At 73.3% G+C, this 56987-nt stretch carries 53 protein-coding genes (1 of these 53 running past the window's edge); 38 read left to right on the top strand and 15 right to left on the bottom strand.

Annotated elements, in window-relative coordinates:
- Positions 1–2780, bottom strand: the 5' portion of a protein-coding gene (gene ileS / locus ACIRD3_RS37450) for an isoleucine--tRNA ligase (protein ID WP_402225786.1). 349 nt of this gene lie to the left of the window's left edge; 2780 of the gene's 3129 nt are visible here — the first part of the coding sequence; the start codon lies at positions 2778–2780; its stop codon lies off the left edge, out of view.
- A 642-nt stretch (positions 2781–3422) separates the two neighbouring features.
- Here ileS and ACIRD3_RS37445 point away from each other — a divergent pair.
- The 4 genes from ACIRD3_RS37445 (at position 3423) to ACIRD3_RS37430 (ending at position 6226) form a co-directional block, all read left to right on the top strand.
- Positions 3423–3887, top strand: a complete 465-nt coding sequence (locus ACIRD3_RS37445; RefSeq protein ID WP_402225784.1) for a TraR/DksA family transcriptional regulator — start codon at positions 3423–3425, stop codon at positions 3885–3887.
- Between the two features lie 215 nt (positions 3888–4102).
- The gene (gene lspA, locus ACIRD3_RS37440) at positions 4103–4741 is read left to right on the top strand and encodes a signal peptidase II (RefSeq protein ID WP_402225794.1); all 639 of its coding nucleotides are present in this window, start codon (positions 4103–4105) and stop codon (positions 4739–4741) included.
- 83 nt (positions 4742–4824) lie between these two features.
- On the top strand, positions 4825–5763 hold the full coding sequence (locus tag ACIRD3_RS37435; protein WP_402225781.1) for an RluA family pseudouridine synthase: 939 nt from the start codon (positions 4825–4827) through the stop codon (positions 5761–5763).
- Position 5764: 1 nt separating this feature from the next.
- Positions 5765–6226 carry a GNAT family N-acetyltransferase gene (locus tag ACIRD3_RS37430; RefSeq protein ID WP_402225778.1) on the top strand — a complete coding sequence of 154 codons (462 nt, stop codon included), beginning with the start codon at positions 5765–5767 and terminating at the stop codon, positions 6224–6226.
- A gap of 116 nt (positions 6227–6342) precedes the next feature.
- Here ACIRD3_RS37430 and ACIRD3_RS37425 read toward each other — a convergent pair whose 3' ends face one another.
- Complete coding sequence (locus ACIRD3_RS37425) at positions 6343–7359, bottom strand: mechanosensitive ion channel family protein (protein ID WP_402225775.1); 1017 nt, start codon at positions 7357–7359, stop codon at positions 6343–6345.
- Positions 7360–7466: 107 nt separating this feature from the next.
- On the opposite strand from ACIRD3_RS37425, the gene ACIRD3_RS37420 reads away from it, so the two are divergent.
- From ACIRD3_RS37420 to ACIRD3_RS37395, 6 genes are all read left to right on the top strand, one after another.
- The gene (locus ACIRD3_RS37420) at positions 7467–10262 is read left to right on the top strand and encodes an alpha/beta fold hydrolase (protein WP_402225774.1); all 2796 of its coding nucleotides are present in this window, start codon (positions 7467–7469) and stop codon (positions 10260–10262) included.
- Positions 10259–11152: an ABC transporter permease gene (locus ACIRD3_RS37415; RefSeq protein WP_402225771.1), complete on the top strand. Its 894-nt coding sequence runs from the start codon at positions 10259–10261 to the stop codon at positions 11150–11152. The genes ACIRD3_RS37420 and ACIRD3_RS37415 overlap by 4 nt, the downstream gene beginning before the upstream one ends.
- A 146-nt stretch (positions 11153–11298) precedes the next feature.
- Complete coding sequence (locus tag ACIRD3_RS37410) at positions 11299–11877, top strand: dienelactone hydrolase family protein (protein WP_402225768.1); 579 nt, start codon at positions 11299–11301, stop codon at positions 11875–11877.
- A gap of 641 nt (positions 11878–12518) precedes the next feature.
- On the top strand, positions 12519–14246 hold the full coding sequence (locus tag ACIRD3_RS37405; RefSeq protein WP_402225766.1) for a carbamoyltransferase: 1728 nt from the start codon (positions 12519–12521) through the stop codon (positions 14244–14246).
- 138 nt (positions 14247–14384) lie between these two features.
- Positions 14385–15113 carry an HAD family hydrolase gene (locus ACIRD3_RS37400; protein WP_402225764.1) on the top strand — a complete coding sequence of 243 codons (729 nt, stop codon included), beginning with the start codon at positions 14385–14387 and terminating at the stop codon, positions 15111–15113.
- Positions 15106–16383: an MFS transporter gene (locus tag ACIRD3_RS37395; protein ID WP_402225761.1), complete on the top strand. Its 1278-nt coding sequence runs from the start codon at positions 15106–15108 to the stop codon at positions 16381–16383. Before ACIRD3_RS37400 ends, ACIRD3_RS37395 begins: the two co-directional genes overlap by 8 nt.
- A gap of 67 nt (positions 16384–16450) precedes the next feature.
- On the opposite strand, the gene ACIRD3_RS37390 is transcribed toward ACIRD3_RS37395, so the two are convergent.
- The 3 genes from ACIRD3_RS37390 to ACIRD3_RS37380 form a co-directional block, all read right to left on the bottom strand.
- Complete coding sequence (locus ACIRD3_RS37390; RefSeq protein WP_402225758.1) at positions 16451–16993, bottom strand: HEAT repeat domain-containing protein; 543 nt, start codon at positions 16991–16993, stop codon at positions 16451–16453.
- 71 nt (positions 16994–17064) lie between these two features.
- Positions 17065–17874, bottom strand: coding sequence for a hypothetical protein (locus ACIRD3_RS37385; RefSeq protein ID WP_402225756.1), 810 nt, complete (start codon positions 17872–17874; stop codon positions 17065–17067).
- A gap of 142 nt (positions 17875–18016) precedes the next feature.
- Entirely contained in the window at positions 18017–18799 is a 783-nt protein-coding gene (locus ACIRD3_RS37380) for a VOC family protein (RefSeq protein ID WP_402225753.1), read from the bottom strand.
- Between the two features lie 618 nt (positions 18800–19417).
- On the opposite strand from ACIRD3_RS37380, the gene ACIRD3_RS37375 reads away from it, so the two are divergent.
- On the top strand, positions 19418–20614 hold the full coding sequence (locus ACIRD3_RS37375) for a GyrI-like domain-containing protein (protein ID WP_402225750.1): 1197 nt from the start codon (positions 19418–19420) through the stop codon (positions 20612–20614).
- Positions 20615–20792: 178 nt separating this feature from the next.
- On the opposite strand, the gene ACIRD3_RS37370 is transcribed toward ACIRD3_RS37375, so the two are convergent.
- Both ACIRD3_RS37370 and ACIRD3_RS37365 read right to left on the bottom strand, forming a co-directional pair.
- A complete protein-coding gene (locus ACIRD3_RS37370) occupies positions 20793–21323 on the bottom strand; it encodes a peptidoglycan-binding protein (protein ID WP_402225748.1) in 531 nt (176 codons plus the stop codon).
- 342 nt (positions 21324–21665) lie between these two features.
- Positions 21666–22931: an MFS transporter gene (locus ACIRD3_RS37365; RefSeq protein WP_402225745.1), complete on the bottom strand. Its 1266-nt coding sequence runs from the start codon at positions 22929–22931 to the stop codon at positions 21666–21668.
- 115 nt (positions 22932–23046) lie between these two features.
- Between ACIRD3_RS37365 and ACIRD3_RS37360 the strand changes: the two genes are divergently transcribed.
- Positions 23047–24114 carry a hypothetical protein gene (locus ACIRD3_RS37360; protein ID WP_402225742.1) on the top strand — a complete coding sequence of 356 codons (1068 nt, stop codon included), beginning with the start codon at positions 23047–23049 and terminating at the stop codon, positions 24112–24114.
- A 182-nt stretch (positions 24115–24296) separates the two neighbouring features.
- Positions 24297–27830: a DNA polymerase III subunit alpha gene (dnaE, locus tag ACIRD3_RS37355; protein WP_402225739.1), complete on the top strand. Its 3534-nt coding sequence runs from the start codon at positions 24297–24299 to the stop codon at positions 27828–27830.
- A 120-nt stretch (positions 27831–27950) separates the two neighbouring features.
- On the opposite strand, the gene ACIRD3_RS37350 is transcribed toward dnaE, so the two are convergent.
- Positions 27951–28838, bottom strand: coding sequence for a LysR family transcriptional regulator (locus tag ACIRD3_RS37350; RefSeq protein ID WP_402225736.1), 888 nt, complete (start codon positions 28836–28838; stop codon positions 27951–27953).
- A 93-nt stretch (positions 28839–28931) separates the two neighbouring features.
- Between ACIRD3_RS37350 and ACIRD3_RS37345 the strand changes: the two genes are divergently transcribed.
- The 6 genes from ACIRD3_RS37345 to ACIRD3_RS37320 all read left to right on the top strand — a co-directional run bounded on the left by ACIRD3_RS37345 (position 28932) and on the right by ACIRD3_RS37320 (position 35396).
- Positions 28932–29834: a dihydrodipicolinate synthase family protein gene (locus ACIRD3_RS37345; RefSeq protein ID WP_402225734.1), complete on the top strand. Its 903-nt coding sequence runs from the start codon at positions 28932–28934 to the stop codon at positions 29832–29834.
- Positions 29835–29946: 112 nt separating this feature from the next.
- The gene (locus tag ACIRD3_RS37340; RefSeq protein WP_402225731.1) at positions 29947–30975 is read left to right on the top strand and encodes an aspartate-semialdehyde dehydrogenase; all 1029 of its coding nucleotides are present in this window, start codon (positions 29947–29949) and stop codon (positions 30973–30975) included.
- 280 nt (positions 30976–31255) lie between these two features.
- Positions 31256–32632, top strand: coding sequence for an NYN domain-containing protein (locus tag ACIRD3_RS37335; RefSeq protein ID WP_402225728.1), 1377 nt, complete (start codon positions 31256–31258; stop codon positions 32630–32632).
- Between the two features lie 147 nt (positions 32633–32779).
- Positions 32780–33727, top strand: a complete 948-nt coding sequence (locus ACIRD3_RS37330) for an ABC transporter ATP-binding protein (RefSeq protein ID WP_402225791.1) — start codon at positions 32780–32782, stop codon at positions 33725–33727.
- Positions 33724–34533 (top strand): ABC transporter permease, encoded by an 810-nt coding sequence (locus tag ACIRD3_RS37325; RefSeq protein WP_402225726.1) that lies wholly within the window; start codon positions 33724–33726, stop codon positions 34531–34533. The genes ACIRD3_RS37330 and ACIRD3_RS37325 overlap by 4 nt, the downstream gene beginning before the upstream one ends.
- A gap of 116 nt (positions 34534–34649) precedes the next feature.
- A complete protein-coding gene (locus ACIRD3_RS37320; RefSeq protein WP_402225723.1) occupies positions 34650–35396 on the top strand; it encodes a hypothetical protein in 747 nt (248 codons plus the stop codon).
- A gap of 197 nt (positions 35397–35593) precedes the next feature.
- Here ACIRD3_RS37320 and ybaK read toward each other — a convergent pair whose 3' ends face one another.
- The 3 genes from ybaK to ACIRD3_RS37305 are packed head-to-tail and all read right to left on the bottom strand — an operon-like array spanning position 35594 to position 38480.
- Entirely contained in the window at positions 35594–36088 is a 495-nt protein-coding gene (ybaK, locus tag ACIRD3_RS37315; RefSeq protein ID WP_402225720.1) for a Cys-tRNA(Pro) deacylase, read from the bottom strand.
- Positions 36089–36111: 23 nt separating this feature from the next.
- Complete coding sequence (locus tag ACIRD3_RS37310) at positions 36112–36840, bottom strand: LON peptidase substrate-binding domain-containing protein (RefSeq protein ID WP_402225717.1); 729 nt, start codon at positions 36838–36840, stop codon at positions 36112–36114.
- A gap of 59 nt (positions 36841–36899) precedes the next feature.
- Positions 36900–38480: an oxidoreductase gene (locus ACIRD3_RS37305; RefSeq protein WP_402225715.1), complete on the bottom strand. Its 1581-nt coding sequence runs from the start codon at positions 38478–38480 to the stop codon at positions 36900–36902.
- Positions 38481–38570: 90 nt separating this feature from the next.
- On the opposite strand from ACIRD3_RS37305, the gene hisD reads away from it, so the two are divergent.
- The 8 genes from hisD to hisF are packed head-to-tail and all read left to right on the top strand — an operon-like array spanning position 38571 to position 44379.
- Entirely contained in the window at positions 38571–39905 is a 1335-nt protein-coding gene (gene hisD, locus ACIRD3_RS37300) for a histidinol dehydrogenase (RefSeq protein ID WP_402225713.1), read from the top strand.
- Positions 39906–39910: 5 nt separating this feature from the next.
- Positions 39911–41011 (top strand): histidinol-phosphate transaminase, encoded by a 1101-nt coding sequence (locus tag ACIRD3_RS37295; protein ID WP_402225712.1) that lies wholly within the window; start codon positions 39911–39913, stop codon positions 41009–41011.
- Positions 41012–41017: 6 nt separating this feature from the next.
- The gene (gene hisB, locus ACIRD3_RS37290; RefSeq protein WP_270147588.1) at positions 41018–41611 is read left to right on the top strand and encodes an imidazoleglycerol-phosphate dehydratase HisB; all 594 of its coding nucleotides are present in this window, start codon (positions 41018–41020) and stop codon (positions 41609–41611) included.
- The gene (locus ACIRD3_RS37285) at positions 41608–41760 is read left to right on the top strand and encodes a hypothetical protein (RefSeq protein WP_402225709.1); all 153 of its coding nucleotides are present in this window, start codon (positions 41608–41610) and stop codon (positions 41758–41760) included. Before hisB ends, ACIRD3_RS37285 begins: the two co-directional genes overlap by 4 nt.
- A gap of 45 nt (positions 41761–41805) precedes the next feature.
- A complete protein-coding gene (hisH, locus tag ACIRD3_RS37280; RefSeq protein ID WP_402225707.1) occupies positions 41806–42441 on the top strand; it encodes an imidazole glycerol phosphate synthase subunit HisH in 636 nt (211 codons plus the stop codon).
- A gap of 17 nt (positions 42442–42458) precedes the next feature.
- A complete protein-coding gene (gene priA / locus ACIRD3_RS37275; RefSeq protein WP_402225789.1) occupies positions 42459–43184 on the top strand; it encodes a bifunctional 1-(5-phosphoribosyl)-5-((5-phosphoribosylamino)methylideneamino)imidazole-4-carboxamide isomerase/phosphoribosylanthranilate isomerase PriA in 726 nt (241 codons plus the stop codon).
- Positions 43181–43612 carry a Rid family hydrolase gene (locus ACIRD3_RS37270; protein WP_402225705.1) on the top strand — a complete coding sequence of 144 codons (432 nt, stop codon included), beginning with the start codon at positions 43181–43183 and terminating at the stop codon, positions 43610–43612. The genes priA and ACIRD3_RS37270 overlap by 4 nt, the downstream gene beginning before the upstream one ends.
- Entirely contained in the window at positions 43609–44379 is a 771-nt protein-coding gene (hisF, locus tag ACIRD3_RS37265) for an imidazole glycerol phosphate synthase subunit HisF (RefSeq protein WP_402225702.1), read from the top strand. The genes ACIRD3_RS37270 and hisF overlap by 4 nt, the downstream gene beginning before the upstream one ends.
- A 100-nt stretch (positions 44380–44479) precedes the next feature.
- Here hisF and ACIRD3_RS37260 read toward each other — a convergent pair whose 3' ends face one another.
- Both ACIRD3_RS37260 and ACIRD3_RS37255 read right to left on the bottom strand, forming a co-directional pair.
- On the bottom strand, positions 44480–45259 hold the full coding sequence (locus ACIRD3_RS37260) for a VOC family protein (protein ID WP_402225700.1): 780 nt from the start codon (positions 45257–45259) through the stop codon (positions 44480–44482).
- Positions 45260–45401: 142 nt separating this feature from the next.
- Positions 45402–46664 (bottom strand): MFS transporter, encoded by a 1263-nt coding sequence (locus tag ACIRD3_RS37255; protein WP_402225699.1) that lies wholly within the window; start codon positions 46662–46664, stop codon positions 45402–45404.
- Between the two features lie 130 nt (positions 46665–46794).
- Here ACIRD3_RS37255 and ACIRD3_RS37250 point away from each other — a divergent pair, with 130 nt between their 5' ends.
- A complete protein-coding gene (locus ACIRD3_RS37250; protein ID WP_402225697.1) occupies positions 46795–47727 on the top strand; it encodes a LysR family transcriptional regulator in 933 nt (310 codons plus the stop codon).
- Between the two features lie 42 nt (positions 47728–47769).
- Here ACIRD3_RS37250 and ACIRD3_RS37245 read toward each other — a convergent pair whose 3' ends face one another.
- Entirely contained in the window at positions 47770–48414 is a 645-nt protein-coding gene (locus ACIRD3_RS37245; RefSeq protein WP_402225695.1) for a TIGR03085 family metal-binding protein, read from the bottom strand.
- Between the two features lie 80 nt (positions 48415–48494).
- Positions 48495–49067, bottom strand: coding sequence for a hypothetical protein (locus ACIRD3_RS37240; protein WP_402225689.1), 573 nt, complete (start codon positions 49065–49067; stop codon positions 48495–48497).
- 132 nt (positions 49068–49199) lie between these two features.
- Between ACIRD3_RS37240 and hisI the strand changes: the two genes are divergently transcribed.
- The 10 genes from hisI to trpA all read left to right on the top strand — a co-directional run bounded on the left by hisI (position 49200) and on the right by trpA (position 56789).
- Positions 49200–49571, top strand: a complete 372-nt coding sequence (gene hisI, locus ACIRD3_RS37235; RefSeq protein ID WP_402225687.1) for a phosphoribosyl-AMP cyclohydrolase — start codon at positions 49200–49202, stop codon at positions 49569–49571.
- A gap of 52 nt (positions 49572–49623) precedes the next feature.
- Positions 49624–51147, top strand: a complete 1524-nt coding sequence (locus ACIRD3_RS37230; RefSeq protein ID WP_402225684.1) for an anthranilate synthase component I — start codon at positions 49624–49626, stop codon at positions 51145–51147.
- 39 nt (positions 51148–51186) lie between these two features.
- The gene (locus ACIRD3_RS37225) at positions 51187–51645 is read left to right on the top strand and encodes a Uma2 family endonuclease (RefSeq protein WP_402225681.1); all 459 of its coding nucleotides are present in this window, start codon (positions 51187–51189) and stop codon (positions 51643–51645) included.
- A gap of 26 nt (positions 51646–51671) precedes the next feature.
- A complete protein-coding gene (locus ACIRD3_RS37220) occupies positions 51672–52271 on the top strand; it encodes a TIGR02234 family membrane protein (RefSeq protein ID WP_402225680.1) in 600 nt (199 codons plus the stop codon).
- A gap of 170 nt (positions 52272–52441) precedes the next feature.
- A complete protein-coding gene (locus ACIRD3_RS37215; protein ID WP_402225678.1) occupies positions 52442–52714 on the top strand; it encodes an HGxxPAAW family protein in 273 nt (90 codons plus the stop codon).
- 99 nt (positions 52715–52813) lie between these two features.
- Positions 52814–53254 carry a DUF2752 domain-containing protein gene (locus ACIRD3_RS37210; protein ID WP_402225676.1) on the top strand — a complete coding sequence of 147 codons (441 nt, stop codon included), beginning with the start codon at positions 52814–52816 and terminating at the stop codon, positions 53252–53254.
- 232 nt (positions 53255–53486) lie between these two features.
- Positions 53487–54293: an indole-3-glycerol phosphate synthase TrpC gene (gene trpC, locus ACIRD3_RS37205; protein WP_402225673.1), complete on the top strand. Its 807-nt coding sequence runs from the start codon at positions 53487–53489 to the stop codon at positions 54291–54293.
- A gap of 9 nt (positions 54294–54302) precedes the next feature.
- Positions 54303–54452, top strand: a complete 150-nt coding sequence (gene trpM / locus ACIRD3_RS37200) for a tryptophan biosynthesis modulator TrpM (protein ID WP_167395798.1) — start codon at positions 54303–54305, stop codon at positions 54450–54452.
- Positions 54453–54630: 178 nt separating this feature from the next.
- Complete coding sequence (trpB, locus tag ACIRD3_RS37195) at positions 54631–55977, top strand: tryptophan synthase subunit beta (protein WP_402225670.1); 1347 nt, start codon at positions 54631–54633, stop codon at positions 55975–55977.
- Between the two features lie 2 nt (positions 55978–55979).
- Positions 55980–56789 (top strand): tryptophan synthase subunit alpha, encoded by an 810-nt coding sequence (trpA, locus tag ACIRD3_RS37190; protein WP_402225668.1) that lies wholly within the window; start codon positions 55980–55982, stop codon positions 56787–56789.
- The last annotated feature ends 198 nt before the right edge of the window (positions 56790–56987 follow it).

Below are 56987 nucleotides of genomic sequence, written 5' to 3'. Positions count from 1 at the left end.
ACCTCGTCGGGGGAGAGGGTGATCGGTTCGCCGTTCAGGTCGACGCTGGTTCCGCCGGTGGTGCGGAGGTCGGCGGCGAGCTGGGCGGCGTCGGCGGCGGCGACGGCCTTGGCGACGTCCTGGACGCCCTTGCCGAAGCGCTTGCCGAGGGCGCGGAAGTTGGCCTTGGCGGTGGTGTCGACGAGCGAGCCGCCCACCTCGGCGAGGGATTCGAGGGTGGCGACGTTGAGCTCCTCGGCGATCTGCGCGCGCAGGTCGGCGGGCAGCTCCTCCCAGCCCTGGGCGGCGACCAGCGCGCGGGAGAGCGGCTGGCGGGTCTTCACGCCGGACTCGGCGCGGGTGGCCCGGCCGAGTTCGACCAGGCGGCGGACCAGGGCCATGTGGCGGGAGAGGTCGGCGTCGATCAGCGTCTCGTCGGCCTCGGGCCAGGTGGCGAGGTGGACGGAGGACGGGGCCTGGGGGTCGGTGGGGACGATGAGGTCCTGCCAGACCTGCTCGGTGATGAAGGGGGTGAGCGGGGCCATCAGGCGGGTGACCGTCTCCAGCGCCTCGTGCAGGGTGGCGAGCGCGGCGGCGTCGCCCTGCCAGAAGCGGCGGCGGCCGCGGCGGACGTACCAGTTGGAGAGGTCGTCGACGAACGCGGACAGCAGCTTGCCGGCGCGCTGGGTGTCGTACGCCTCGAAGGCCGCGTCGACCTCGCGGACCAGGGTGTTCAGCTCGGAGAGCACCCAGCGGTCCAGCTGCGGGCGGTCGGCCGGGGCCGGGTCGCTCGCGGAGGGGGCCCAGCCGGAGGTGCGGGCGTACAGGGCCTGGAAGGCGACGGTGTTCCAGTAGGTGAGGAGGGTCTTGCGGACCACCTCCTGGATGGTGCCGTGGCCGACCCGGCGGGCCGACCAGGGCGAGCCGCCGGCCGCCATGAACCAGCGGACGGCGTCGGCGCCGTGCTGGTCCATCAGCGGGATCGGCTGCAGGATGTTGCCCAGGTGCTTGGACATCTTGCGGCCGTCCTCGGCGAGGATGTGGCCCAGGCAGACGACGTTCTCGTAGCTGTTCTTGTCGAACACCAGGGTGCCGACCGCCATCAGCGTGTAGAACCAGCCGCGGGTCTGGTCGATCGCCTCGGAGATGAACTGCGCCGGGTAGCGCTTCTCGAACAGCTCCTTGTTCTGGTACGGGTAGCCGTACTGGGCGAAGGGCATCGAGCCCGAGTCGTACCAGGCGTCGATGACCTCGGGCACGCGCGTCGAGGTGCCGCCGCACTCGCGGCAGGCGAAGGTCACCGCGTCGATGTACGGGCGGTGCGGGTCGAGGGCGCTCTGGTCGGTGCCGGTGAGCTCGGTCAGCTCTGCCAGCGAGCCGACGCAGGTGAGGTGGCCCTCCTCGCAGCGCCAGATCGGCAGCGGGGTGCCCCAGTAGCGGTTGCGGCTGAGCGCCCAGTCGATGTTGTTGTTCAGCCAGTCGCCGAAGCGGCCGTGCTTGACCGTCTCCGGGAACCAGTTGGTGGCCTCGTTCTCGCGGATCAGCGCGTCCTTGACGGCGGTGGTCCGGATGTACCAGGACGGCTGCGCGTAGTAGAGCAGCGCGGTGTGGCAGCGCCAGCAGTGCGGGTAGCTGTGCTCGTACGGCAGGTGGCGGAAGAGCAGGCCGCGCTCCTTGAGGTCCGCGACCAGGGCCTCGTCGGCCTTCTTGAAGAACTGGCCGCCGACCAGCGGGACCTCGGGGGCGAAGGTGCCGTCGGCGAGCACCGGGTTGACCACCGGCAGGCCGTACTTGCGGCAGGTCGCGAGGTCGTCCGCGCCGAAGGCGGGGGACTGGTGGACGATGCCGGTGCCGTCCTCGGTGGTGACGTAGTCGGCGTTGAGGACGTAGTGCGCGTTCTCGATCTCGACCAGGTCGAAGGGGCGGCGGTAGGCCCAGCGCTCCATCTCGGCGCCGGTGAAGCGCTGCCCGGTGGCCTCCCAGCCCTCGCCCAGGGCCTTGGCCAGCAGGGGCTCGGCGACGACCAGCTTCTCCGTGCCGTCGGTGGCCACGACGTAGGTGACCTCGGGGTGGACCGCGGCCGCGGTGTTGGAGACCAGGGTCCACGGGGTGGTCGTCCAGACCAGCAGGGCGGCCTCGCCGGCCAGCGGGCCGCTGGTCAGCGGGAAGCGGACGAAGACCGAGGGGTCGACCACGGTCTCGTAGCCCTGGGCCAGCTCGTGGTCGGACAGGCCGGTGCCGCAGCGCGGGCACCAGGGGGCGACCCGGTGGTCCTGGACCAGGAGGCCCTTGTCGAAGATCTGCTTGAGCGACCACCAGACGGACTGGACGTACGACGGGTCCATCGTCCGGTAGGCCTCGTCCAGGTCGACCCAGTACCCCATGCGGGTGGTCAGCTCGGCGAAGGCGTCGGTGTGGCGGGTCACCGAGTCGCGGCACTTGGCGTTGAACTCGGCGATGCCGTACGCCTCGATGTCCTGCTTGCCGGAGAAGCCCAGCTCCTTCTCGACGGCGAGCTCGACCGGGAGGCCGTGGCAGTCCCAGCCGGCCTTGCGGGCGACGTGGTAGCCCTTCATGGTCCGGTAGCGGGGGAAGACGTCCTTGAAGACGCGGGCCTCGATGTGGTGGGCGCCCGGCATGCCGTTGGCGGTCGGCGGCCCCTCGTAGAACACCCACTCGGGGCGGCCCTCGGACTGTTCCAGGCTGCGCTGGAAGATCTTGTTGTCCTGCCAGAAGGAGAGGATCTGGTGCTCGAGGGCAGGGAGATCGACCTGTGCGGGGACGGGGTTATAGGAGCTCATCGCGGGCGTCTACCTCCGGCGGATGCTGGGACTGGATCCTCCGGAGGGACGAGACGGCCAGCCGTCCCGCGGTACCACCCTCCTTGGCCGCGGTGCTGCGTTGCGGCCCTCTTGTTTGGGCTTGCTGCCGGGTCTAGTGGGCCGCCGCGGCGGCCGTTCTTCCGGCGGCTCCGGGGTGATCTTCCCGCCGTGCACACCCCCGGGCTCGCACCGTCCCCGGGTCGCTGGTGGCTGCGTACGTCGGTACTCGTCCCATCTGCGCCTTGCAGGGCCAGTGTATCGGCCGGACAAGTCGGTTTGTCCAAACCGTTTCCGGCGGGCGGCGCCCGGACAGGGTCGCGGGGCTGGTCAGGAGGGCTGTCGGGCGGGGATTAGGCGGGGGTGAGGTGGGCACAACCCTCTCAGCGCGAGGGGCGTGGCGGCTGGGGCGGCTGCCTGGGTGGGATCGTTGTGAGGCGTCGGTATGTCATGTTGTGACCGGTTTTGATCGGGATTATCGTTCCGGCACTGGAAGCCGCCGGGAACCGGCGGCTCGATTCGTTCGTAGATGGGGTCGTAGCCATGGCTGAGAAGGGAACCGGCGCGGGTACCGCCACCAAGCGGGCACGCAAGGCCGTGGCGGTCGATCCAGGGGAGGGGACCGTGACCACTACCGCACCGAAGACCAGCACCGACACCGTCACCGCGCCGCGCGGGGCGGAGTCGGTGGACCCGGCCACGCTGCCGGTCCGGCCCGGCGAGGACCCGTGGACCACCGAGGAGGTCCACGAGCTGCACACCGAGCTGATCAGCGAGCTCAAGCGGCTGCAGGACGAGATCGACGCCGCCGAGGCGGCCATCTCCGGCCTGATGCGCGACTCCAACGACGGAGCCGGCGACGACCAGGTCGACGCCGGTACGAAGAACATCTCGCGGGAGAGCGAGCTGGCGCTGGCCAACAATGCGCGCGACAGCCTCGCCCAGACCGAGCGCGCCCTGGACCGGCTGGAGGGCGTCGGCTTCGGCACCTGCGAGTCCTGCGGGCAGGCCATCGGCAAGGCCCGGATGCAGGCGTTCCCGCGGGCGACGCTCTGCGTGCAGTGCAAGGCGAAGCAGGAGCGGCGCTGATCCGGTCGGGGGAGGGGCGGCGGAGCCCTCGATGAAGCGGGCGTCGGACCGGGTGGCCGGGACGGCGCGGAGGGTCGGGCTTGCCGTACGCTCGACCCGTAACGTCGCCTGACGCGTCCGCACGTGTGTACGTGGTTGTGGACGCGGTCGGGTCGGCACTGGCCCACCACCCTCCCCCTCCTACGGCCGGGGGAGCTCCATCGGCAGCGGAGCGGATCATCAGTACGCAAGGTTCCCCCCAGACCCGGGACGACGCCGTCCCGTCCCCCGCCGATGCCGTGGAGGTGCCCGTGGCCGATCCGTCCGAGGCGGCATCCGTGGACGAACCGACGGCGGCGGCGGAGAAGCCCAAGGGTCCGCGGCGGATCGGGGTGCTGCTGGTCGTCGCGGTGCTCGCCTTCCTGATCGACCTCGGCAGCAAGCTGCTGGTCGTCGCCAAGCTGGAGAACCGCGCCGCGATCAAGGTGATCGGGGACGTCGTCACCCTCCAGGTGATCCGCAACTCCGGCGCGGCCTTCGGGATGGGCCAGGCCCTGACCGTCGTCTTCACCATGATCGCGTCGGCCGTCATCGTGGTGATCTGGCGGATCGCCCGCCGGCTGTACAGCCTGCCCTGGGCGATCGCGCTCGGGCTGCTGCTCGGCGGCGCGCTGGGCAACCTCACCGACCGGCTGTTCCGCTGGCCGGGCGTCTTCCGCGGGCACGTGGTGGACTTCATCTCCGTCCAGCACTTCGCGGTGTTCAACCTCGCCGACTCGGCGATCGTCTGCGGCGGGATCCTCGTCGTGCTGCTCTCCTTCCGGGGCAGCAACCCGGACGGGACCGTCCACCAGCAGGGCGACAAGGCGGAGTAGCGGCGGAAGGGGCGGCGGGGCCCCGGGGTGGGCGGGGAGTGCGGCGCGCGGGGGCGGGCCGGGTTTCCGGCATACTCGTACGGGTGAGTACCGCAGCGCAGATCCGAAGCCTCCCCGTTCCCGACGGCCTGGAGGGCGAGCGCCTCGACGCCGCCCTGGCCCGGATGTTCGGCTTCTCCCGGACGAAGGCCGCCGAACTGGCCGCCGAGGGCAAGGTGACGCTCGACGGCGCCGTGGCCGGCAAGTCGGACCGGGTGACCGCCGGCTCCTGGCTGGAGGTCGAGATCCCCGCCCCGGCCGCCCCCGTGCAGATCGTCGCCGAACACGTCGAGGGCATGCGGATCGTCCACGACGACGAGGACATCGTGCTGGTCGACAAGCCGGTCGGCGTCGCCGCGCACCCCAGCCCGGGCTGGACCGGCCCCACCGTGATCGGCGGGCTCGCCGCGGCCGGCTACCGGATCTCCACCTCGGGTGCGGCCGAGCGGCAGGGCATCGTGCACCGGCTGGACGTCGGCACCTCGGGCCTGATGGTCGTCGCCAAGTCCGAGCGCGCGTACACCGACCTCAAGCGGCAGTTCCACGACCGGATCACCGAGAAGCGGTACCACACGCTGGTCCAGGGCCACCCGGACCCGATGAGCGGGACGGTCGACGCGCCGATCGGGCGCCACCCCAGCTCGGACTGGAAGTGGGCGGTGACCCGGGAGGGCAAGCCGTCCATCACGCACTACGACCTGATCGAGGCGTACCGGGCCGCGTCGCTGCTGGCGATCAAGCTGGAGACCGGGCGCACCCACCAGATCCGCGTCCACATGTCCGCGCTGCGGCACCCCTGCGTCGGCGACCTGACGTACGGCGCCGACCCGACGCTGGCCAAGCGGCTCGGGCTCGGCCGGCAGTGGCTGCACGCGGTGTCGCTCGGTTTCGAGCACCCGTCGGACGGCCAGTGGGTCGAGTTCTCCAGCGAGTACCCGGACGACCTGAAGAAGGCGCTGGACATCATCGCGGCGGAGAGCTGACGTGGGGACCGAGGTTCGGGTCGCCGAGGGGGAATCGGACCTGGCGCTGGTACGGGAGGTTCGGCGGGCGGTGTTCGTCGTCGAGCAGAACGTGCCGGAGGAGCTGGAGTACGACGAGTACGACGCGACCTCGGTGCACCTGCTGGCCGTGGCGGGGGACGGGAGCGCGCTCGGGACCGGGCGGCTGATCTTCGGCGACCAGGCGCGGGAGCTGACCGGGGGCGTCGAGGGGCGGGTGCTGCTCGGGCGGCTCGCGGTGCTGCCGCAGGCCCGGGGGACCGGGCTGGGGGCGGAGATCGTGCGGGCGATCGAGGCCGCGGGCGTGGAGCGCGGGGGTTCGGAGATGGAGCTGCACGCGCAGGTGCAGGCGCTCGGGTTCTACGAGCGGCTGGGGTACGTGGCGGAGGGACCGGAGTACGAGGACGCCGGGATTCCGCACCGGACGATGACGAGGGCGTTGTAGCCCGTCCGGGGTCGTGGGGAACGGGACCGCGGCTCGGTGGGTGGCTGGTCGCGCGGTTCCCCGCGCCCCTGATGGGGCGCGGGGAACCGTGTCAGGAGGGGGCGGCGGCCTGGGGGTCAGTCGGTGGTGCGGAGGCGGGGGAGGGCCCTGGGGTGCTCGTCGCGTAGGTAGGCGATGAGTTGTTCGCGGATGTCGAAGCGGAGCTGGGCGGCGTCGTCGGGGGTGCGGGCGGTCATGGTGGCGCGGACGACGATGGTGCTGGGGGTGGTGTCGGTGACCTGGAGGGCCCATTCGGCGCCGTCCCAGAGGGGGTGGCGGTCGAGGTGGGCGCGCAGGGTGGCGCGCAGGTCGTCGACCGGGGTGCTGTGGTCGAGGTGGAGCAGGACGGCGGCGAGCAGGCCGGGGTCGCGGCGGGTCCAGTTCTCGAAGGGCTTGTTGACGAAGTAGGAGACCGGGACGATCAGCCGACGGTAGTCCCAGAGCCGGACCACCAGGTAGGAGAGGGTGATCTCCTCGACCGTGCCCTGCTGGCCGTCCACCACCACGGTGTCGCCGATCCGGACGGTGTCGCCGAAGGCGATCTGCAGGCCGGCGAAGAAGTTGCCGAGGGTGCTCTGGGCGGCGATGCCGGCCACGATGCCGATGATGCCCGCGGAGGCGAGCAGGCCGGCGCCGACGGTGCGCATCGCGGAGAAGGTCAGCAGCATCACGGCGACGGTGACCACGACGATGACCGCGTCGGCCACCCGGCGCAGCATGCTGATCTGGGTGTGCACCCGCTGCACCCGGGCCGGGTCGTCGACGCGGCCCTCGTAGCGGCTGAGCAGGGCGTCCAGGACGGCGGCGACCACGCGGGCGGTGAGCCAGCCGAGCGAGGCGAGCAGGACGAGCAGGACGAGGTGGTGCGGGCCTTCGTCCCGGTGCGGGTGGAGGGCCCGCCAGATCGGCTGGGCGGCGAGCAACAGCGCTGAGGCGACCACGAGTTGCAGCGGGACGCGGCAACGACGGAGCTGCGCCCAGAGCGGGGCGTCGGGCTCCCGGGCGGCGAGTCGCTGGAGGGACCGGTCGACGATCCAGCCGATCGCCAGGGTGGCGGCGACGGTGGCGAGCAGCGAGATCAGCGGCCGGAACATGGCCGTACGATACCCGGGCGCAGTGGGGCGAACCGGGCAAAGTGGCTGCCCGCTTCGGGGGTGGCCTTATCGGGCGCCTACCCGGACGGCGGATACGATCAGCGCCCATGGAGTTCGGTGGGGCATGGCGTCGTTGGCGCGGCCGGGGTACGACGGTCGGGCGCAGGGTGCTGGCCGGTGCGGTGGCCCTGGTGGCGGTGGCCGGTGTCGGTACGGCGGCGGTGGCGTCCGGCGGTGAGCAGGCGGTCCGCGAGGAGGACCGTTTCCTCAGCATGCCGGAGACGCCCGGCAGCACGCAGCAGGTCCAGCTGGACACCGCCTTCTTCACCAGCGGCAGCGGACCGCGGCCGGCGGTGCTGCTCGCGCACGGGTTCGGCGGCTCCAAGGAGGGCGAGCGCGAGCGCGCCCGGCAGCTCGCCCGGCAGGGGTACGCGGTGCTGACCTGGTCGGCGCGCGGGTTCGGGCGCTCGGGCGGCAAGATCGGGCTCAACGCGCCCGACCGCGAGGTCGAGGACGTCCGGCACCTGGTGGACTGGCTGGCCGAGCGGCCCGAGGTGCAGCTCGACGGCGCCGGCGACCCGAAGGTCGGCATCACCGGTGCCTCGTACGGCGGGGCGATCTCGCTGCTGGCCTCCGCGTACGACCACCGGATCGACGCGGTGGCGACCCAGATCACCTGGTGGAACCTGGCGGACGCGCTCTTCCCGCAGGGGGTGCAGGGCTCGGGCGCCGCGGACGGTGTGTTCAAGAAGCTGTGGGCCGGGATCTTCTTCACCACCGGCTCGGCCGCCCCCGGTTCGGCGGGCGGTCTCGGTCCGTCCGGCGGTGCGCCGCGCGAGGGCGGCGAGCCCAAGCCGGTGGCGGAGGGGGACACCGGGTGCGGGCGGTTCCTGGAGTCGCTCTGCCGGATGTACGACCGGGTCGCGACCGCCGGGCACGCCGATCCGGAGGCCGTCGCGCTGCTGGACCGCTCCAGCCCGTCCTCGGTGGCGGCGCAGCTCAAGGCGCCCACGCTGGTGGTGCAGGGGCAGCAGGACTCGCTGTTCCCGCTCGACCAGGGCGACCGGATCGCACAGGCGGTCGCCGCGAACGGCGCGCCGGTGGCGGTGGACTGGTTCGCGGGCGGGCACGACGGCGGGACGGACACCAGCGCGCGGGTCGACGACCGGGTGACCGCCTGGTTCGACCACTACTTGAGGGGTCGCGGGAACGACACCGGCCCGGCCTTCCGGGTGACCCGGACCGGCGGGGTGGACTCGACCGGCTTCCAGGCCGTGCTGCGCGGGGCGGACGCCGACCGGTACCCCGGGCTCGGCGGGACGGGTTCGCGGAGCGTCGCGGTGGCCGGCGGGGAGAAGACCATCGCCAATCCGCCCGGCGGCGCGCCGCCCGGGATCTCGACCCTGCCGGGCATCGGCGCGCTCAGCCAGGCGGCCTCGCTGGGCGCCGGGCTGTCGCTGGACTTCCCCGGGCAGAGCGCGGCCTTCGACTCGGAGGCGCTGGACACACCGCTGCACCTGACCGGGCAGCCGACCGTGCCCGTGCGGGTGACGGCGGACCGGCCGGACGCTGTGCTGTTCGCGAAGCTGTACGACGTCGGGCCGGACGGCAAGGCGGTGCTGCCGCAGCAGCTCGCGGCACCGCTGCGGGTGACCGGCGCGGACGCCGGGCGGACCGTCACGGTGGCGCTGCCGACGGTGGACCACACCTTCCCGGCCGGGCACCGGGTGCGGCTGGTGCTGGCGAGCACCGACCTCGCGTACGCCTCGCCCGTCGAGCCGGCGAGCTACCGCGTCGCGCCGGCCGGGGCGATCACCGCGCCGACCGTCGAGGAGCTGGTGACCGAGGCGGCGCCGCTGCCCGCGCGGACCTGGGTGCTGCCGGTGGTCGCCGTGGTGGTGGCCGCCGGGCTGGTGCTGCTGCCACGGCTGCGGCGCCGGCGGGCGACGGGCTCCGGGCCGGACTTCGATCCGGAGCTGGCCGCGGTGCCGCTGCGGATCAGCGGGCTGAGCAAGCGCTACAAGGGCTCCCAGGACCGCTACGCCGTACGGGAGTTGGGCTTCCGGGTGGAGCAGGGGCAGGTGCTCGGGCTGCTCGGGCCGAACGGCGCCGGCAAGACCACCACGCTGCGGATGCTGATGGGGCTGATCCGGCCGGACGCCGGGGAGATCCGGATCTTCGGACACCTGGTGCGGCCGGGGGCGCCGGTGCTGTCCCGGGTCGGGGCGTTCGTGGAGGGCGCGGGCTTCCTGCCGCACCTGACCGGGCGGGCCAACCTGCGGCTGTACTGGCAGGCGACCGGGCGGCCGGAGGCCGACGCGTGCTTCGACAAGGCGCTGGCCATCGCCGGGCTCGGCGAGGCGCTGGACCGCGCGGTGCGGACGTACTCGCAGGGCATGCGGCAGCGGCTGGCGATCGCGCAGGCGATGCTCGGCATGCCGGACCTGCTGATCCTGGACGAGCCGACCAACGGGCTGGACCCGCCGCAGATCCGCGAGATGCGCGAGGTGATGATCCGGTACGCGGCGGGCGGGCGGACCGTGATCGTGTCGAGCCACCTGCTGTCCGAGGTCGAGCAGAGCTGTACGGACCTGGTCGTGATGGACCGCGGGCGGCTGGTGACGGCCGGTGCGGTCGGCGAGATCGTCGGATCGTCGGAGCTGCTGATGATCGGCGTCGCCGGTTCGTACGGCCCGGAGTCGGCCGCCGAGAAGGTGGCCGCACTGGCCGGGGTCGGCTCGGCGGAGGCCGTCGAGGGCGGACTGCTGGTGCGGCTGGACGGGCTGGCGGCGAGCGAGCTGCTGGCCGAACTGGTGCGGCTGGGGGTTCCGGTGGAGAGCGCCGGGCCGCAGCGCCGGCTGGAGGACGCGTTCCTGTCGTTGATCGGAGGTGGTGCGGCGTGAGTACGGTTCCTGAGGCCCCTTCCGAGGCCTCCGCGGTCCCGGCGGTCTCCAAGGACCATGCGGAGGGGTACCGGGCGAGCCGGACGCTGCCGCTGCGGGTGGAGGCGATGCGGCAGCTGCGCCGGCGCCGCACCCTGGTGATCGGCGCGGTGCTGGCCGCGATGCCGTTCGTCATCCTGGCCGCGTTCCAGATCGGCGGCACCCCGGGCCGGCCGGACCGGACCACCTTCATCGAACTGGCCACCGCCTCGGGCGCCAACTTCGCGGTCACCATGCTGTTCGTGGGCACCGGCTTCATGCTGGTGATCCCGGTCGCGCTGTTCTGCGGGGACACCGTCGCCTCGGAGGCCAGCTGGTCCTCGCTGCGCTACCTGCTGGCCGCGCCGGTGCCCAGGGCGCGGCTGCTGGCCCGCAAGTTCGCGGTCGGGCTGGCGTTCTCGGCGGGGGCGGTGGTGCTGCTGCCCGCGATCGGACTGGTCGTCGGAACGGCGGCCTACGGCTGGGGAGACCTCAAACTGCCCGCCGGGGCGAGCCTGCCGGCCGGCGAGGCGCTGCCCCGGATCGCGATCGCGGTGGCCTTCGTCTTCCTGAGCGAGATCGTGATCGCGGCGCTGGCGTTCTGGCTGTCCACGGCGACGGACGCGCCGCTGGGCGCGGTGGGCGGCGCGGTTTTCGCCTCGATCATCACCGGGGTGCTGGACGCCGTCACCGCGCTCGGCGACCTGCGGGAGTGGCTGCCGGCGCACTGGCAGTACGCCTGGGCGGACGCGTTGCAGCCGCAGCTGGAGTGGGGCGGCATGGTGCAGGGCGTCTCGCTGTCGCTCTCGTACGCGGCGGTGCTGCTGGCGCTGGCGTTCCGCGGGTTCGCGCGCAAGGACGTGGTGTCCTAGCCAGGGCGTGCGGTGGGCGGTGTCCGCGGACGGCGCCGCAGCGGTGTCCGCGGGGGGGGTGTCCTCACGGTGTCCGCGGGTGGGCCGGGGCAGGGCATGGGGGATCATGGGTGGGTAGCTGACCCCCCTGGTGAAGGACCCGAACCGTGGCCCAGATCGTCCTCTTCCACTCCGCCTACGGGCTGCGGCCCGCCGTGCACGACGCCGCCGAGCGGCTGCGGGCCGCCGGGCACACCGTGCACGCGCCGGACCTGTTCGAGGGGCGGACCTTCGACTCGATCGAGGACGGCCAGGCGTACCAGGAGGAGGCCGGGGGCAGCGAGGAGATGCTGCGCCGGGCGGTGACGGCGGCCGCGCCGCTGTCCGAGGGCGGGCTGGTGTACGCGGGCTTCTCGCTCGGCGGCGCGATCGCGCAGAACCTGGCGCTGGCCGACGAGAAGGCACGCGGGCTGCTGCTCCTGCACGGCACCTCGGACCTTCGGGAGGACGCCGCCACCGAGATCCCCGTACAGCTGCACATCGCGGAGCCGGACCCGTTCGAGCCGGAGGACTGGCTGAACGCCTGGTACCTGCGGATGCGGCGGGCCGGGGCGGAGGTGGAGGTGCACCGCTACCGGGGCGCCGGGCACCTGTTCACCGACCCGGAGCTGCCGGACTACGACGCGGAGGCCGCGGAGCGCGCCTGGGCGGCGTCGCTGGACTTCCTGGCCGAGCTGGACGGTTGACGGGGCTGGGCGCGCGAGCGGAGCCGGACGGTTGACGGGGCTGGGCGCGCGAGCGGGGCTGGACGGTTGACGGGGCTGGGCGCGCGAGCGGGGCTGGGCGGGTGAGCGGAGCCGGACGGTTGACGGAGCGCCTGCCGGGAGCCCGGCGGCTGCGGGGCGCCGAGGCCCCGTCGGGAGAGCGGAGCGAGGGGAAGGCCAGGCCGGGGCGGGTGCCCCGGCCTGGCCTTCGGCGTTGGGGCGGCGGGTTTCCGAGTGGCCGGTGGGGCTCTCGGTACGGGTGTGACGATCCGTCGGAGGGACGGTCGAGGCGCGGCGGAAGTGCCGGTCAGCGGCGGGTCGCGGGCCGGAAGGACTGTTTCCGGACAGCTACCCACCGTGATCACGGGGGTGGTGGTCCAGACCTCTTGGCGGGCTCGTGCCACCCTGCCAGCACGAATGGTCGAACCACGAACTGTTGTTAACCGGAAGGCCGTCCGCGCGTCACGGTCCGGCGGCCGGTCAGGTTGACCGGAATCCCCACGGCGTCGTTGATCTGCAGGGAAACCTCTTCATAGAGTCGCGGTGCACTCCATACCTCACCAGCTCGCGAATCCGTGGAAATGCCGTCGGGCCATTTCCCGTGACCATCATCGGAGCGGCACATGCTTGTTCTCGGAATCACCAACAACGATCTGGCCGGCGCCTGCCTGGTGCAGGACGGAACCGTCGTCGCGGCCGTCAGCGAGGAGCGCTTCTCCCGGGTCAAGGACCACAGGACCTGGCCGGAGCAGTCGATCGACTACGTCCTGAAGGAGGCCGGGGTCACCCTTTCCGATGTCGACCGGGTGGCCTACGGGTGGCAGGCGGGATTCAGCGCGGAAAAGCACCTGCTGCTTTACGTGGACCGCATTTCGGAGGAGGCCCGGCTGCGCCCCGAGGCGCTTCCGCACCTCCGCAAGCGGATATCCGACGAAATTCGGAACGACCGCGAGAAGCGCGGTGAGTTCGATGCCTTCATCGAGGAGAACGGACTGCGCGGCAAGGTGGTTCACGTCGACCACCACGAGTCGCACGGCCTGGGCGCCTTCCTCTGCTCCCCGTTCGACGACGCCCTCGTGATCACCTGCGACGGCCGCGGGGACTTCCAGTCCCTGACCGTCACCCACTACTTCCCCGGCGGCGAGGAGGTGCTCCAGCGGGAGACCTCGATCGACAGCCTCGGCTACTTCTACGGCCGGATCACCAAGCTGCTCGGCTTCCGCCCCAACCGCCACGAGGGCAAGATCACCGGCCTGGCCGCCAACGGCGACCCGGAGAAGCTCCTCCCGCTGATGCGGCGGATGATCGACGTCGAGGAGAACGGCGCGATCCGCGCCCGCTGCGGCGACTGGTACCAGCCGTCCTACGAGGGCTACTCGGAGGCGCTGCTGGCCGAGATCGCCGGCCACGAGCCGGCCGACGTCGCGGCGGCGGCCCAGCGGCACGTGGAGAACCTGCTGACCGCCGTGGTGGCGCAGCACATCGGCCGGGTGCCGAGCGGCAACGTCTGCCTGTCCGGCGGCGTGTTCGCCAACGTCAAGCTCAACCAGCGGATCTTCGAGACCCCGGGCGTGCGGAACGTCTACGTGCTGCCGCCGATGGGCGACGGCGGGCTGCCGCTGCAGTCCGCCGTGATCGTGGCCCACCGGGAGACCGGCGAGCGCCCGCGGGTGCCCTCGATGGCGCTCGGGCCGGACGCGGCCGTCTCCGAGGGCCGGCTGGAGGAGATCCTGCGGGACTACCCGGGGCTGCGCTACCGCCGCATCGGCGAGGGCATGCGGGAGGTGCTGCTCGGCGCGCTGGAGGCGGACCAGGTCATCGGCACCTACCGGGGTCGGATGGAGTTCGGCCCGCGCGCGCTCGGACGGCGCAGCGTCATCTACGGCACCGCCGACCCGACCATGAACGACTGGCTCAACAAGCGCCTGAACCGTACCGAGTTCATGCCCTTCGCGCCGATCACCGCCGAGGACCTGGCGGCCGACTGCTACGTGGGCTGGGAGCCCGAGCAGCCGTCGGCGCTGTTCATGACGATCACCTACGACTGCCACGAGTCGTTCGCCAAGGCCTGCCCGGCGGTGGTGCACGTCGACAACACCGCGCGCCCGCAGATCGTCCGGGCCCAGGACGACCCGTTCCTGCACGGCCTGCTGATGGCCTGGTACGACCGCAGCGGGCAGGCGGCGCTGGTGAACACCTCGTTCAACAAGCACGAGGAGCCGATCGTCGGATCGCACCGGGACGCGCTCGACCCGCTGGCCGACGAGGTGATCGACCTGCTGCTGATCGACGACGTGTACCTGGTCTGGAAGGACGGTGCGGACAACTACATGGCGCGGCAGGCGGTTTGACCGGGCCGGGTTGACCGGGCTGACCGGGTGGCGCGGGTGGGGCGGGTCGGCCGTGAGGGCCGGTCCGGTCGACCGCCCCGTCGTGGAGAGCTGAACTATCGTCAGACCGTATGGCGGGAGCGCCGAGTGAGGAGACCGATGCAGCCGCTGCAGCCGCAAGACGGAACGCGGTACGAGGTCGAGGCCGTCGTCTTCGACATGGACGGGGTCCTGATCGACTCCAGGCCCGTGATCGAGGAGGCGTGGCGGTCGGTGGCCCGGCGCCACGGCCGGGTGCTGGCCGACCGGGAGATCGAGGAGTACGTCCACGGGCGGACCGGCGACCAGACGGTGCGGCTGATCTTCCCGGACCACTCGGACGTCGACCGGAAGGCCATCTGGGCCGAGGTGGACACCGTCGAGGAGCAGGCGCCGTACCGGGCGATCCCCGGCGCGGACGGGCTCGCCGAGCGGCTGCGGCACGCGGGCCTGCCGATCGGCCTGGCCACCAGCAGCTGGACCCGGAAGATCGACAACGCGCTGGGCGGGCTCGGCCTGCTCGACGTCTTCCGGGTGCGGGTCACCCGGGACGACGTCGAGCGGGGCAAGCCGCACCCCGACCCGTACCTGGCGGCCTGCCGGGGCCTCGGGATCCGGCCGCAGCGCACGCTGGTCTTCGAGGACTCGGTCAGCGGGGTGCGCTCGGCCGTCGCGGCCGGGGCGGTGTGCGTCGGGATCGGCGGGCCGGCCCTGGTGGAGGCCGGCGCGGTGGTCGCGGTCCCCGACTTCACCGCGCTGGTGGTCGCGGAGGAGGCCGGGGCCCTCACCCTGACGGACCCGGACGGACTGGCCGTCGTGGCGCTGGTGCTCGGGCCGCACGGTGGCTGAGGCGGGGACGGCCGAGCCGGCCGCGCCGGTGGCCTCCGGGGCGCCGGACGCGCCCGTGATGGGACGGGCGGCGGCGGTCTCGGCGTTCGGCGTCTTCCTCGTCCTCGGCGTGCTCACCGCCTCGCTCGGTGCCTCGCTGCCGTTCCTGCGGGAACGTTTCGGCGCCGAGCACGAAGTCGGACGGGTGGTCTCGGCGTACAACCTCGGCGCGCTCGCGGCGACCATCGGGATCGGGCTCCTCGGGCGGCGGCTGAACGTCCGGGCGGCGCCGCCCGTCCTGCTCGGGGTCTTCGCGGCGGGCGCGGCCGGGATGGCGGCCAGCCCCGGCTGGGCCGCCTACCTCGGCTGCGCGGCGGTGACCGGCGTCGGGTACGGGGGGCTGGCGCTCACCCTCAACACGGCGTTCGCGCGCGGGTTCGCCGGGAACAGCGTGGTGATGGTCAACCGGCTGAACGCGGTCTTCGGGATCGGCGCGATGCTGGGCCCGTTGGCCGCGGGGGCCGTCGGGCACGCGGACGTCCGGCTGCTCGCGCTGGCGGCCGCCGTGTGCGCGCTGCCGTGCTTCCTGGTCGGGCGGGCGGGGGTGGTGCTCGCGGCTCCGGCGGGGGAGTCGGGGGCGTCGGGAGTGTCGGGGGCTCGGTCCCGGAGCGGGCGGCCGGAGGACGGGCGGGGCGAGGGCGACGGCCGGGAGGGTGGTCAACGGGCCCGGATCGGGCTGGAGTTGCTGCCGTTCCTGCTGGTCGGCCTGGTGTACGCGGGCATGGAGACCGCGATCGGCACCTGGCAGTCGACCCAGTTGGTGCGCGACGGCTGGAGCACACAGGCCGCCACCACGGCGGCCTCGGGCTTCTGGGCCGGGATGGCGCTCGGACGCCTGGTCGTCCCGCAGCTGACCAAGCGGCTGCCGGGCCGCAGCACCCTGCCCGGCTACCTGGCCGCCGGGCTGGGCGCGTTGGCGCTGGCCGCCGTACCGCACCTGGCCGTGGTCGCCTACCCGTTGGCCGGGCTGGCGCTGGCGCCGGTGCTGCCCACGCTGATCGCCTGGGTCTCCGGCGTGGCGGCGGTGCCGCAGCGGGCGACCTCCGTGCTGACGCTGTGCTGCATGCTGGGCAACGCGGTGGTGCCGGCGGTGGTCGGGGCGCTCAGCGGGTCGGGCGGGGCGGTGGTGATTCCGCTGGTGCTGGCCGGGGCGTGTCTGCTCTGCCTCGGGCTCGCGATGTGGCTGCGGGCGGCCGGCGGTGACGGGCCTGCGGTGACGGGCCGCCGCTGACGGGTTGCCGGTCGGCGGGCCGTCGGCCGGCGTGCGGCGGCGGTCAGGCGGTCAGGCGGTCCGGCGGTCAGGCGGGTGTGCGCGGGGCGGTGCGTCGGTGGATCGGGCCTCCCGGGGTGTACCAGCCGGCCTTCTTGCGGACGGCCGGGCTGCCGTCCCGGGCATGGCAGGCCTGCAGGGCGGCGAGGGCGCGGGGATCGGTGTGGACGAACTTGCCGACGAGCTCGGCGGCCCTCATCCGGACCTGCGGGTCCGGATCGTCGGCCAGGTGCCGCAGGCCGGGGTCGAGCACCCGGTCCGCGCCCGGCGCGCAGGTGTCGCCCTTGCAGCGGTCACAGGCCAGGGCGTGGAAGGCGGCGATCCGGACGCGGGCGTCGGGGTCGTCGGCCATGGCGATCAGCCGGTCCATCGAGTCGGTGTCGACCAGGTGGTCGAGGAGGCGGCAACAGCCCTCCCGGACCACCGGATCGGGGTGGGAGAGGCCGGTGCGGATGGCGTCGAGCGAGTCCGCCGCGCGGCGCAGCAGTTCGTGGTAGGCCGCCACGGTGCGCTGAGGGTCGCCCAGGCAGGAGACGAGGGCTTCGTTGTCGGTCCGTGCGAATCCGAGCATGGGGCGAGTGTCCGCCCCACGGGGTGGCGGGGCAACGGGATTTCGGCGTGCGGGGGAGGTCCTGGAGGGGGTCAGTGCGGGCGGCGACGGATGCGGCCGACGATGAAGAGCGCGAGGCAGGTGACGGCGGCGATCCCGCAGGCGCCGATGCCCAGGGCGAGGAGCATGATCGTGCTGTCGTCCACACCATGGACGAACTCGTGGACGGTGATGCCGTTGGCGTCGACGGTGACCTTCTCGCCGTCCGGGTGGGCGGAGATGAAGTCGACCATGGCGATGATGCCGCCGACGCAGAGGGCGGCGCCGAGGAGGAGCCAGCCGCCGGCCTTGCGGGTCCACTCCTCGCCGGTGAGCAGCTTGGCGTTCGGGCAGTGGTCGATCACGGCGTTGCCGAGGGCGGGCGCGCTGGTGGCCAGACCGTCCATCCGGACCCGCTTGCCGCCGGTCAGGGTGAGGATGCAGCGGTAGTCGTTGCCGAAGCGGTGGGCGAAGGCGCCGACCGATTCCCGGCGGGTCGGAACGGTGATGGCGGACACCTGGTCCCAGGCCCACATCCCCTGGTGGCCACGGGCGTTGCCGTGGACCAGGCCGTACTCGCGGACCTCGAAGTACTCGCCGGCGCCGCCGCGCAGCGCCCGTACGGCCTGGGTGAGGCCGATGCCGAGCCCGCACGCGCCGAGGCCGAGGGCCACGCCGAGCCCCTGGCCGCCGCCCGAGGAGCCGTCGTCACCGTCCCCGAAGAGGGCCCACAGGCCCAGCCAGGAGGTGAGTACGCCGATCGTGAGCGCCCAGGCGGCGTTGACCCACCGGGTGCGGTTGGCGACCGGGTGACGGCTGAGGAGTGCTCCGAGGGCGTCGCGGGCGGTGGTGGTTTCGGTCACGGTGGTCAGTGAAGCAGGAGTGGTTCGTCCATCTCAAGGGCTTTGACGTGGGCGGGAGTTGGTGCGGGCGATCGGGGAACGCGAACCGCCCGCCCGGAGGGCTCCGGGCGGGCGGTGGCGGGGGGCTCGGGTGCGGCTCGGGTCATGCCAGCGGTTGGGGCCTGATCATCGCGAAGGGGGCGCCCTGGGGGTCGGCGACGACGGTCATCCGGCCCGCCATCATGTCGAAGGGCGGGGCGAGGACGGTGCCGCCCCGCTTGACCAGGGCGTCCACGGTGGAGTCGACGTCGTCGACCGCGAAGTAGGTCAGCCAGTGCGCCGGGGTGCCGGGCGGGTCGTTGGCGAGCAGGGTGGCGCCGCCGACCGCGCGGCCGCCGACCAGGAGCGACCAGTAGGAGTCCGCGCCGTCCAGCGGCTCGATCTCGATGCCGAACGCCTCGCCGTAGAAGGCGGTGGCGGCCTGGATGTCGCTGGTGTGCAGCTCGTTCCAGGTCAGTGCGCCGGCCTCGTTGACCACCTGCGCGCCGAAGAACTCGCCCGGTTGCCAGACGCCGAACACCGCTCCCTGCGGGTCGGCGGCGACCAGCATCCGGCCCAGGTCGCCCACGTCCATGACCGGGACGAGCAGCGTGCCGCCGGCGGCGGTGATCGCGTCCTGGGTGGCCTGGGCGTCGGTGGTGGCCAGGTAGCTGGTCCAGACGGTCGGCGGCTCCGGTTGGCCCTCGGGGGCCATCGTCGGGCCGATGCCGGCCACGGCCTTGCCGTTGAGCTCGCAGACGGCGTAGCCGCCGAACTCGGCCGGGCCGGGCTTGCCCTGCCAGCCGAGCAGGTCGCGGTAGAAGTCCAGCGCGGCCTGCTGGTCCTTCGCCATCAGGTCGACCCAGCAGGGGGTGCCGGTCGCGTACGGGGTGGTGACCTCGGGCATTTTGGCCCTTTCTGGTGGGGTTTGCTGCCGGTCACGATTTCGCCGCCGGCGTCCTGGCGCCACTCGACACGCCGCCGTCGGCGACGGGGCCCGACCGGCCTCCGGGGGTGGTGGGCGTGGGGGGCCGGGCTGGTCCGGGCCGGTCGGGGCGCCCTCCGGGCGGTCGTACGGTGCGTCCGTTCGAGCGGCAGGCCCGAGCCGGCCCCGCGAGGGTGACGACGGGCGACGGTTCGATGGCCAACTCTTCTTCGTGGCATCACCAGACCCCTGAGCCGGTGCCGCGCGCCGGCCGCTCGCCACGGGAGGCACCACGCCATGAAGTCCGGAAGAAGGAAGTCGGGAGGCGGTCGACGGTTCGCTGTCGCCGTCGTCGCCGTTGCGGTCCATCTGGGAGGAGCGGGGCAGGCCCTCGCGGCCCGGGGCGGCTTCGAGTCGCGGCCGCAGGCGCTCGCGAGCGTCGGAGCGGGCGCGGCCGGAACGGGCAACCACACGGCGGTGCTGGGCTGCGAGGACTGAGGTCGGGGCGCCGTCGTTCCGTGGCCCCTGGCGCTGGTGGGCGCGAGGGGCCGCGGGGTTCCGGTGTGACGCGGGCCACTATTCTAGTACTAGGATAGGGGCATGGACTCAGGGCTGACCGCCGCCGAACTGACGCTGCTGGGAATGCTCGTGGAGCAGCCCCGGCACGGGTACGAGCTGGAGAAGGTGATCGCCGAGCGCGGAATGCGGGAGTGGACGGAGATCGGGTTCAGCTCGATCTACTACCTGCTCACCAAGCTCCGTCGGCGCGGCCTGATCGACCAGGCCGCGGGATCGCCGCCCGGGGGCGGAAAAGCGCGCCAGGTGTACGCCGCGACCGACGCCGGGCGCGCGGCCTGTGCGGCGGCGGCCGTCGAGGCGATCGCCGTGCCGCACCCGCTGTTCCCACGCGTCCTGGTCGGGCTGGCCAACCAGCCGGCCATCGAGCCCGAGGACCTGCTCGCCGCGCTCGACCGGCGCGCGCGGGCACTGGCCGAACGCGTCGAGGAGGTGCGCCGGGCGGCCTCCGCCGCAGGGGCGTCCGGGGCGGGGGCGCCCGGGTTCGTGAGCGCCATCTTCGACTACAGCATGGGCCAACTGGAAGCCGAACAAGCCTGGTTGGCCCGCTACCGGGCCTCGCTCGACGAGGCCCGCCGACCGGGGAGGAGCACGACCGTGGCACCGTACGACGTGAAGCGGGAGCAGAAGGAGTTCTACGCCCCCAAGAACACCGCGTGGAACGTGGTGGACGTTCCCGAGCAGCAGTACATCGGGATCGACGGCACGGGGGACCCCAACACCGCACCCGCGTACGCGGCCGCCGTGGAGGCGCTCTACGCGGTGGCGTACACGGTGAAGTTCGCGAGCAAGGGCGGCGCGGACGGCGGCGACTTCGTCGTCGGCCCGCTGGAAGCCCTGTGGTGGTCGGAGCGGCCGGAGGTCTTCACCACGCGGGAGAAGGACTCCTGGAACTGGACCGCGCTCATCAGCATGCCGGCCTGGATCACGGAGGAGACGATCGAGGAGGCGAAGCGGACGGCACTGGCGAAGAAGAAGCTCCCGGCGGTGGCGGAGGTCCGGCGGCTGACGCTCAAGGAGGGCCTGAGCGCCCAGGTGCTGCACATCGGGTCCTACGAGGACGAGACCCCGCTGATGGAGGAGCTGCACCAGGTGTTCCTGGAGGCCGAGGGCCTGCGGCCGTCGGGCCACCACCACGAGATCTACCTCGGCGACCCGCGGAGGACGGCACCCGAGAAGCTGAGGACGGTGGTGCGGCAGCCGGTCGAGCGGGTGGGCTGAGGCGGGACCGTGAGCCCGCGCGCAGGACGTCGGCGGGGCCGGCTTCCTGCGCGGGCTGTTCCGGGGTTGTCCAGGGGCTCGGATCGTGTCGCGCCCGAGAGGCGGAACAGGTCGGGGACGGCGGACGGCCGCCCGGCCGGGAACCCCGGCCGGGCGGCCGTATCCACTGATCCTTCGCTCAGCGGCAGTTGGTCGCGCTGTTGTAGTCGGCGTTGACGAAGCCGTGGGTGTACCCGGTGTCGAAGAAGTAGCGGCCCGTGTTCCGGTCGCGGCCGAGGTACTTCCAGCCGTACTGGATGCTGAAGCCGTTGTCGGTGGAGTTGAGGTGACTGCTGGCCTCACCGAAGGTCTTCGGGCCGACGATGCCGTCGGCCTGGGAGGCGCCGAGGTACTTGGCCTGCCAGGCCTTGGTCGCTGCCTGGGTCCTCGGGCCGAACTGGCAGTCGACGTCGGCCTCGGAGAGGAAGCCGTCCTGCCACAGGACCAGCTGCCACAGGCCGGCGGCGCCGCTGTGGGAGTGCTGGGTGGTGGAGATCAGACCCTCGTCGGCCCAGTCGTTGTCGTAGTTGCCCCAACTGGTGTCGACGAAGCCGACCGAGGTGCTGGCGTGGGCGCCCACCGTGCTGGTGGCGAGCGCGCCGACCGCCAGCGCCGCTGCGGCGAATGCCCGGGCGCCGTGGCGGGCCGTGCGGGTGACCTTGTTGTCCATGGTTCTCGTTCCCCCGTGTGTGATGTGAGTGGCTCGTGTGCCGTGACAGTCGGAAGTCATCGACTGTTTCGCTTGCGCTGTGCCGCAAGTTACCTGTCGGCCCTGTCGGACGCCGGTGCCGAGGGTGGCGGCAAGCAGCGGTGCCGGTTCGGGAAGTCCGCTGTCACTGCGAACGGGCTTCCTGGCTGGTCACAAGATAAGCAGCGGTGGACGGCCAGTTGACGCCGTCTCACCCGGGCATCCGGGTCGGCGAGGGCGTCTCATGCCGGTGACCAGGGATTTGGGACGGTGGCGGACGTGAACTGTGGAGACGTCTCAGATCGCGTGGACCGCCATCGGGCGTCAGTGGCCGGCCTCGGAAAGGGGGGAGGAGACGCTGAGCGGTTGGGGGCGGGTGCGGTCGGCCCGGGCGGCGAGGGGCGGGGCGGCGGCGCCGAGGGCGGCGAAGAAGGCGCCGAGGAGGAGCCAGCCCGGGTGGCCGAGTGCGAGGACGACGCCGGTCAGGGCGAGGGGGGCGAGGGCCTGGCCGGCGTCGAAGCCGATGCCGAGGAGACCCTGGTACTGCCCCTGCGCGTGGTCGGGGGCCAGGCCGAAGCCGAGCGCGTAGCCGCCCGAGGACTCCCACACCTCCCCGATGCTGTGGACGCACACCGCGAGGACGGCCAGCGCCGGTGCCACCCAGGCGGGGACGTCGGCGGTCAGTGCCATCAGGGGGCAGCTGAGGAGGAAGAGGAATCCCGCTCGGCGGAGGGCTCGGCCTCCCTCGGTCGGGGTCTCGACCTTGGAGCCGAGTCGGCTCTGGAGCAGGACGCAGACGCCGCTGTTGATCGCGTAGACCGCTGCGACGGTCCAGCGTGGCGCGTCGGTGTGGGCGCTCAGCCAGATCGGGAGGAGGAGGGAGACGGTCTGGTACTGCAGGCCCATGGCGCTGTAGAGCGCGACGAAGGCCACGTACGGGCGGTCGGCCAGGACGGACCACCGGCGGTGGTGCTCGGGGCGGGGGAGGGGCCGGTAGTTCGGGACGCCGAGGAGGGCGATCACGGCGGCGCCGGCGAAGCTGGCGGCGTTGGCGAGGATCAGGGTGGTGTAGGCGGCGCGGGTGTTGATCTGGACGGCGAAGGCCGCGCCCGAAGTCCCCACGACGACACCGAGGTTGACGAAGGTCCGCAGTCTGGCGCGGAAGGCGGCGGCGTGTTCGTCGGCGACCCGGGCGATGAGGGCGCCGCCGGAGGCGTTGGCGGCGGTGGCGGCCAACCGGTCCAGGGTGGCGACGAGGGTGAAGGCGAGCCAGCTGTCGATGAGGACGAAGGCCGCCATGGTGACGGCCTGGAGGGTGAGGGCGGACAGCCAGACCGTGCGGGGGCCGTGGCGGTCGGCGAGGTTCCCGGCCGGGATCCCGGCGGCGAGGCCGCACAGGCCGGCGATGGTCAGGCCCGCGCCCACCTGGGTGGCGGGCAGGTGCACCACGAGCGTGAAGTAGAGGATGGCGGCGGTGTTGAAGAGACCGTTGCCCACTCTGTTGACGAAGCCGGCGATGATCAGCGCCCGCTGCGGGCCGCCGGACGTCGACGCGTTGACCGTGTGGTGCCTGGACCCCCGCCTCAGCATGTCGGTCAGGCTAACAGGGGCACTTCGTGAACGTCCCCTCGCCCGGGGAGGGCGAGGCCTGACCGCCGGCCCCCGCCGCCGGGCGTGCGCCGGGGGCTGCGGCACGATGGACCCCATGCGGAACGACCACTACGCCCCGGCGAACACCCTCCCCGGCCTCCTGCAGCGCGGCCGGGGCCTGGGCGCCCTGATGGCCGCCGAGGACCCCGCAGCCGCCGCCGAGCTCGTCCACGGCTGCCTCCGCTGGGAGTGGCGGTGGGACGCGCAGATCGATGAGCGCCACCTCTACCTCGCCCGTCTGCTGCGGGACCTGGAGCTGCCGCTCGGCCCGGTGATCGAACTGCTCTCAGCCGCCGACGAGGACACCCGGGACCGGGTGGCCGAGGTCCTGCGGCTGCTGGCGGCCTGTGGCTCCGCCGAGGCCCGGGAGGCGGTGCGGGTGCTTCCGGTGGAGGACGAGCGGCAGCCCGTGGCACGCCGGCCCGACGCGCCGGATCCGATGGCCGAGTCGCCGAGCAGCGCTCTCCTGGCCCTGCTGGCCGACCCCGACGAGCCTGAGCGCCGCAAGAGCGACGCGCTGGGCGTCCTCCACGACCGGGACCCCGAGTCCGGGCTCGTCCCGCTGGTCCCCTCGCTCGGAACGGCGGACGGCGAGCACCCCCTCCCGCTGCTGCCGGGCGTGATCCGCAGGCTCGGCGCGCTCGCCGTGCCCGCCGCCCGCGCGTGGGCCGCCTCCGACACCCGCTGGCTGGCCCGGGAGGGCCTGGGCGTGCTGGCCGAGCACGGCGAGGCGCAGGACGTCCCCGCCCTGATCGCCGCCCTGGAGCGGGACTGGGTGGACCGCACCTGGTGCGGCCCGGTGTTCCTGGCCCGCGGCCTCGCCCGGTTCGGTCCGGAGGCCGCCGAGGCGGTCTCCCTGCTGCGCCGCTTCTGGCTGCAGACCCCGCACTCGTACGAGCGCCCCGCCTACCTGGAGGCACTGATCGCCCTCGGCTCCGCCGGGACGGAGCAGGCGTCCACCGAATCGCTCTGGGACTGCGAGGCCGACGCCCGCCTGCTGGGCGTCGAGCACGCCCCCGACCGCCCCCACGTGCGGGACCGTCTGGCCGCCCTCCGGGACGACCCGATCGAGGTGCCGGAGGTCAGGAAAGCCGCCGCCGCGCGACTCGCCGGGCTGACCTAGGAGGCACTCCCGGTCGGGCGGCGTAGGTGTTCGAGGGGGCTAGAGTGGACGGGTGAACGTGTGAGTGGTGGTCCGGACCCCGTGAGGTGGTTCGGGCCACATCCATTTCCAGGGCATCTCCCCTGTGACCTGCACGTTCGCCGGCCCACCAGACCAGCACCAGAGCCTCCGGAGGCCCCGCCTTGAGCGACCAGCCGTTCGCGCATCTGCATGTTCACACCGAGTACTCGATGCTGGACGGTGCCGCCCGGCTGAAGCAGATGTTCAAGGAGGTCGAGCGCCTCGGGCAGACCCACGTGGCGATGACCGACCACGGCAACATGTACGGCGCCGCCGAGTTCCACAAGCAGGCCACCGAGGCCGGCATCGTCCCCGTCATCGGCATCGAGGCGTACGTCGCGCCCGAGTCCCGCTCCAACACCAAGCGCATCCTGTGGGGCCAGCCGCACCAGAAGAAGGACGACGTCTCCGCGTCCGGCGCGTACACCCACAAGACCATCTGGGCCCGGAACAAGGAGGGCCTGCACAACCTCTTCAAGCTGACCTCGCGCTCCTACGCCGAGGGCTGGCTGGTCAAGTGGCCCCGGATGGACAAGGAGCTGATCTCCGAGCTGTCCGGCGGCCTGATGGCCACCACCGGCTGCCCCTCCGGCGAGGTGCAGACCCGGCTGCGCCTCGGCCAGTTCGACGAGGCCCTCAAGTCCGCCGCCGACTACCAGGACATCTTCGGCAAGGAGAACTACTTCCTGGAGTTGATGGACCACGGCCTCGACATCGAGAAGCGGGTCCGCGACGGGCTGCTGGAGATCAGCAGGAAGCTGGACATCCCCCCGGTCGTCACCAACGACTCGCACTACACCACCGAGGCCGACGCCGGCGCCCACGACCTGCTGCTCTGCGTCCAGACCGGCAAGAACCTCTCCGACCCGGACCGCTTCCGCTTCGACGGCACCGGCTACTACATCAAGTCCGCCGCCGAGATGTACGCGCTGGACTCCTCGGACGCCTGGCAGGAGGGCTGCCGCAACAGCCAGCTCCTCGTCGCCTCCCGGGTCGACACCGAGGGCATGTTCAAGTTCAAGAACCTCATGCCCCGCTTCCCCATCCCGGAGGGCTTCGAGTCCGAGGCGGACTTCTTCAGGTCCAAGGTCTGGGAGGGGATGGACTGGCGCTTCCCGAACGGGTACGACGAGGAGCACAAGAAGCTCGCCGAGTACGAGATGGACACCATCATCCAGATGGGGTTCCCGGCGTACTTCCTCGTGGTCGCCGACTTCATCATGTGGGCCAAGAGCCAGGGCATCGCGGTCGGCCCCGGCCGTGGCTCCGCGGCCGGCTCGCTGGTCGCGTACGCGATGGGCATCACCGACCTCGACCCCATCCCGCACGGCCTGATCTTCGAGCGCTTCCTCAACCCCGAGCGCATCTCCATGCCCGATGTCGACATCGACTTCGACGAGCGCCGGCGCGGTGACGTGATCCGCTACGTGACGGAGAAGTGGGGATCCGACAAGGTCGCCATGATCGTCACGTACGGCACCATCAAGGCGAAGGCCGCCATCAAGGACTCCTCCCGGGTCCTCGGCTACCCCTACGCGATGGGCGACCGCATCACCAAGGCGATGCCGCCGGACGTCATGGGCAAGGGCATCCCGCTCTCCGGCATCACCGACCCCTCGCACCCGCGCTACAGCGAGGCCGGCGAGATCCGCGGCCTGTACGAGACCGACCCGGACGTCAAGAAGGTCATCGACACCGCGCGCGGCATCGAGGGCCTGATCCGCCAGCCCGGCGTGCACGCCGCCGGCGTCATCATGTCCGCGGAGCCGCTGACCGACCACATCCCGGTCTGGACCCGGCACACCGACGGCGTCACCATCACGCAGTTCGACTACCCGACTTGTGAAGGCCTCGGCCTCCTCAAGATGGACTTCCTCGGCCTGCGCAACCTGACGATCATGGACGACGCCGTCAAGGCGATCGAGAAGAACAAGGGCATCAAGATCAACCTGCTTGATCTGCCCCTCGACGACAAGCCGACGTACGAGCTGCTGGCGCGCGGTGACACGCTCGGCGTCTTCCAGCTCGACGGCGGGCCGATGCGCTCGCTGCTGCGCCTGATGAAGCCCGACAACTTCGAAGACATCTCCGCGGTCCTGGCGCTGTACCGACCCGGCCCGATGGGCGTCAACTCGCACACCAACTACGCGCTGCGCAAGAACGGGCAGCAGGAGATCACCCCGATCCACCCGGAGCTGGAGAAGCCCCTGGAGGAGGTGCTCCGGCCCACCTACGGCCTGATCGTCTACCAGGAGCAGGTCCAGAAGGCCGCGCAGATCCTGGCCGGCTACTCGCTCGGCCAGGCAGACCTGCTGCGCCGCGCCATGGGCAAGAAGAAGAAGGAGATCCTGGAGGCGGAGTTCGTCCCCTTCCAGAAGGGCTGCCGCGAGCGCGGCTACTCCGACGAGGCCATCCAGGCCGTGTGGGACGTCCTCGTCCCCTTCTCCGGCTACGCGTTCAACAAAGCGCACACCGCCGGGTACGGGCTGGTCTCGTACTGGACGGCCTACCTCAAGGCCAACTACCCGGCCGAGTACATGTCCGGCCTGCTCACGTCCGTCAAGGACGACAAGGACAAGTCCGCGGTCTACCTCAACGAGTGCCGCAAGATGGGCATCAACGTCCTGCCGCCGGACGTCAACGAGTCGGACTCGGACTTCACCCCGCACGGTGACGACACCGTCCGCTTCGGGCTCACCGCCATCCGCAACGTCGGCGGGCCGGTCGTCGACTCGATGATCCGGACCCGGAAGGCCAAGGGGAAGTTCTCCTCCTTCCCCGACTTCCTGGACAAGGTCGAATCGGTGGTCTGCAACAAGCGGACCGTCGAATCGCTGATCAAGGCCGGCGCCTTCGACTCGCTCGGACACACCCGCAAGGGCCTCAGCGCGCAGTTCGAGCCGATGATCGACAACGTGGTGGGGGTGAAGCGGAAGGAGGCCGAGGGGCAGTTCGACCTCTTCGGCGGCGACGCGACCGCCGACGAACCGAGCTTCGGGCTCGACGTCGTCTTCTCCGAGGAGGAGTGGGAGAAGTCCTTCCTGCTCACCCAGGAACGGGAGATGCTCGGCCTGTACGTCTCCTCCCACCCGCTGCACGGCATCGAGCACGTGCTCGCCGACAAGGCCGACTGCGCGGTCGCCGACCTCGCGGAACGGCCCGACGGGACCATCGTCACCATCGGCGGCATCATCTCGGGCCTCCAGCGGAAGATGACCAAGCAGGGCAACGCGTGGGCCATCGCCACCGTCGAGGACCTGGCGGGCTCGATCGACTGCATGTTCTTCCCCGCCAGCTACCAGCTGGTGTCCTCGCAACTCGTCGAGGACGCGGTGGTGTTCGTGCGGGGCAAGCTGGACAAGCGGGAGGACGTGCCGCGGCTGATGGGGATGGAGCTGTCCGTCCCCGACCTCTCCAACGCGCACGCCGAGGCGCCGATCACCATCAACATCCCCAGTGGGAAGGTCACCCCGCCGCTGGTGGCGCGACTGGGCGAGGTCCTGACCCATCACAAGGGCACGACCGAGGTCCGGCTCCGGCTCGAAGGGCACACCAAGACGACGGTGCTGAGGCTGGACCGGCACCGGGTGAAGTCGGATCCGGCGCTGTTCGGGGATCTGAAGCAGCTGCTCGGGCCGAGTTGTCTGGCGGTGTGACGGCAGGGTGCGGGTAGCGGTCTTCCGCTGCGCGCAGTTCCCCGCGCCCCTTCGGGCGCGGGGAACCTTCGTTTGGGGGAGGAAGCGGGGGCCGGGGAGGGGGCGCGGGGCGGCGGTGGGTCAGGAGCCGGTGCCGAGGCCCGGGGGGACGGCGGTGTGGAGGGCGGAGACGAAGGCGGAGATGGCCGGGTGGGAACCGGCGCCGGCACGGAAGGCGGCGCGGGTGCGGCGGTACATGGGGAGGCGGGTGAGGACCACGCCGGGCGGGGGCTGGGCGGTGCCGAGGTGGGGGACGAGGGCGACGCCCTGGCCGGCGGCGACCAGGGCGAGGACGGTGGTGAAGTCGTCGATCTGGTGGCGGATCCGCGGGGCGAAGCCGGCCGACTCGCAGGCGCGCAGGGCCATGGCGTGGCAGAGGGTGCCGGGCGGGGACATGATCCACGGGGCGCCGTGCTGCTCGGCGATGGTGCCCAGGGTGCGGGCGGCCAGGTACATGGGCTCGGTGAAGACCGGGCGGGTCGTGGCGAGGCCGGGTTCGGCGTCGGTCGGGACGAGGTCGTACTCGTGCACCAGCGCCACGTCCAGTTCGCCCGCGCGCAGGGCGGCGCCGACGACCGCCGGGTCCACTTCGGTGACCATCGGCTCCAGCCCCGGGTGCCAGGCGGCGAGTTCGCCGAGCACCGCCGGGATGATCGCCCGGGCCGCCGAGGGGTAGGTGCCGATCCGCAGCGGTCCGGCCAACCCCCGCTTGGCGTGGGCGAGTTCGGCGCCCGCCTGTTCCAGCAGGGCGAGCACCGACTCGGCGTGCCGGACCAGGTTGCGCCCGGCCGGGGTGAGGGCGACCCGGCGGCCGGTGCGTTCCAGCAGGGGGACGCCCGCCTCCTTCTCCAGGACGGACAACTGCTGGGACACCGCCGACGGACTGAAGGACAGCGCCTCGGCGACGGCCGCGATGGTGCCGAGGTGGGCGAGTTCGCGCAGCAGGCGCAGGCGTCGGACGTCGAGCATCGACCCACCCTAGTCGAGCATCGGCTCAGCTTACGAGAAGCGTCGAATATGTGAACTGGACCTGCGGTGACCCCGGGACGCAGGATCATGGGCATGGAACTGCACGGCGTCTACGTCCCCCTGATCACGCCCTTCGCCGCCGACGGCTCGGTCGCGCTGGACGCACTGGAGAAGCTCGCGTACGAGCTGCTCGACGCCGGCGCGGCCGGCCTGTGCGCGCTCGGCACCACCGGCGAACCGGCCGCGCTGACCGCCGCCGAGCGGGACGCGGTGGTGGACGTCGCCGCGGCCGCCTGCGCCGCACGCGGCGCGCAGCTGATCGTGGGCGCGCACGGCGGGGACACCCGGGCGACCGCCGAGTCGCTGGCGGCGATCGGCGCCCGGGTGCCGCAGGCCTCGGCCGCGCTGGTCACCGTCCCGGCGTTCGTACGGCCCGGCGAGGCGGGGACGGTGGCGCACTTCCGGGCGCTGGCCGCGAGCAGCCCGCTGCCGCTGCTCGTCTACCAGATCCCGTACCGCACCGGGCAGCAGCTCTCCACCGCCGCGCTGCGCGAGCTCGCCGCGATCGACGGCGTGGTGGGCGTCAAGTACGCGACCGGCGGGCTGGACCAGACGGCGGCCGAGCTGCTCGCCGACACCCCCGAGGGCTTCGCCTTCCTCACCGGCGAGGACGCCTTCCTGCCGCCGATGCTGGCGCTCGGCGCGGCCGGGGGCATCCTGGCCTCCGCCCACCTGGCGACCGGCCGGTTCGTCGAGCTGGTCGAGGCGTGGCGGGCCGGGGACGTCGAGCGGGCACGGACGCTCGGGCACCGGCTGACCGGGCTGGCGGTGGCCGCGTTCGCGGCGCCGAACCCGGCGGTCACCAAGGGCGTGCTGCACGCCCAGGGGCGGATCCCGACGCCGGACGTCCGGCTGCCGCTGCTGCCGGCCGGCCGGGCCGAGGTGGAGGCCGCCCTGGCCCTGGCGGACGGCCTGGCGAGTGGTCTGGACCAATAGGTCCGTCCGGGGAGCCTCTCACCCAGTGAAATGGCAGGTCGCCCCGCCCGCGTGACAAGGCATGATGGGCAGAGTGCGGCTGTGAACAGCACCATCCAGAGGAGTAGTCGGAATGAAGATCGGCATTGTCGGTGCCACCGGGCAGGTCGGCGGCGTGGTCCGCGAGATCCTGGCGGAGCGCAACTTCCCGGTGGAGCGGCTGCGGCTGTTCGCCTCGGCCCGCTCGGCCGGGCGCACCCTGCCCTGGCAGGGCGGCGAGGTCACCGTCGAGGACGCGGCCACGGCCGACTACACGGGCCTGGACATCGTGATCTTCTCCGCCGGCGGCGCCACCTCCAAGGCCCTCGCCCCCAAGGCCGCCGCGGCCGGTGCCGTGGTCATCGACAACTCCTCCGCCTGGCGCCGCGACCCCGAGGTCCCGCTGGTCGTCTCGGAGGTCAACCCCGAGGCCGTCGCCGACCGCCCCAAGGGCATCATCGCCAACCCGAACTGCACCACCATGGCCGCCATGCCCGTGCTGCGCCCGCTGCACGAGGAGGCCGGCCTGGCCGCGCTGGTCGTCTCCACCTACCAGGCCGTCTCCGGCAGCGGCGTCGCCGGCGTCGCCGAGCTGCGGGACCAGGCCGCCAAGGTCATCGACGGCGCCGCCGCGCTCGCCCACGACGGCGCCGCCGTCGAGTTCCCCGAGCCCAAGGTCTACCAGCGGCCGATCGCCTTCAACGTGGTGCCGCTGGCCGGCTCCATCGTCGAGGACGGCTCCAACGAGACCGACGAGGAGCAGAAGCTCCGCCACGAGAGCCGCAAGATCCTCGGCATCCCGGAGCTCAAGGTCGCCGGCACCTGCGTGCGCGTCCCGGTCTTCTCCGGGCACTCGCTGCAGATCAACGCCCGCTTCGAGCGGCCGATCAGCCCCGAGCGCGCCGTCGAGCTGCTCACCGGTGCCCCCGGCGTCGAGCTGTCGGACATCCCCACCCCGCTGCAGGCCGCCGGCCAGGACCCCAGCTACGTGGGCCGCATCCGGGTCGACGAGACCGTCGAGAACGGCCTGTCGCTGTTCGTCTCGAACGACAACCTGCGCAAGGGCGCCGCGCTCAACGCCGTCCAGCTGGCCGAGCTGGTCGCCGCCGAACTCAAGGGCTGACCGGCACGGGTCGACACGCCGCCGCGTGACCTCGGGCGGGCTCCGTCGTTGAACGGGGCCCGCCTTCGCGTTCTTTGCGTGCCGTTGGGGCGGCTGTTGCGGTACCGGGACATCCGGCAAGGTTCGGCAGACGAACCCCGGGTAAAAGGTGACCCAACGATCGGGCGATGACGGGGGCCCCTCACCTCGGCGCGCCCGGACGGCGGGCGGACCGCCCACCCGCCCACCCCCGAACGACCCACCCGACCGATGTCCGAGGGCGAGCGAAAAGAGGTGCGCGATGGACCGCTGTGTCGTCCTGGTGGACGCCGGATACCTGCTGGGCGCCGCCGCCAGCCTGCTCGCCGGGGACCCGTCCCGGTCCAAGGTCACCGTCGACCACACGGCCCTGATCACCGCCCTGCGCGAACGCGCCGAAGCCGAGACCGGGCTGCCGCTGCTGCGCATCTACTGGTTCGACGCCGCGCCCGACCGGCGCCCGATGCCCGAGCACCGGCGACTGCGCGTGCTGCCCCGGGTCACCGTACGGCTCGGGGCCCTCACCCGGGCCGAGGGGCGCTGGGTGCAGAAGGGCGTCGACGCCGCGATGCACGCCGAACTCTCCGAACTCGCCCGCAACCGGGCCTGCGCCGACGTCGTGCTGATCACCGGGGACGGCGACCTGCTGCCCGGCATGATGACCGCCAAGGAACACGGCGTCGCCGTCCACCTGTGGGCACTCCAGGCCGCCGACGGTGACTTCAACCAGTCCGAGGACCTGGTCGGCGAGGCCGACGAGCGACGGGTGCTGGACCGCGAATGGATCGAGGGGTCGTTCTCGCTGCGGGACACCGCCAACCTCTTCCCGGCGCCCGGGGCCCGGCAGGAGATCGCCAAGATCCTCGCCGCCCCGCCCGCCACGCCCGCCACCCTGCCCGGCGTCGTCCCCAGCGTGGTGCCGAGCGTCGTGCCGGCCGCCCCGGCGGTGCGGCCGGCGGCCGGCGCCCCCGCGGGCAGCACCCCCGCCGCCGACGGGCGGCCGCAGCCGGCGGCCGCGCTCAAGGTCGTCCCCACCCCGAAGGACCTGGCCGGGCGGACCCCGTCCGTCACCCCGATCATCCCGGTGGCCAACGGGCACGGCGCCGTCGGGCACGCGGCGAACGGGCATGCGGCGAACGGGCACCCGGCGAACGGACACGGAACCCACGCGCACGGGACGAACGGGCACGGAGCCAACGGCGCCGTCGCGCAGGCCGGGCCGGTCCTGCGCTGGTCGTCCGACCGCGGCTGGGTCGACCGGCCCGCCCCCGAACCCGCCGTCACCGCCGGCGACAACCTCCCCACCCTCGCCCAGCTCACCACCGCCGAACAACGCTGGGCCGACCGCGAGGAGGACATCACCTCCATCGGCGGCGACGCCCACGAAGTCGGCCAGGTCTTCGCCCGCCGCTGGACCGAACGCATCGGCGACTCCGAACGGCTCACCGTCCTCTGGCCCGACTACCCGCGCATCCCGCACCGCGTCGACGGCGAGCTGCTCCGCTACGCCGCCCGCTTCGGGCTGCTCGCCCACAAGGACGACCAGATCGACGAACACGACCGCTACGCCATCCGGGCCGGGTTCTGGAAGGAACTCGCGGCACGGGTGCCCGGCGGGTCCATGGTCGTCGACGACTGAGGCCGGGCGTCGAGCGGGCCGGTGCGGGCCCACCGGGGGGAGCGGTGAGGGCCCCCTTGTCCGGTTCGCCCGTATGAGCGCGTAGAGTCTCCGGTCGTGAGTGAGACGGCCGGGCGAGCACCCGAGGAAACCCCGCCGTGCGTTGCCGTGCGCGACCTGGTCAGGACCTACCGCAGCGGCCGCGGCGCCGCCGCCACCGAGATCCGGGCCAACGACGGCATCAGCCTCACCGTCCGGCAGGGCGAGATCTTCGGCCTGCTCGGGCCCAACGGCGCCGGCAAGTCGACACTGGTCCGCCAGCTCACCGGACTGCTGCGCCCCGACTCCGGCACCGTCGAACTGCTCGGCCACGACATCGTCCGGCACCCCGAACGCGCCGCCCGGCTCCTCGGCTACCTCGGGCAGGAATCCACCGCCCTCGACGAACTGACCGTCGCGCTCGCCGCCGAGACCACCGGACGGCTGCGCGGCCTCGGCCGGTCCCAGGCCCGCACCGCGGCCGCCGACGTCCTCGACGAACTCGGGCTCGCCGCCCTCGCCCGGCGGCCGCTCGCCAAGCTCTCCGGCGGCCAGCGGCGACTCGCCTGCTTCGCCGCCACCCTCGTCGGACACCGGCCCCTGCTCGTCCTCGACGAACCCACCACCGGCATGGACCCCGTCGCCCGGCGGGCCGTGTGGAGCGCCGTCGACCGGCGGCGCGCCGAGCACGGCACCACCGTCCTGCTCGTCACCCACAACGTCATCGAGGCGGAAACCGTCCTCGACCGGGTCGCCGTCATCGACGACGGCCGGGTCATCGCCTGTGACACGCCCGGCGGGCTCAAGGCGCTCGTCGACGGCGACGTGCGGCTCGACCTGGTCTGGCGCGACGAGGCGCCCGTCGGCGTGCCCGCCGTCGCCGCACTGCGCGACCGGGCCGAACGCACCGGACGCCGCTGGACCGTCCGCACCACCCCCGAGCAGGCCCGCGAACTGGTCGCCGCCGTCACCACCGGCCCGGCCTTCGCCGCGCTCGACGACTTCACCCTCGCCACCCCGAGCCTTGAGGACGCCTACCTCAAGCTGGGCGGCCGCCACGGAGGACTCGCCAAGTGACCCTGCTCTCGGCGCCGCCCCGGACCGACCGGACCACCGGCGGACCCGCCCCGCTCGCCCCCGCGGCCCGGCTGCTGCCCGCGCTCGCCGCCGTCTACCGGGCCCAGCTCGCCCGGGCCCGGGTCGCGCGGATCCCGCTGCTGTTCGTGGCCACCTTCCAGTCCGTCGGCATCCTCGTGATGATGCGGGGCGTGGTGGACGGCGGGCAGACCTCGGCGGCGCGGTCCGTCGTCGCGGGGTCCAGCGTGCTCGTCGTCGCGTTCGTCGCGCTCAACCTGCTCGCCCAGTACTTCGGCAAGCTCCGGGCCACCGGCGGCCTCGACCACTACGCGACGCTGCCGGTGCCGGCCGCCTCCGTGGTGCTCGGGGCTGCCGCCGCGTACGCCTCGTTCACCCTGCCCGGGACCCTCGCCACGGCGGCCCTCGGGGCGGTCATGTTCGGACTCCCGCTCGGGCAGCTGTGGGTGCTGCTGGCCGTCGTCCCGCTCGCCGGGGCCGCGCTCTCCGGACTCGGCGCGGCCTGCGGGCTGCTCGCGCCGCGGCAGGAGATCGCGACCATGCTCGGGCAGCTCGGGATGTCCGCCGCCCTGCTGCTCGGCGTGCTGCCCGTCGACCACCTGCCGCAGCCCGTGCAGTGGCTGCGCGACCTGCTGCCCTCCACGTACGGGGTCGAGGCCTTCGCCCGGACCTTCACGCCGGACCCGGACTGGGGGATGGTGCTCGCCGACCTCGGGGTGTGCGCCGCGGTGGGCGTGGTGTCGCTGGGCGTGGCCACGTGGGCGTACCGGCGGGCGGTGGCGCGGTAGCGACCGGGGCGGCGGGTTGAGGCCGGGGCCGGGGGCCGTGCGGGCGGGCGGTGGAGCGGTAAGGGGCGGACGGGTGGTTGGGCCGTTCGCGGGGCTGTCGTGAAACGATGGGGCCTGTGACCGTACCGAACACACCTCCGGATCCCGCCCACACCGATGTGCAGGCGGTGCCGGGCGACACCGTGTCCGACGCCGTGCCGCAGGCGGTGCCGCCGCATGCCGTGGTCGACCCGTACGCGCCTCCGGCGGAGGCCGTCGCGTCCGCGGCGGAGGACGGCGAGGCGACCTCGCCGATGCGGCGGCTGCTGCCCGAGGTCCGGCTCGGGGCCGGCGTCGTCGTCGCGTGTCTGGTCGCGGGGCTGGTGATGGCCGCGCTGTGGGCGTGGCTGGCGCCGAAGGTGCCGCTGGTGGTCGACGGGGACCGGATCCTCTACGTCGACCCCGAAGGCGAGCAGCGGGCCGGGGCCGACGCGGTGTTCGTGCTCGCCGGCCTGGGGGCCGGGATCCTGACCGCGCTCGGGGCCTTCCTGGTCACCCGGCGGCGCGGGGGCGGCATCGCGGTCGCGCTCGGGCTGGCCGTGGGCGGACTGCTCGGGTCCGTCGGGGCCTGGCGGATCGGGCGGTGGCTCGGGCCGGGCAACGACCTGATCGCCGAAGCGCGGAGGGTCGGGAACGGCGGGCACTTCGACGCCGGCATCGACCTGGGGGCGATGGGGGCCCTGCTGGTGTGGCCGATGGCGGCGATGGTGGTGCTGCTCGTGCTGTCGGCGGCGTTCGGGAAGCGGGAGGAGGACCCGCCGCCGTACTGGGCGCCGGTGGCTCCGCACCCGGTTCCGCCGGTGGCTCCGGAGGAGCGGGGCTGAGGATCGGCGGCAGGGCGGAAGGCCGGTGGGCTTTCCGCCCTGTGGCGTTTCCTGGGGGCGTTCGGCCGGGGGCGCGGGGCCGGTTGGGGGGTGGGCGCGGGTTGGGGGCTCCCGGTTCGCGCGGTTCCGCGCGCCCCTGGGGTGGATGTTTTCCGGGCGGAGGAGGAGGGGCGTTTCCGGAGGGGGAGGGGCCGGCGTCAGCGGGCGATGGGGGCGGTTCGGGCTTGGGTGAGGGTGATGAGGTCGGTGGGGGCGAGTTCCACTTCGAGGCCTCGGCGGCCGGCGGAGACGTAGACGGTGGGGTGGGTGAGGGCGCTGGCGTCGATGACGGTGCGCAGGGGGCGGCGCTGGCCGAGGGGCGAGATGCCGCCGCGGACGTAGCCGCTGCTGCGTTCGGCGGCCGCGGGGTCGGCCATGGTGGCGCGCTTGCCGCCGACGGCGGCGGCGAGGGCCTTGAGGTCGAGCTGGCCGGCGACCGGGACCACGCCGACGGTGAGGGTGCCGTCCACGTCGGCGACCAGGGTCTTGAAGACCCGTTCGGCGGCCACGCCGAGGACCTCGGCCGCCTCGCCGCCGTAGGAGGCGGCGGCGGGGTCGTGGTCGTAGGCGTGCACGGTGAAGGCGACGGCGGCGGTTTCCAGGGCGACGGTGGCCGGGGTGCCCTGGCCGCCCTTCTTGGTCTTCTTGGCCATGCGGGGGTCCTGGGGCTCCTGGGTCAGTTGGGGCTGAAGGACTGGCGGGTGAGGTCGACGGCGGGCAGCGAGGGCAGCCAGCTGAGCACGGCGGTCTCGCGGCGCAGCAGGTCGAGTTCGGCGCGCAGCCGCTGGGCGGTGTCGGTGCAGGCGAGCAGACGCTGCTTGACCGGGGTCTCGAACACCGAGGCGGCGGCGACCAGGTAGGAGAGCACCTGCGGGTCGTCGGGGAGCTCCTGGCGGCCGACGGTGCTGGCCTCGCGGGCGCCGGCGAGGCGCTTCTGGTAGACCCGGAACGCCCGCTCGACCTCGGAGGCCAGGGCGCCGGAGCCCTCGCCGGGGAGCTCCTCGATCGGCTCGATCTCGCCGGTCAGGTACGGACCGGAGGTGTCCACCGCGGCGAGCCGGAACCGGGTGGTGCCGGTGACCAGGAGCTCGTAGCGGCCGTCCGGCTGGTGCTGGGCGGAGGCGACGTCGGCGACGCAGCCGATGGGGAAGATCGCCTCCAGCGGGTCCCCGGTGACGGTGCCGAGGCCGTCGAGGGGCCCGGCCGCGCCGTCCTCCTCCCGGACCGGGGCGACCTCGCGGCCGTCCTTGATCGCGAGCACGCCGAAGCGCCGGGGGCTGTCCTCCGGCTGTTCGAGCAGGTCGGCGACGAGACGGCGGTAGCGCTCCTCGAAGACGTTCAGGGGCAGCACCAGGCCCGGGTAGAGCACGGTGTTCAGCGGGAAGAGCGGCAGCCGTTCTGTCACGGCGGACAGCGTAGTTCCCCGGGCCCGCCGGTCGCCGCTCGCCCGCACACGTATCGACGTCATCCGCGTTGGAGCATCCGGGTGGCGCCGGCGACGACGGTGGAGGCGAGCAGCCAGCCGATGATCACCAGCCCGGCGGAGATCCACTGGGCGAGGCCGCCCGGGTTCCAGCCGCCCTGGTTGAGGTCGACGATCGGCAGCAGCTGGTTGAGGGTGTAGAGCACCGGGTTCCAGTGCGGGCGCTCGTCGGCCTTGAGCGGTTCCAGCGGGTGGGTGGCGAACCAGATGCTGCCGAGGATCCAGGCGAGCAGCAGCCACAGGCCCGCCCGGCCGGGGCGGTAGCCGTAGCCGACGGTGGCGTCCTGGACGGCGCCCCAGATCCGGGCGGGCAGCGGCAGGGTGGCGCGGCGCCGGCGCTGCTTGGCGTACAGGACCTCGCGGGCGTCGTCGTCGGCGCCGTCGCGGCGCAGGGCGGCGGCCAGCTGTTCGTACGATTCCGGCTGGAAATCGACGGAGGAGCCCTCCAGCCAGGCGATCCGCTCGTGGATCGAGAAGGCCCTCATCGGGCGCAGGTTCTCGTAGACGAAGCCGGTGAGGCCCAGGTGCTTGCCGAGCGGCCAGGCGTCCGGGGCGTCCACCAGGTTGCCGACCCGGGCGCGGGAGAGCGAGACGGTGCCGGTGGGGCGGAACGTGCAGGTGAAGCGCAGCTCGGGGGTGTGGATGCGGCGCAGCGAGAGCTCGTCGTCACCCTCAAGGTGGAATTCGCCGGAGATCAGGCAGGCGCCGTCGAAGCGGCTGTCGGACAGCCGTACCCGGCCGAAGGCGCGGAAGGGGGTGATGGGTCCGTCGGGCGGAGGGGTCCGGCCGTAGCCGGAGCCGTAGTAGCCGCGGGAGCCGACCCAGCCCCGGTCGGCGGAGCCGGTCAGGTAGAGGGTGTGGCCGACGGTGACCCGGACGGCGTTGAGGCAGGTGTTGTTGTGCTGCCGCTCGGCGTGCAGCTGGGCGCCGCGGAGCGAGAGCCGGCCGCCTATGCGGGCCGTTCGTATGCTCAACTCGCCCCGGGTTTCGAGGCGTTCGGCTTCGAAGTCCTGGTTGACGGTGATCCCGTCGGAGGACACGGCCCGGCCGTAGCGGTCACTGCCGACGAGGGACTGGTTGAGCAGCAGGTCGGTGCCGATCCGGGCGTCGGTGAGCCGCATGCCGCCGGGGACGTGGCAGCGGGCGAGGTGGAGGTCGCCGGTGGTGGAGAGCCGGGAGGCTTCGAGGCGCGGGATCAGGCAGTTCACGAAGCGCAGGGTGGTGGCCGCCGCCTCGGAGATGAGGATCTTGTGCTCGAAGCGGCACTCGTGCAGCTCGACGTAGTCGCCGATGGCGGCGCCGGCCAGGTTGAGCGAGCCGGTGATCCGGACGCCGCTCATGCGCAGCGAGGCGACCTTGCCGGTGGCGGGCTCCGGGCGGACCAGCAGCAGGTGGGCGAGCGCCTTGGCGCGGACGGAGCGGTCGCCGCCCCAGACGGCGTCGCCGAAGGGGTCGTCGGTGTCGGCTTCGCCACTGCGCAGGTCGAGGATGTCCCCCTGGTGGTAGGCCTCCCAGAGCGCCTGCTCGGTATCGGTCCAGTCCTCTGGGGCGTGCTCCGCCATGGTTTCCCCGTCCCCCCGGTCGTCTCGCCTTTCGTATCACGGACTGAAATGCGGGACCAGCCGTTCCGGCCACTCCTTACACTGGGTGGCGTGATCTCTCGAATCGACCTCCGCGGCTCGCTGGACGACCCGCGTGACCTGCTGCCCCGTGCCGAGTTCGACGTCGCGGCCGCCCTGGAGAAGGTGCGGCCGATCGCCGAGGACGTACGCCATCGCGGGGTCGCGGCGCTGATCGAGATCACCGAGCGCTTCGACGGCGTCCGGCTGGAGTCCACCCGGGTGCCGGCCGAGCAGCTGACCGAGGCCCTGGAGACGCTGGACCCGAAGGTGCGCGCCGCGCTGGAGGAGTCGATCCGCCGGGCCCGCGCCGTGCACGCGGACCAGCGCCGCACCGGGCACACCACCCAGGTGGTGCCGGGCGGCACGGTCACCCAGCGCTGGGTGCCGGTCGAGCGGGTCGGCCTGTACGTGCCGGGCGGGCTGGCGGTCTACCCGTCCTCCGTGGTGATGAACGTGGTGCCGGCCCAGGAGGCGGGCGTGACGGGCATCGCGGTCACCTCGCCGCCGCAGAAGGAGTTCGGCGGCCGGGTCCACCCGACCATCCTGGCGGCCTGCGCCCTGCTCGGCGTGGACGAGGTGTACTCCGTCGGCGGCGCCCAGGCCGTCGCGATGTTCGCCCTCGGCACCGAGGAGTGCGCCCCGGTGACCATGGTCACCGGCCCGGGCAACATCTACGTGGCCGCCGCCAAGCGCTACTTCGCCGGCCGGATCGGCATCGACTCCGAGGCCGGCCCGACCGAGATCGCCGTCCTCGCCGACGACAGCGCGCTGCCCTCCGACGTCGCCGCCGACCTGATCAGCCAGGCCGAGCACGGTCCGACCTCCGGCTCGGTGCTGGTCACCGACTCCCCGGCGCTGGCCGACGCGGTCGAGGCCGAGCTGGCCGTGCAGGTCGCCAGGACCAAGCACAGCGAGCGGGTCGCCGAGGCGCTGGGCGGCCGGCAGTCCGGCATCATCCTGGTCGACGACCTCACCCAGGGCCTCGCCGTGGTCAACGCCTACGCGGCCGAGCACCTGGAGATCCAGACCCGCGACCCGCACGCGGTGGCCGCCCGGGTCGTCAACGCGGGCGCGATCTTCATCGGCCGCTGGACCCCGGTCTCGCTGGGCGACTACGCGGCCGGCTCCAACCACGTGCTGCCCACCGGCGGCTGCGCCTGCCACTCCTCCGGACTGTCGGTGCAGACCTTCCTGCGCGGCGTCCAGGTCGTCGAGTACGACCGGGACGCGCTGGCGGACGTCGCCGCGCACGTGGTCAACCTGGCGGACGCGGAGGACCTCCCCGGGCACGGGGACGCCATCAAGGCACGTTTCCTCGGAGACGAACAGAACTGGCAGAGCGACTGGACGGTGCCGGGATCGTGACCGCCGTGACTCGCATCGACGACCTTCCGATCCGGGACGAGCTGCGCGGCCAGTCCCCGTACGGCGCGCCGCAGCTGGACGTCCCCGTCCAGCTGAACACCAACGAGAACCCGTACCCGCTGCCCGAGGAGCTGGTGGCCCGGATCGCCGAGCGCGTCGCCGAGGCCGCCCGCGGGCTGAACCGCTACCCCGACCGGGACGCGGTCGAGCTGCGCGAGGGCCTCGCCGCCTACCTCGGGAAGACCACCGGCTTCCCGGTCGCCCGCGCGCAGGTGTGGGCCGCCAACGGCTCCAACGAGGTGCTCCAGCAGCTGCTGCAGACCTTCGGCGGCCCCGGCCGCAGCGCGCTCGGCTTCGAGCCCTCGTACTCGATGCACGCGCTGATCTCCCGGGGCACCGGCACCACCTGGATCTCCGGCCCGCGCAACGACGACTTCACCATCGACGTCGACGCCGCCGAGGCCGCGATCGCCGAGCACCGGCCGAACGTGGTGTTCGTCTGCTCGCCGAACAACCCGACCGGCACCGCCGTCGAGGCCGACACCGTGCTGCGGCTGTACGAGGCCGCGCAGGCCGCCCGGCCCAGCCTGGTGGTCGTGGACGAGGCGTACGTCGAGTTCTCGCACCGGGCCTCGTTGCTGCCGCTGATCGAGGGCCGCCCCAACCTGGTGGTCTCCCGCACCATGTCCAAGGCCTTCGGCGCAGCCGGGCTGCGCCTGGGCTACCTGGCCGCCGACCCGGCCGTCGTGGACGCGGTGCAGCTGGTCCGGCTGCCGTACCACCTGTCCGCCGTCACCCAGGCCACCGCGCTGGCCTGCCTGGAGCACACCGACACCCTGCTCGGGTACGTCGGGCGGCTCAAGGAGGAGCGCGACCGGCTGGTCGACGCGCTGCGCGCGATGGGCCTGGAGGTGACCGACTCGGACGCCAACTTCGTCCAGTTCGGCCGCTTCGCCGACACCCACGCCGTCTGGCAGGCCATCCTCGACCGGGGCGTCCTGGTCCGGGACAACGGCGTGCCCGGGTGGCTGCGGGTCACGGCCGGCACGCCCGCCGAGAACGACGCCTTCCTGGACGCCGTCCGTCATGTGATCAAGGAGCTGTAAACCCTCATGTCCCGCATCGGACGCGTCGAGCGCACCACCAAGGAGACCTCCGTCCTGGTCGAGATAGACCTCGACGGCACCGGCAAGACCGACATCTCCACCGGCGTCGGGTTCTACGACCACATGCTCGACCAGCTCGGCCGACACGGTCTGTTCGACCTCACCGTCAAGACCGACGGCGACCTGCACATCGACACCCACCACACCATCGAGGACACCGCCCTCGCGCTCGGTGCCGCCTTCAAGCAGGCGCTCGGCGACAAGGTCGGCATCTACCGCTTCGGCAACTGCACGGTGCCGCTGGACGAGTCGCTCGCCCAGGTCACCGTGGACCTCTCCGGCCGGCCCTACCTGGTGCACACCGAGCCCGAGGGCATGGCGCCGATGATCGGCAGCTACGACACCACGATGACCCGGCACATCCTGGAGTCCTTCGTGGCGCAGGCGCAGATCGCGCTGCACGTCCACGTGCCGTACGGGCGCAACGCGCACCACATCGTGGAGTGCCAGTTCAAGGCGCTGGCCCGGGCGCTGCGCTACGCCGCCGAGCGCGATCCGCGCGCGGCCGGCATCCTCCCCTCGACCAAGGGTGCGCTGTGAACAACACCGCGATGATCCTCATCTTCGTCGGCCTCTTCCTGGTCGGCGGGGTGATCTCCTTCTGGAAGCAGAAGCAGTCCAAGGGCGTCATCCTGGTACTGGCGTTCGGCGCCGTGATGTGCCTGGCCTCCGGGCTCCTGCGCCTGTAGACCGCCCGCCCCGCCGCCCGCCGCACAGAGACTGGACACCTGAACATGGGCAAGAACGTCGTCGTCCTCGACTACGGCTCCGGCAACCTCCGCTCCGCGCAGCGCGCCCTGGAGCGGACCGGGGCGGACGTCACGGTCAGCTCCGACTACGACACCGCGATGGCCGCGGACGGCCTGCTCGTCCCCGGCGTGGGCGCCTTCGAGGCCTGCATGCGCGGCCTGAAGTCCGTCCGCGGGGACTGGATCATCGGCCGTCGCCTGGCCGGGGGCCGCCCGGTCATGGGCATCTGCGTCGGCATGCAGATCCTCTTCGAGAAGGGGGTGGAGCACGGCGTGGAGACGGCCGGCTGCGACGAGTGGCCGGGCATCGTCGAGCCGCTGGAGGCGCCGGTCATCCCGCACATGGGCTGGAACACCGTGGACGCGCCCGAGGGCAGCCGGATGTTCGCCGGCCTCGACCCGCAGACCCGCTTCTACTTCGTGCACTCCTACGGGGTGCGGCACTGGGAGCTGGAGACCCACAGCGCGCGGATCAACCCGCCGCTGGTCACCTGGGCCACGCACGGGCAGCCGTTCGTCGCCGCCGTCGAGAACGGCCCGCTGTGGGCCACCCAGTTCCACCCCGAGAAGTCCGGCGACGCCGGCGCCGCCCTGCTGACCAACTGGGTCAACACCCTCTGACTGTCTGAGAGTTGGTTCTGATGAGCCTTGAACTGCTGCCCGCCGTCGACGTCCGCGACGGCCAGGCCGTGCGCCTCGTCAAGGGCGCGTCCGGCACCGAGACCTCGTTCGGCGAGCCGCTGGCCGCCGCCCTCGCCTGGCAGAACGCCGGCGCCGAGTGGCTGCACCTGGTCGACCTGGACGCCGCGTTCGGCACCGGCTCCAACTACGAGCTGCTGCGCGACGTCACCGGCCGCCTGGACATCAAGGTCGAGCTGTCCGGCGGCATCCGCGACGACGAGTCGCTCGCCCGCGCGCTCGCCACCGGCTGCACCCGGGTCAACCTCGGCACCGCCGCCCTGGAGGCCCCCGAGTGGGTCGCCAAGGCCATCGCCGAGCACGGCGACAAGATCGCCGTCGGCCTGGACGTGGTCGGCACCACCCTGCGCGGCCGCGGCTGGACCCGCGACGGCGGCCAGCTCTTCGAGGTGCTGGAGCGCCTCGACCGGGAGGGCTGCGCCCGCTACGTCGTCACCGACGTCAACCGCGACGGCACCCTGACCGGCCCCAACCTGCAGCTGCTGCGCGACGTCTGCGCCGCCACCGACCGCCCGGTGGTCGCCTCCGGCGGCGTCTCCTCGCTGGACGACCTGCGTGCCATCGCCACCCTCGTCGGCGAGGGTGTCGAGGGCGCCATCGTGGGCAAGGCACTCTACGAGCAGAAGTTCACCCTCGAAGAGGCCCTGGAGGCGGTTTCAGGATGACGGAACGTCAGGTCGTGCGCGGTCGGGTCGGCGGGTTCTCCTCCTGGGAGAAGATGCTCGGTTCGGTACAGGCGGTCGCCGCCGGCGACCACGTCCACGTGGCCGGCGCCCGGCCCCTGGCGGACGAGGAGCTCTACGGCGACGGTGACCCGTACGAGCAGACCCGCGCGGCCTTCGGCGTGGCGCTGGAGGCCCTCGCCGCGTACGGCCTGACCGCGGACGACGTCGTCCGCACCCGGATGTACATCACCCACGCCCGCGACGTGGACGCGGTGGGCCGGGCCCACCAGGAACTCTTCGGCGAGGCCCGCCCGGTGACCACCCTCGTGGTGGTCGACGGCCTGGTCGACTCCCGGATGCTCGTCGAGGTCGAACTCGACGCCTACCGTGCCGGGCTCGCAAGCACTTTGGAAGGCAACCAGCCGTGACCCTCGCAGTTCGTGTCATCCCCTGCCTGGACGTGGACGCCGGGCGGGTGGTCAAGGGCGTCAACTTCCAGAACCTGCGCGACGCCGGCGACCCGGTCGAGATGGCCAAGCTCTACGACGCCGAGGGCGCCGACGAGCTGACCTTCCTCGACATCACCGCCTCCTCCGGTGACCGGGAGACCACCTACGACGTGGTCCGCCGCACCGCCGAGCAGGTGTTCATCCCGCTCACCGTCGGCGGCGGCATCCGCGCCGTCGAGGACGTCGACAAGCTGCTGCGGGCCGGCGCCGACAAGGTGGGCGTCAACACCGCGGCGATCGCCCGCCCGGAACTCGTCCGGGAGATCGCCCAGCGGTTCGGCCGGCAGGTGCTGGTGCTCTCGGTGGACGCCCGGCGGTGCCCGCCCGGGGTGGAGACCGGGTCCGGCTACGAGGTCACCACGCACGGCGGGCGCCGGGGCACCGGCCTGGACGCCGTCGAATGGGCGGGCCGCGCGGCCGAGTTGGGCGCCGGCGAGATCCTGCTGAACTCGATGGACGCGGACGGCACCAAGGACGGCTACGACCTGGAGATGATCCAGGCGGTGCGCAAGGCCGTCTCGGTGCCGGTGATCGCCTCCGGCGGGGCGGGCAAGCTCGCCGACTTCGCGCCGGCCGTGGAGGCGGGCGCGGACGCGGTGCTGGCCGCCAGCGTCTTCCACTTCGGGGACCTGCGGATCGGCGAGGTCAAGGGCGCGCTGCGGGAGGCCGGGCACCCGGTGCGGTGACCGTTCCGTCCACATGGCCGAGGGCCCGCGGTTCGCGAACCGCGGGCCCTCGGCGCGTTCTTCGCCGCGCTTCCCGCGTTCTTCGCCGCTCCCGCGTGCGTCAGGACTCCTGCGGATCGCCGTGGATCAGGGCGAACGGGGCGCCGTTCGGGTCCGCCAGCCAGGCCAGCCGGCCGACCTTCTCCACGTCCGAGGCCGGCATCAGGACGGCCCCGCCGGCGGCCGTCGCCCGGGCGACCACCGCGTCCACGTCGGCGGCCGCGAAGTACGGCGTCCAGGCGGAGGGCTGCTCCGGGGACATCGTCGGGGCGATGCCGCCGAAGCTGGTCGCCTGCTGGTCGCCCTCGGAGGTGGAGACCACCCGGTAGCTCATGCCCGGGGACGGCTCGAAGTTCTCCACCCGCCAGGAGAACAGCCGCCGGTAGAACTCGAAGGCGGCGTCCTGGTCCGAGGTGTGCAGCTCGGACCAGACCAGCGCGCCGTCCTCGGAGACCACGTCCAGGCCCTTGGTGTTGCCGGCCTGCCAGATGGCGAACTCGGCGCCCTGCGGGTCGGTGAGCGCGGCGAACCGGCCCTCCTGCATGACGTCCATCGGCGGCACCCGGACCGTCGCGCCCGCCTTCTCCGCGGCGTTCACGGTGGCGTCCGCGTCGGCGCAGCGGAAGTACGTCGTCCAGGCGGACCTGGCGCCCGGGTCGAGGTGGCCGAGGGCGCCGACGGTCTTGCCGTTCAGCTGGAGGAAGCCGTACCCACCGGTCTCGGGGACCTCCTGGAACGTCCAGCCGAAGACCTTGTCGTAGAACTCGGCGGTGGCGGGGATGTCCGGGCTGCCGAGGTCGATCCAGCAGGGGGATCCGATGGGGAAGTCGGTGGTGAGCATGGAGTGGTGCCCCTTCGACGGAGAGTGACCGGGGCGGTTCCGTCGGGCGCGCGCACGCCCCCGCCCCGGCCACCTGCGAGTCTGCACCCGGGCACTGACATCCGCAGCTCGGACCCGGCTGAGCCGCGGGACCGCGGGCCGGTCAGGGGTGGCTGGGGGCCGGGGCGGGGTGGGGGGCGGCTTCGTGGCGGGGGAGCAGGAGGGGGGTGGTCGACAGGGCGAGGCCGGCCAGGGCGAGGGCGGTGCGGGGGCCGAGGAGGGCGCCCAGGACGCCCCAGGCGGCGGTGAGGAGCGCGGTGGTGGCCTTGGTGGTCACCGACCAGGCGGACAGGGTGCGGATGACCCGGTCGTCCGCGGTGTGCCGGAGGCGGTGGGTGGCCTGGATCGGGTTGAAGACGGCGCAGCAGAAGATCAGGCCGAGCTCGACGCCCATCACCAGCAGCAGGCCGCCGGTGCCCGGTCCGGCGAAGGCCAGGCCGAGCGGCCACAGCGCGCGCAGCGAGCCGGTCACGACCAGCACCCGGTGCGTGCCGAAACGGGTGACGAGCGGCCGGGCCAGCCGCGCCCCGAGCAGGCCGCCGATCGAGGGCACGGCGAAGGCGAGGCCGTACTGCCACGGCTGGAACCCGAGCCGGCCGAGCAGCAGGACGGCCAGCAGCGGCTCGGTGGCCATCACCAGCGCGTTGAACAGGGTGGTGTTGAAGAACAGCGGGCGCAGCACGGGATCGGCCAGGACGTACCGCCAGCCGTCGAGCAGGTCCCCGGCGCGCAGGCGGGAGGACTGCGGGCGCCCGGGCCGGGGCTCCCGGTCGTCGGTGGCACGGCTGCCGGTCGTGCGGTCGGCGGTGGCGCGGATGCCCAGGGCCGAGAGCAGGTAGCTGACCGCGTCGGCCAGCACCGTGGCCACCGGGCCGAGCAGCGCGACCGCGGCGCCGCCCAGCGGCGGCCCGACGATCGTGGTCGTCCAGGCGGTGGACTCGAACCGGGCGTTGGCGGTGAGCAGCTGCCCGGCCGGCACCAGCGCCTTCAGGTACGCGCCGGACGCCGCGCGGAAGGTGATGTCGGCCGCGGCGACGACCACCGAGACCAACAGGAGCTGGACGAAGGAGAGCACGCCGAGCGCGAACGCGGCCGGGACCGTCAGCAGCGCCGCGAACCGGGCCAGGTCCATCGCGATCAGCACCGGCCGCTTGCGGCGGAACTCCACCCACGGGGCCAGCGGCACCGCCGCGGCCGCGCCCACCGCGGCCCCCGCGGCGGAGAGCGCGGCCACCTCGGCCGGGCCGGCGTGCAGCACCCGGACGGCGATCAGCGGGAACGCGCCGAAGGCCAGCCAGGTGCCGAGCGCGCTCGTCCCGTACGCCGCCCAGAGCCAGCCGAAGGGCCGGCCCAGTCCGTTCGTCATGCTCCACACCCTCCCCGTCGGTACAACCGATCAGCGACTCGGAGCATCAAAGCGCGCGGGAATTGCCGGGATCAAACAACCGGAGAGCCGCAGTCGCACAACGGATGGTTGTGGATCTAGGGTGTCCGGCATGGACCTCGACTCCGTCCGCACCTTCGTCGCCGCCGCCGACGCGGGACAGTTCCAGGAAGCCGCCGCCGAGCTGGCCGTCACCCAGCAGGCCGTCTCCAAGCGCATCGCCACCCTGGAACGCACCCTCGGGGTGCGGCTGTTCACCCGCACCCCGCGCGGCGCCGAACTCACCATCGACGGGCAGGCGTTCCTGCCGCACGCCCGCGAACTGCTGCGCGCCGCCGACCGGGCCCTGGAATCCGTGCGCCCCGGCAGCCGTCCGCTGCGGGTGGACGTGATCGCCTCGCGGGGCGCGGCGGCCGGCCTGATGCGCGGCTTCCACCGGGCCAACCCGGACACCGGGCTCGACGTGCTGATGCTGCTGGAGATCGACAACGCCGTCGCCGCCCTGCGCTCCGGCACGATCGACGCGACCTTCCGCGCCGTCGCCGCGCCCGGCCGCCCGCTCCCGGAGGACATCGCGTCGGTCCGGGTGCTCGACGAACCGCTCCGGCTGATGACCGGCCCCGACCACGCGCTCGCCGGCGCCAAGTCGGTCACCCTCGCCGAGCTGGTCGGGCACCGGATCTGGATGCCCGGCATCGCCCCCGGCACCGAGTGGGGCGCCTACTACGCGGACCTGGTCGCCGAGTTCGGCCTCACCATCGAGGCCACCGGGCCCAACTTCGGCTCCGACGCGCTCCTCGACACCATCGCCGACACCCCCGCGCTGGCCACCTTCATGGGCGAGCACACCCGCCTGGTCTGGCCCACCGGCCACGGCCTGCGCCTCATCCCGGTGACCGACCCGACGCCCGTCTACCCGCACTCGCTGCTGTGGCACCGGGACAACCCCCACCCCGCGCTGGCCGCCCTCCGCGACCACCTCGCCGCCACCACGACCGGCCACGACGCCCCCGGGACCTGGACGCCGGACTGGGTGCGGCCATGAACAGCGGCCCTCCCCGGGGTGACCGGGAAGGGCCGGGTGCCGTCAGCGCGCGGGCAGCGGCAGGACGTGTCGCAGCGCCTCGACGGCGTCCGGGGCGCCGTCGACGGTGAGGGCGGTGCGGGCGCCGCGGCCGTACACGAAGAGCACCAACTCGCCCGGCTCGCCGGTGACCCGGACGGTGGGAGCGCCGGCCGGGCCGACCGTCACCGACTCGCCGTCGGGGCGGGCCAGGACCAGCCGGACCGGGGAACGCCGGCCCGCCTCGAACCGCGCGATCAGCGGCAGCCGCCGCCACAGCGCCTCGGTGCGCCCGGGCGGCACGGGCTGCGCCGACCAGTCCTCGGCCGCCCGCAGGACGTCCTCCGCGTGCACGAAGTACTCGACGGTGTTCGCCGCCTCGTCCGCGCCGGGCAGGGCGAACGGCGAGTACACCGGCGGCCCGCTCCGGAACAGCCGCACCAACTCCTCGTACGGGCGCTCGGCGTAGCCGTCCTGCACCCGCTGGGTCCGGGCAGCCAGGGCGGCGATCCGGATGCCCGCCGCCGCGTCGGGACGACGCTCCCGGATCACCAGGTGCGCGGCGAGGTCCCGGGTGGTCCAGCCGGCGCAGAGGGTGGGGGCGTCCGGCCCGGCGGCGGTGAGGAGTTCGGCGAGGCGGTGGCGCTCGGCGAGCGCGTGGTTCGACATGGCGCCAGCCTAGGGCGTGTCCGACGATTCCCGCCGGGCGCCCGGTTTGTCGGACACGCCCGGGGCCCCGTGTCCGGGCGTCAGGGGTGGAGGTGGCCGGTGAGCTTGGGGCCGCCCTGCTTGTTGCTCGCGGTGAGGGTGCAGGTGTAGTCGCGCCAGCCCTGTTGGTAGTTGACCTGGGCGGGGCCGAACTGGCGGCCGTAGTAGGCCTTTCCGTCGGTCTGCTTGGCCTTGGCGGCGGCTTCGGCCTCCTTGCAGCCGTCCCGCATGGCGAGGGCGATGGGGATCTCGCCGGTGAGGTTGTCGGCCAGCTTGAGGTCGGCGATCACCTCGCCGTCGTGCTCGCCGTCGCAGGGGCGCTCCTCGGCGCGGGTGATGACCGGGCTCAACTGGGGGTGGTCGAAGCAGGTGCCCACCGGGAAGAACGCGTACGGGGGCTGTGGCGCGGTCGGCGTGGGCGTCGGGGTGGGGGTGGGCGTCGGGGTGGCCGTGGGGGTGGGCGGGGGCGGTGCGGCGGTCGGCGTCCTGTCGTCGGGCCAGAGCACCGCGGTGGCGACCACCGCGAGCAGGACGACCAGCACGGCGACGACGGTGAGGACCAGGCCGCGCGACGGACGGGAGACGGGCGCTGCGGGCGGCTGCTCGGAGGTCATGGCCATGAGGATGGCCCACCCGGCCCCCGCGCGGCAGGCGGTTGGCCGAACTCGCCCGTACGGGCCGGAGGGCGGGACCACCGGTCGGACGGAACGGCCGCGGCGACCGGCCGGACTGACACAATGGGCCCCATGTCCACCACACCCGCCACTCCCGGCACCACCGCGCTGGCCCCCGAGATCGCCGCCCGCCTCAAGCGCACCGAGGACGGCCTGCTCCCGGCCATCGCGCAGCAGTACGACACCGGCGAGGTGCTGATGCTCGGCTGGATGGACGACGAGGCCCTGCACCGCACCCTGACCACCGGCCGCTGCACCTACTGGAGCCGCAGCCGCCGCGAGTACTGGGTGAAGGGCGGCACCTCCGGCCACGTCCAGGCGGTCAAGTCGGTGGCCCTGGACTGCGACGGCGACACCCTGCTGGTCAAGGTCGACCAGACCGGCGCCGCCTGCCACACCGGCGACCGCACCTGCTTCGACGCCGACGTGCTCCCGCTCTCCTGATCCCCGTCCACACCCCCGTCCGCCCACAGAACTCAAGAAGGTGCCGCCGCGCATGGACCTCGAAGCCTTCCGCAAGCTCGCCGTCGACACCCGGGTCATCCCGGTCACCCGCAGGCTCCTCGCGGACGGCCTCACCCCGATCGGCCTGTACCGCAGCCTCGCCGAGGAGCGGCCCGGCACCTTCCTGCTGGAGTCCGCCGAGCAGGGCCGCAGCTGGTCGCGCTACTCCTTCGTCGGCGTGCGCAGCGCCGCCGCCCTCACCGTCGGCGAGGACGGCGAGGCCCGCTGGCTCGGCACCCCGCCGGTCGGCATCCCCACCGGCGGTGACCCGCTGGAGGTGCTGCGCGCCGCCCTGGAGGCGCTGCACACCCCGCGGCACGCCGACGACGGCCTGCCCCCGCTCACCGGCGGCCTGGTCGGCTACCTCGGCTACGACATCGTCCGCCGGCTGGAGAAGCTGCCCGACCTCAACCCGGACGACCTCGGGCTCCCCGAGCTGACGATGCTGCTGGCCACCGACCTCGCCGTGCTCGACCACGTCGACGGCACCGTGCTGCTGATCGCCAACGCCGTCAACCACAACGACCTGGCCAGCGGCGTGGACGAGGCCTACGCGGACGCCGTGGGGCGGCTGGACGCGATGGAGGCCGACCTGCTCAAGCCGGTCGACCCCGGCCTGGCCACCTTCACCCCGGCTGGCCCCGGCGAGGTGCACTCGCCGTTCGGCGGCGCCCCCTACCGGGCGGCGGTGGAGGACATCAAGGAGCGGATCCGGGCCGGCGAGGCCTTCCAGGTGGTGCCCTCGCAGCGCTTCGAGGCGCCCTGCCCGGCCTCCGCGCTCGACGTCTACCGCGTGCTGCGCACCACCAACCCCAGCCCGTACATGTACCTGTTCCGCTTCCCCGGGCCGGACGGCACCGCCGAGGGCGGCTTCGACGTGGTCGGCTCCAGCCCGGAGGCGCTGGTCAAGGTCACCGACGGCGAGGCGATGCTGCACCCGATCGCCGGCACCCGGCACCGCGGCGCCACCCCGCACGAGGACGCGGCGCTGGCCGCCGAACTGCTCGCCGACCCCAAGGAGCGGGCCGAGCACCTGATGCTGGTGGACCTCGGCCGCAACGACCTCGGGCGGGTCTGCGAGCCGGGCAGCGTCGAGGTGGTCGACTTCATGCAGATCGAGCGCTACAGCCACGTGATGCACATCGTCTCCACCGTCACCGGCAAGGTCGCCCCCGGGCGGACCGCCTTCGACGTGCTGACCGCCTGCTTCCCGGCCGGCACCCTCTCCGGCGCGCCCAAGCCGCGGGCGATGCGGATCATCGAGGAGCTGGAGCCCACCCGCCGCGGCCTGTACGGCGGTTGCGTCGGCTACCTGGACTTCGCCGGGGACTCCGACACCGCGATCGCGATCCGCACCGCGGTGCTGCGCGACGGCACCGCCTACGTCCAGGCCGGCGCGGGCGTGGTCGCCGACTCGGACCCGCACGGCGAGGACACCGAGTGCCGCAACAAGGCGGCCGCCGTGCTGCGGGCCGTCGCCACGGCCAATACGCTGCGGAGGCCGGAACTGTCCTGAGGCAGGTCCGAACCGTCCTGAGGCAGGGAGGCGGCCGGGATGCCCGAGGTGCCGTACGACGAACTGCGCTGGGAGGTCGTGCTGAGCGCGGCCGGGCAGCTCGGCGAGCAGACCGCGGGCCACGGTCGGGTGCTGTCCGGGGTGGTCCTCGACCTGCCGGCCGCACCGGACCAGCTCGCCCCGGACCTGGTGGTGCTCAGCCCGGACGCGGTGCGCGGCGGGCACGGGCGGTTCGGGGCGGCGGCGGTCGAGGCGGTGCTGGAGCTGGCCCGGCCCGGTCTGGGAGCGGTCGCTCGGGCGTACGCGGAGAGCGGTGTGCCGTTGTACGTCGTCGTCGACCCGGCGGCGGCGGTCTGCACCGTGCACACCGCGCCCTCTCCCGAGGGGGTGTACCGGGAGGCCGAGCGCGTGCCGTTCGGCAACGACCTGTTCCTGCCGCTGGGCGGGCGGACGGTGGTGCTCCGGACGGACCCGTTCCCCACCCCGGGTACGGAGTGAGGTGTCGGGCGGGGGATAGTGGACGGGTGAGCGCTGACCAGACCCCCGCCCCCGCCGCCTCCTCCGGCCGCCGCACGCTCGGCGTGATGCTGCTGCTGACCGTGCTGAGCGCCGTGCTGGTGCTGACGGCGGTCGGGCGGACCTGGGCCGAGGGCCGGGCCGGCACCCTGGACGTCTCCGTCACCGGCGGAAAGATCTCCGAAGTCCCCGGCGGGCTGGCCCTGGTGGGCCTCGCCGCGGCCGTCGCGGTGTTCGCGGTGCGCGGCGTCGGCCGGCTCGCCGTCGGCGCGCTGACCCTGCTCGCCGGGATCGGCGCGGCCGCCGCCTCGGTCGCCGGGGCGGGCGACACCGCGGCCCTGGACGGCGAGACCGCCCGCAAGCTCGCCCTGAGCGGCTCGGCGGCCACCGAGGTCTCGCACACCGGCTGGCCGTGGGTCGCGCTGGTCGGCGGCGTGCTGCTGGCCCTCGCCGGACTGCTCACCCTGCGCTACGGCCGCGGCTGGCCGGCCATGGGCAGCCGGTACGAGGCGCCGACCCGCAAGGCCCCGGCGAACGCGGCCGGGGCGGACACCCCGGGCGACCTCTGGAAGGCGCTGGACCGGGGCGAGGACCCGACCGCGGTCTGAGGCCCGGGGCCCGTCGGCGCCGGCGCGGGCTCCCGACGTGCGGGTGTGACGCGATAGACCCGGCACCCGCTTTGGGGCGCGGGTATGTGGCCCGGCACAATGGGATCCGTCAACCCGCCGGCGGCCCCGCAGGTCCGGCCGGGCCCCGAGAGCCAAGGAGCACCACTCAGATGGCAGCAGCAGCACACGGCCACACCCCCGCCGCCTGGACCGGCGTCGTCATCTCCTTCGTCGGTTTCGGCATCGCGGGCGTCGCGATGATCCTGCCGTCGGTGCTGCTCGTCTGGGCCGGCCTGGCGGTCGTCCTGGCCGGTGGCGTGGTCGGCAAGGCCATGTCGATGGCCGGGATGGGCAAGCAGCCCAGCACCAACGTCTACAAGTCGGCCGAGGAGCAGGTCGCGGCCCGCGAGGCCCGCGCTGCCGTCGCCGGTGCCGCTGCCTGACAAGGGCTTCGTACTCCACGCCTTTCGCACACACGGACGGCGGGCGCGCCGCGCCCGCCGTTTCGTCGTCCCCGGGCCCGGCACGGGCAGAATCGGGGCGTGAACGCCGCCCCCACCGCCTCCGCCCCGCCGCACGTGCTGCGCCGGCTGGGCCCGCCGCTGGCCGCGCTGGCGGCGGTGGCCGTCCCCACCGGGTACCTCGCCGTGGTGGACCCCAACGCCCCGGGGCACTACCCCGACTGCCCCTTCCGGGCCGCCACCGGCTGGTGGTGCCCCGGCTGCGGGGGCCTGCGCTGCGTCCACGCGCTGGCCCACGGGGACTTCACCGGCGCCCTGCACGACAACGCCGCGGCCGTCCTGCTGTTCGGCGTGCTGGGCGTCCTCTGGCTGCGCTGGGGCTGGGCCGCGCTGACCGGTGGGCCGCCGCCCGCCGTCGCCGTCGGCGGCCGGCGGTGGGCACTGATCGCGCTGCTCGTCGTGGTGTTCACCGTGGCGCGGAACTCGCCGGTCGGAGCCGGGCTGGCGCCACCGCTGGTCTGAGCGCCGCGGGCGGCTCGGGCGGGGGTGGAGAAGCCGTGAATCCGCAGTTGAGGGCCACCGGAGCGGGCGTCCGGTCCGCGAGACGCGCACCGGGCTGATGCGCCCCGCGCCCCCGGGTGCCGATACCATCGAAGAGCCGGCGGGGTGCCGCCCGTCCGGCTCTCGCTGGCCGACCGGCAGATCCGGTCGGCAGATGCGGACCAATCCGGCAGACAAAGATGGGGGCTCCTGAGTGAGTGTGCTCGACTCGATCATCGAAGGGGTCCGCGAGGACCTCGCCGAGCGGCAGGCCCGGGTCTCCCTGGACGAGCTGAAGGAGCGGGCCGCCAAGGCCCCGGAGGCCAAGGACGGCGTCGCCGCCCTCAAGGGCGACGGGGTCCGGGTGATCTGTGAGGTGAAGCGCTCCAGCCCCTCCAAGGGCGCGCTGGCCGCGATCGCCGACCCGGCCGCCCTCGCGCGCGACTACGCGGCCGGCGGTGCCGCCGCGATCAGCGTGCTGACGGAGCAGCGCCGCTTCGGCGGCTCGCTGGCCGACCTCGACACCGTCCGCGCCGCGGTGGACACCCCGCTGCTGCGCAAGGACTTCATCGTCACCGCCTACCAGCTGTGGGAGGCCCGCGCGCACGGTGCCGACCTCGCGCTGCTGATCGTCGCGGCCCTCGACCAGCCGGCCCTGGTGTCGCTGATCGAGCGCGCCGAGTCGATCGGCCTCACCCCGCTGGTCGAGGTGCACGACGAGGAGGAGATCAAGCGCGCGGTGGACGCCGGGGCGCGGATCATCGGCGTCAACGCCCGCAACCTGAAGACCCTCGAAGTGGACCGCAACACCTTCGAGAACGTGGCCCACGCCATTCCGGACGGCATCGTCAAGATCGCCGAGTCCGGGGTGCGGGGTCCGCTGGACGTGATCAACTACGCCAACCTGGGCGCCGACGCGGTGCTGGTCGGCGAGTCCCTGGTGACCGGCAAGGACCCGCGGGCCGCGGTCGCCGACCTGGTCGCCGCCGGGGCCCACCCCGCCGTCCGGCACAAGGACTGACACCGCCCGATGAAGATCGCCACCCGACTCGCCCCCGGCTGCCGCCCGCGCGGCTGCCGCGCGCCCGCACGCCGGGTGCTGGGGCGTCGGGTGCGGTACGTGATCGGCTGTGAGCCCGGGCAGGTGCCGGGACGGCGATGGCGGGTGACGCACGGCTGAAGCCGGCGGATCCGCCGATTCGGCGGATCGCCGATCCAGCGGACGTCGATCCGGTGGATCCGCCGATCCAGCGGACGTTCGATCCGGTGGATCGCCGGCGACGGCCGATCGGACGTCGACCGGAGGCCGGTCGGACGTCACTGTCGTCACTGTCGTCCCACTCCCCAAGGGAAACCACATGTCCGAGAAGGACTACCTGCCCGGTGCCCAGGTGCCGGACGCGCGCGGATACTTCGGCGCGTACGGCGGCCGCTTCATCCCCGAGGCGCTGGTCGCCGCGGTCGAGCAGGTCGCCGAGGAGTACGAGAAGGCCAAGACCGACCCGGCCTTCGGCGCCGAGCTCGACGCGCTGCTCAAGGACTACACCGGGCGCCCGAGCCCGCTGACCGACGTGCACCGCTTCTCCGCCGAGGCGGGCGGGGCGCGCATCCTGCTCAAGCGCGAGGACCTCAACCACACCGGCTCGCACAAGATCAACAACGTGCTGGGCCAGGCCCTGCTCACCAAGCGGATGGGCAAGACCCGGATCATCGCCGAGACCGGCGCCGGGCAGCACGGCGTGGCCACCGCCACCGCCTGCGCGCTCTTCGGCTTCGACTGCACCATCTACATGGGCGAGGTCGACACCCAGCGGCAGGCGCTGAACGTCGCCCGGATGCGGATGCTCGGCGCCGAGGTGGTGGCCGTGAAGTCCGGCAGCCGGACCCTCAAGGACGCCATCAACGAGGCGTTCCGCGACTGGGTCGCCAACGTGGACTCCACCCACTACCTGTTCGGCACCGTCGCAGGGCCGCACCCGTTCCCGATGATGGTCCGGGACTTCCACCGGATCATCGGTGTCGAGGCGCGGCAGCAGGTGCTCGACCGGACCGGCAGGCTGCCCGACGCGGTCGTGGCGTGCGTGGGCGGCGGCTCCAACGCGATGGGGATCTTCCACGAGTTCATCCCGGACGCGGGCGTGCGGCTGATCGGCTGCGAGGCGGCCGGCGAAGGGGCGGAGACGCCCCGGCACGCGGCGACGCTGACCAAGGGCGACCCGGGGGTGCTGCACGGGTCCCGGACGTACGTCCTCCAGGACGAGGACGGGCAGACGATCGAGTCGCACTCGATCTCGGCCGGCCTCGACTACCCCGGCGTCGGGCCGGAGCACGCCTGGCTGAAGGACACCGGGCGGGCGGAGTACCGGCCGGTGACGGACGACGCCGCGATGCAGGCGCTGCGGCTGCTCTCCCGTACCGAGGGCATCATCCCGGCCATCGAGAGCGCCCACGCGCTCGCCGGGGCGCTGGAGTTGGGGCGTGAGCTCGGGCCGGAGGCGACCATCCTGGTGTCGCTGTCGGGGCGCGGGGACAAGGACATGCACACGGCCGCGGAGTACTTCGGGTTGTATGACGAGCCTGCGGGTGCGGCGGGTGCGGCGGGTGCGGCGGATGCTGCGGGCGCTGCGGGTGCGGCGGGCACTGCGGGCACTGCGGGTGCTGCGGGTGCGGGCGGTTCCGTTGAGGGTGTCGAGGGGGGTAAGTGAGCATGGTTTCGAAGCTGAGTGGGGTGCTGGCCGCTGCGAAGGCGGAGGGCCGTGCCGCGCTGATCGGCTACCTGCCGGCCGGGTTCCCGACCGTGGACGGCGGGGTTCGGGCGGTCAACGCGCTGATCGAGGGCGGCTGCGACGTGGTCGAGGTCGGGCTGCCGCACTCCGACCCGGTGCTCGACGGGGCCGTGATCCAGACCGCGGACGACATCGCGCTGCGGGGCGGGGTGCGGATCAAGGACGTGCTGCGGACCGTCGAGGAGGTCGCTTCGGCGCATCCCGAGGCGGCGGTGCTGGTCATGACGTACTGGAACCCGGTCGACCGTTACGGGGTGGCGCGGTTCGCGGCAGACCTGGCGGCTGCGGGCGGGGCCGGGTGCATCCTGCCGGACCTGCCGGTCGAGGAGTCCGAGGAGTGGCGCAAGGCGGCGGACGCGCACGGGCTGGACACCGTGTTCGTGGTCGCCCCCAGCAGCAAGGACGCGCGGCTGGCCGAGGTCACGGCGGCGGGCAGCGGGTTCGTGTACGCGGCTGCGGTGATGGGGGTGACCGGGACCCGGTCGGCCGTCGGGTCGCTGGCCGAGGACCTGGTCGCGCGGACCCGCGCCACGACGGACCTGCCGGTCTGCGTCGGGCTCGGGGTCTCCGACGCGGCGCAGGCGGCGGAGGTCGCCCGGTTCGCGGACGGGGTGATCGTGGGGTCGGCCTTCGTGAAGCGGATCCTGGACGCCGGGGCGGACGAGGAGGCGGCGCTGGAGGCGGTACGGGGGCTGGCCGGGGAGTTGGCGGCTGGTGTTCGGCGGGGCTGACGTGCGGTAGGCGTTTGTTGGTGGGGTTGACGGCCTGCCACTCCTTTGTGGGGAGTGGTGGGCCGTTGGCTTTGGGGGCCGCTGCGCGGGGCTGGGGTGTGGGGGTGGCTTTCGGGAGGGTGGGGGGTCGGGGGGGGGGGGGGGGGGGGGGGGGGGGGGGGGGGGGGGGGGGGGGGGGGGGGGGGGGGGGGGGGGGGG

Origin of the sequence: Kitasatospora sp. NPDC093550, assembly GCF_044764985.1 — a bacterium.
GTDB lineage: Bacteria > Actinomycetota > Actinomycetes > Streptomycetales > Streptomycetaceae > Kitasatospora.
Note: the sequence above shows the minus strand (reverse complement) of the source record. Positions and strands in the feature narration are given on the sequence as shown.

Bases quoted from the DNA above. Each gene is read 5' to 3' on its own strand.
- ACIRD3_RS37350 (WP_402225736.1), bottom strand. From the start codon at position 28,838: ATGCTCGACGTCCGACGCCTGCGCCTGCTGCGCGAACTCGCCCACCTC.
- ACIRD3_RS37375 (WP_402225750.1), top strand. From the start codon at position 19,418: ATGGACTCAGGGCTGACCGCCGCCGAACTGACGCTGCTGGGAATGCTC.
- hisB (WP_270147588.1), top strand. From the start codon at position 41,018: ATGTCCCGCATCGGACGCGTCGAGCGCACCACCAAGGAGACCTCCGTC.
- ACIRD3_RS37215 (WP_402225678.1), top strand. From the start codon at position 52,442: ATGGCAGCAGCAGCACACGGCCACACCCCCGCCGCCTGGACCGGCGTC.
- ACIRD3_RS37240 (WP_402225689.1), bottom strand. From the start codon at position 49,067: ATGACCTCCGAGCAGCCGCCCGCAGCGCCCGTCTCCCGTCCGTCGCGC.
- ACIRD3_RS37255 (WP_402225699.1), bottom strand. From the start codon at position 46,664: ATGACGAACGGACTGGGCCGGCCCTTCGGCTGGCTCTGGGCGGCGTAC.
- ACIRD3_RS37365 (WP_402225745.1), bottom strand. From the start codon at position 22,931: ATGCTGAGGCGGGGGTCCAGGCACCACACGGTCAACGCGTCGACGTCC.
- ACIRD3_RS37230 (WP_402225684.1), top strand. From the start codon at position 49,624: ATGGACCTCGAAGCCTTCCGCAAGCTCGCCGTCGACACCCGGGTCATC.
- ACIRD3_RS37405 (WP_402225766.1), top strand. From the start codon at position 12,519: ATGCTTGTTCTCGGAATCACCAACAACGATCTGGCCGGCGCCTGCCTG.
- ACIRD3_RS37420 (WP_402225774.1), top strand. From the start codon at position 7,467: ATGGAGTTCGGTGGGGCATGGCGTCGTTGGCGCGGCCGGGGTACGACG.
- ybaK (WP_402225720.1), bottom strand. From the start codon at position 36,088: ATGGCCAAGAAGACCAAGAAGGGCGGCCAGGGCACCCCGGCCACCGTC.
- hisH (WP_402225707.1), top strand. From the start codon at position 41,806: ATGGGCAAGAACGTCGTCGTCCTCGACTACGGCTCCGGCAACCTCCGC.
- ACIRD3_RS37270 (WP_402225705.1), top strand. From the start codon at position 43,181: ATGACGGAACGTCAGGTCGTGCGCGGTCGGGTCGGCGGGTTCTCCTCC.
- ACIRD3_RS37400 (WP_402225764.1), top strand. From the start codon at position 14,385: ATGCAGCCGCTGCAGCCGCAAGACGGAACGCGGTACGAGGTCGAGGCC.
- trpA (WP_402225668.1), top strand. From the start codon at position 55,980: ATGGTTTCGAAGCTGAGTGGGGTGCTGGCCGCTGCGAAGGCGGAGGGC.
- ACIRD3_RS37305 (WP_402225715.1), bottom strand. From the start codon at position 38,480: ATGGCGGAGCACGCCCCAGAGGACTGGACCGATACCGAGCAGGCGCTC.
- ACIRD3_RS37250 (WP_402225697.1), top strand. From the start codon at position 46,795: ATGGACCTCGACTCCGTCCGCACCTTCGTCGCCGCCGCCGACGCGGGA.
- ACIRD3_RS37225 (WP_402225681.1), top strand. From the start codon at position 51,187: ATGCCCGAGGTGCCGTACGACGAACTGCGCTGGGAGGTCGTGCTGAGC.
- ACIRD3_RS37340 (WP_402225731.1), top strand. From the start codon at position 29,947: ATGAAGATCGGCATTGTCGGTGCCACCGGGCAGGTCGGCGGCGTGGTC.
- trpM (WP_167395798.1), top strand. From the start codon at position 54,303: ATGAAGATCGCCACCCGACTCGCCCCCGGCTGCCGCCCGCGCGGCTGC.
- ACIRD3_RS37425 (WP_402225775.1), bottom strand. From the start codon at position 7,359: ATGTTCCGGCCGCTGATCTCGCTGCTCGCCACCGTCGCCGCCACCCTG.
- ACIRD3_RS37380 (WP_402225753.1), bottom strand. From the start codon at position 18,799: ATGCCCGAGGTCACCACCCCGTACGCGACCGGCACCCCCTGCTGGGTC.
- ACIRD3_RS37335 (WP_402225728.1), top strand. From the start codon at position 31,256: ATGGACCGCTGTGTCGTCCTGGTGGACGCCGGATACCTGCTGGGCGCC.
- trpB (WP_402225670.1), top strand. From the start codon at position 54,631: ATGTCCGAGAAGGACTACCTGCCCGGTGCCCAGGTGCCGGACGCGCGC.
- ACIRD3_RS37370 (WP_402225748.1), bottom strand. From the start codon at position 21,323: ATGGACAACAAGGTCACCCGCACGGCCCGCCACGGCGCCCGGGCATTC.
- ACIRD3_RS37390 (WP_402225758.1), bottom strand. From the start codon at position 16,993: ATGCTCGGATTCGCACGGACCGACAACGAAGCCCTCGTCTCCTGCCTG.
- ACIRD3_RS37260 (WP_402225700.1), bottom strand. From the start codon at position 45,259: ATGCTCACCACCGACTTCCCCATCGGATCCCCCTGCTGGATCGACCTC.
- ACIRD3_RS37360 (WP_402225742.1), top strand. From the start codon at position 23,047: ATGCGGAACGACCACTACGCCCCGGCGAACACCCTCCCCGGCCTCCTG.
- ACIRD3_RS37245 (WP_402225695.1), bottom strand. From the start codon at position 48,414: ATGTCGAACCACGCGCTCGCCGAGCGCCACCGCCTCGCCGAACTCCTC.
- hisI (WP_402225687.1), top strand. From the start codon at position 49,200: ATGTCCACCACACCCGCCACTCCCGGCACCACCGCGCTGGCCCCCGAG.
- ACIRD3_RS37345 (WP_402225734.1), top strand. From the start codon at position 28,932: ATGGAACTGCACGGCGTCTACGTCCCCCTGATCACGCCCTTCGCCGCC.